Origin of the sequence: Streptomyces sp. NPDC000410 (assembly GCF_040300305.1) — a bacterium.
Taxonomy (GTDB): Bacteria; Actinomycetota; Actinomycetes; order Streptomycetales; family Streptomycetaceae; genus Streptomyces.
Genome location: NZ_JBEPDM010000006.1, coordinates 221685 through 273725, shown reverse-complemented (window position 1 = coordinate 273725; position 52041 = coordinate 221685). Strand labels below are relative to the sequence as shown.

At 72.1% G+C, this 52041-nt stretch carries 36 protein-coding genes (1 of these 36 cut by a window edge); 29 read left to right on the top strand and 7 right to left on the bottom strand.

The window, feature by feature from the left end; genetic code table 11:
- Nucleotides 1-273: 273 nt before the first annotated feature.
- The 3 genes from ABT342_RS11075 to ABT342_RS11065 are packed head-to-tail and all read right to left on the bottom strand — an operon-like array spanning nt 274 to nt 3857.
- Entirely contained in the window at nt 274-2589 is a 2316-nt protein-coding gene (locus ABT342_RS11075; protein WP_351570328.1) for an FtsX-like permease family protein, read from the bottom strand.
- Between the two features lie 3 nt (nt 2590-2592).
- Nucleotides 2593-3345 (bottom strand): ABC transporter ATP-binding protein, encoded by a 753-nt coding sequence (locus tag ABT342_RS11070; RefSeq protein WP_351570325.1) that lies wholly within the window; start codon nt 3343-3345, stop codon nt 2593-2595.
- Nucleotides 3342-3857, bottom strand: a complete 516-nt coding sequence (locus ABT342_RS11065; protein ID WP_351570322.1) for a PadR family transcriptional regulator — start codon at nt 3855-3857, stop codon at nt 3342-3344. The genes ABT342_RS11070 and ABT342_RS11065 overlap by 4 nt, the downstream gene beginning before the upstream one ends.
- A gap of 146 nt (nt 3858-4003) precedes the next feature.
- Here ABT342_RS11065 and ABT342_RS11060 point away from each other — a divergent pair, with 146 nt between their 5' ends.
- From ABT342_RS11060 to ABT342_RS11025, 8 genes are all read left to right on the top strand, one after another.
- Nucleotides 4004-5275 (top strand): ABC transporter substrate-binding protein, encoded by a 1272-nt coding sequence (locus ABT342_RS11060; RefSeq protein ID WP_351570319.1) that lies wholly within the window; start codon nt 4004-4006, stop codon nt 5273-5275.
- Nucleotides 5276-5417: 142 nt separating this feature from the next.
- Nucleotides 5418-7142, top strand: coding sequence for a glycoside hydrolase family 13 protein (locus tag ABT342_RS11055; protein WP_351570316.1), 1725 nt, complete (start codon nt 5418-5420; stop codon nt 7140-7142).
- Between the two features lie 68 nt (nt 7143-7210).
- The gene (locus tag ABT342_RS11050; protein ID WP_351570313.1) at nt 7211-8536 is read left to right on the top strand and encodes an ABC transporter substrate-binding protein; all 1326 of its coding nucleotides are present in this window, start codon (nt 7211-7213) and stop codon (nt 8534-8536) included.
- Nucleotides 8537-8542: 6 nt separating this feature from the next.
- Nucleotides 8543-9901 (top strand): ABC transporter permease subunit, encoded by a 1359-nt coding sequence (locus tag ABT342_RS11045; protein ID WP_351570311.1) that lies wholly within the window; start codon nt 8543-8545, stop codon nt 9899-9901.
- Nucleotides 9898-10737 carry a carbohydrate ABC transporter permease gene (locus tag ABT342_RS11040; protein ID WP_351570308.1) on the top strand — a complete coding sequence of 280 codons (840 nt, stop codon included), beginning with the start codon at nt 9898-9900 and terminating at the stop codon, nt 10735-10737. The genes ABT342_RS11045 and ABT342_RS11040 overlap by 4 nt, the downstream gene beginning before the upstream one ends.
- A gap of 328 nt (nt 10738-11065) precedes the next feature.
- The gene (locus ABT342_RS11035) at nt 11066-13537 is read left to right on the top strand and encodes a SpoIIE family protein phosphatase (RefSeq protein ID WP_351570305.1); all 2472 of its coding nucleotides are present in this window, start codon (nt 11066-11068) and stop codon (nt 13535-13537) included.
- A gap of 168 nt (nt 13538-13705) precedes the next feature.
- Complete coding sequence (locus ABT342_RS11030) at nt 13706-15802, top strand: SpoIIE family protein phosphatase (RefSeq protein WP_351570302.1); 2097 nt, start codon at nt 13706-13708, stop codon at nt 15800-15802.
- A 165-nt stretch (nt 15803-15967) separates the two neighbouring features.
- Nucleotides 15968-16336: a hypothetical protein gene (locus ABT342_RS11025; RefSeq protein ID WP_351570299.1), complete on the top strand. Its 369-nt coding sequence runs from the start codon at nt 15968-15970 to the stop codon at nt 16334-16336.
- Between the two features lie 100 nt (nt 16337-16436).
- Here the strand turns inward: ABT342_RS11025 and ABT342_RS11020 are convergent, their stop codons facing one another.
- Nucleotides 16437-17567, bottom strand: a complete 1131-nt coding sequence (locus tag ABT342_RS11020; protein ID WP_351570296.1) for a TetR family transcriptional regulator — start codon at nt 17565-17567, stop codon at nt 16437-16439.
- A 99-nt stretch (nt 17568-17666) separates the two neighbouring features.
- Between ABT342_RS11020 and clpX the strand changes: the two genes are divergently transcribed.
- Entirely contained in the window at nt 17667-18932 is a 1266-nt protein-coding gene (clpX, locus tag ABT342_RS11015) for an ATP-dependent Clp protease ATP-binding subunit ClpX (RefSeq protein ID WP_351570293.1), read from the top strand.
- A gap of 20 nt (nt 18933-18952) precedes the next feature.
- On the opposite strand, the gene ABT342_RS11010 is transcribed toward clpX, so the two are convergent.
- Nucleotides 18953-19807, bottom strand: a complete 855-nt coding sequence (locus ABT342_RS11010; RefSeq protein WP_502965505.1) for an SAM-dependent methyltransferase — start codon at nt 19805-19807, stop codon at nt 18953-18955.
- Between the two features lie 514 nt (nt 19808-20321).
- Between ABT342_RS11010 and ABT342_RS11005 the strand changes: the two genes are divergently transcribed.
- The 20 genes from ABT342_RS11005 (at nt 20322) to ABT342_RS10910 (ending at nt 49976) form a co-directional block, all read left to right on the top strand.
- A complete protein-coding gene (locus tag ABT342_RS11005) occupies nt 20322-22172 on the top strand; it encodes a phage tail sheath C-terminal domain-containing protein (protein ID WP_351570287.1) in 1851 nt (616 codons plus the stop codon).
- Between the two features lie 36 nt (nt 22173-22208).
- Nucleotides 22209-22733: a phage tail protein gene (locus ABT342_RS11000; protein ID WP_351570284.1), complete on the top strand. Its 525-nt coding sequence runs from the start codon at nt 22209-22211 to the stop codon at nt 22731-22733.
- 291 nt (nt 22734-23024) lie between these two features.
- A complete protein-coding gene (locus ABT342_RS10995; RefSeq protein WP_351570281.1) occupies nt 23025-23771 on the top strand; it encodes a T4 family baseplate hub assembly chaperone in 747 nt (248 codons plus the stop codon).
- A complete protein-coding gene (locus tag ABT342_RS10990) occupies nt 23764-24495 on the top strand; it encodes a hypothetical protein (RefSeq protein ID WP_351570278.1) in 732 nt (243 codons plus the stop codon). Before ABT342_RS10995 ends, ABT342_RS10990 begins: the two co-directional genes overlap by 8 nt.
- A 12-nt stretch (nt 24496-24507) precedes the next feature.
- Complete coding sequence (locus ABT342_RS10985) at nt 24508-25326, top strand: Pvc16 family protein (protein WP_351570275.1); 819 nt, start codon at nt 24508-24510, stop codon at nt 25324-25326.
- A 33-nt stretch (nt 25327-25359) separates the two neighbouring features.
- Nucleotides 25360-27486 (top strand): ATP-binding protein, encoded by a 2127-nt coding sequence (locus tag ABT342_RS10980; RefSeq protein WP_351570356.1) that lies wholly within the window; start codon nt 25360-25362, stop codon nt 27484-27486.
- Nucleotides 27477-27785, top strand: a complete 309-nt coding sequence (locus ABT342_RS10975) for a hypothetical protein (RefSeq protein WP_351570272.1) — start codon at nt 27477-27479, stop codon at nt 27783-27785. Before ABT342_RS10980 ends, ABT342_RS10975 begins: the two co-directional genes overlap by 10 nt.
- Complete coding sequence (locus ABT342_RS10970; RefSeq protein ID WP_351570269.1) at nt 27782-34057, top strand: eCIS core domain-containing protein; 6276 nt, start codon at nt 27782-27784, stop codon at nt 34055-34057. Before ABT342_RS10975 ends, ABT342_RS10970 begins: the two co-directional genes overlap by 4 nt.
- 24 nt (nt 34058-34081) lie before the next feature.
- Entirely contained in the window at nt 34082-34849 is a 768-nt protein-coding gene (locus tag ABT342_RS10965; protein ID WP_351570266.1) for a HEAT repeat domain-containing protein, read from the top strand.
- Between the two features lie 9 nt (nt 34850-34858).
- Entirely contained in the window at nt 34859-35527 is a 669-nt protein-coding gene (locus ABT342_RS10960; protein WP_351570263.1) for a hypothetical protein, read from the top strand.
- A gap of 5 nt (nt 35528-35532) precedes the next feature.
- A complete protein-coding gene (locus ABT342_RS10955; RefSeq protein ID WP_351570260.1) occupies nt 35533-35886 on the top strand; it encodes a LysM peptidoglycan-binding domain-containing protein in 354 nt (117 codons plus the stop codon).
- Nucleotides 35879-37018, top strand: coding sequence for a hypothetical protein (locus ABT342_RS10950; protein ID WP_351570257.1), 1140 nt, complete (start codon nt 35879-35881; stop codon nt 37016-37018). Before ABT342_RS10955 ends, ABT342_RS10950 begins: the two co-directional genes overlap by 8 nt.
- 24 nt (nt 37019-37042) lie before the next feature.
- Nucleotides 37043-37567 carry a phage baseplate assembly protein V gene (locus ABT342_RS10945; RefSeq protein ID WP_351570254.1) on the top strand — a complete coding sequence of 175 codons (525 nt, stop codon included), beginning with the start codon at nt 37043-37045 and terminating at the stop codon, nt 37565-37567.
- Nucleotides 37568-37583: 16 nt separating this feature from the next.
- Entirely contained in the window at nt 37584-37922 is a 339-nt protein-coding gene (locus ABT342_RS10940) for a hypothetical protein (protein WP_351570251.1), read from the top strand.
- A complete protein-coding gene (locus tag ABT342_RS10935; RefSeq protein WP_351570248.1) occupies nt 37919-38287 on the top strand; it encodes a GPW/gp25 family protein in 369 nt (122 codons plus the stop codon). Before ABT342_RS10940 ends, ABT342_RS10935 begins: the two co-directional genes overlap by 4 nt.
- Nucleotides 38284-41532, top strand: coding sequence for a putative baseplate assembly protein (locus tag ABT342_RS10930; protein WP_351570246.1), 3249 nt, complete (start codon nt 38284-38286; stop codon nt 41530-41532). Before ABT342_RS10935 ends, ABT342_RS10930 begins: the two co-directional genes overlap by 4 nt.
- On the top strand, nt 41529-45278 hold the full coding sequence (locus tag ABT342_RS10925; RefSeq protein ID WP_351570244.1) for a putative baseplate assembly protein: 3750 nt from the start codon (nt 41529-41531) through the stop codon (nt 45276-45278). The genes ABT342_RS10930 and ABT342_RS10925 overlap by 4 nt, the downstream gene beginning before the upstream one ends.
- Before the next feature lie 5 nt (nt 45279-45283).
- Complete coding sequence (locus tag ABT342_RS10920; RefSeq protein WP_351570353.1) at nt 45284-47443, top strand: hypothetical protein; 2160 nt, start codon at nt 45284-45286, stop codon at nt 47441-47443.
- 72 nt (nt 47444-47515) lie between these two features.
- Nucleotides 47516-49063 (top strand): DUF6519 domain-containing protein, encoded by a 1548-nt coding sequence (locus ABT342_RS10915; RefSeq protein ID WP_351570242.1) that lies wholly within the window; start codon nt 47516-47518, stop codon nt 49061-49063.
- 31 nt (nt 49064-49094) lie between these two features.
- On the top strand, nt 49095-49976 hold the full coding sequence (locus ABT342_RS10910; RefSeq protein WP_351570240.1) for a peptidoglycan-binding protein: 882 nt from the start codon (nt 49095-49097) through the stop codon (nt 49974-49976).
- A 96-nt stretch (nt 49977-50072) separates the two neighbouring features.
- Here the strand turns inward: ABT342_RS10910 and ABT342_RS10905 are convergent, their stop codons facing one another.
- Both ABT342_RS10905 and ABT342_RS10900 read right to left on the bottom strand, forming a co-directional pair.
- The gene (locus ABT342_RS10905) at nt 50073-51722 is read right to left on the bottom strand and encodes an AMP-binding protein (protein WP_351570237.1); all 1650 of its coding nucleotides are present in this window, start codon (nt 51720-51722) and stop codon (nt 50073-50075) included.
- Nucleotides 51719-52041, bottom strand: partial view of a class I SAM-dependent methyltransferase gene (locus ABT342_RS10900; RefSeq protein ID WP_351570235.1) — the end only. 478 nt of this gene lie beyond the right edge of the window; 323 of the gene's 801 nt are visible here — the last part of the coding sequence; the start codon falls outside the window, past its right edge — the gene reads right to left on this strand; its stop codon occupies nt 51719-51721. Before ABT342_RS10900 ends, ABT342_RS10905 begins: the two co-directional genes overlap by 4 nt.

Here is a 52041-nt window from a genome sequence, read left to right as displayed (position 1 = left end):
CGGCGGGCTTCTTTCCCCTACCCGCCCCTTCCCGAATCGGGGGCTCCGCCCCCGAACCCCCGCTCCTCAAACGCCGGAGGGGCTGGAAAATCCAGCCCCTCCGGCGTTTGAGGACACGGCCGGAGGCCGTACGGGGTCTGGGGGCTTGCCCCCCCCCACGCGGCGGAGCCGCAAATCGATACTGCGGGATGGGGGTACCTCCCAGGCGAAGCTCTGGGGGAGGGCGGGTAGCGGAAAAGGCCCCGCGCAGCGGCCCCGCCCCCACCCGCTCACTCAGGCCGTCGCCGTGTCCGCCAGGCGGTGGCGGGACGCCCTCGTCGCGGGGAGGACCGCGAGGGACACCGCGCCCAGGACCGCCGCCGCCGCGAGGAGCACGAGGTGGGGCGGGGACGGCGCCGCCGCGATGCCCGCGCCGATGCCGCTGGAGCGGCCCTCCGCGTCGATGAGCCAGGAACCGAGCGGCACCCCCAGCGCCGCCCCCGCCACTGCCGCCGTCAGCGCCGTGCAGCCGACGGCCGTCACCGTGATCCCGGTGATCTGGCGCGGCGACAGCCCGATCGCCTTCAGCGCGAGCAGGTCCCGCTCGCTCTCCCGCACCGTCGCGCCGATCGCCGTCGACAGCTCGGTGAGGCCGATCAGGGCGAGGACGGCGATCAGTCCGACCACGACTCCGCGCAGCGGGGAGAGCCCGTCGGCAGGGCCGGTCACCTCATGGATGTCCAGCCGGCCGCGCGAGGCGTCCGTGAGGGCGGCGCGGACCTCGCTCGGGTCCGCGTCCGGGGTGAGCCGGAGCTGGTAGAGGCTCGGGCGCAGCGCGGGGTCGTTCTCGTACAGGGTGTCGAGGGACGTGGAGATCGTCCGGCCGCCGTTCTCGGGCTCGATGCTGCGGCCGACGATGTGGAGGATCTGCGGGTGTCCGCCGACCGTCATCCGTACCCAGTCGCCGACGCGTACGTCCAGCAGGTCGAGCAGCCCCTGTCCGGCCACCGCCTCGTCGGGTCCGCGCGCCGCGCGCCCCTCGGCCACCGAGAACGGGTACGGCTGCGCGCGGGTGCCGAGTCCGCGCAGTGCGATCGTCCCGGTCTGGCCGGACACGAGGGCCGCCACCTCCACACCGGGATGGGCGGCGACGACGCGGGGATCGCGTTCGAGCAGGGCGCGCGCCTCCCGGTCGCCGAGGGTCTCGTCCGCCCGCGCCGTGAGGGCGGCGGCGAGCCCGAGCCGCTCGGGCTCGGTGTCGAAGCGGCCGATGGTGGTCCACGCGCTGAGGGCCACCGTGATCAGCAGCAGGGGCAGGGCGAGCCGTACGACCGTGGCCGGGGTCTGCGGGCCGCGTGCGAACGCCCGGTGCCAGCCGAGGACCAGGGCCGGCGGCAGCCCGAGGCCGAGGGCCCGGCGGGCCGGGGCGGACAGCCTGCCGCCCCCTGCCGCCGCCGCGGCGGGGAGCACGGGCACCGGGGGCACCCGCCCGGCCCGCCAGGCGGCGAGGCAGGTGGTGGCGCCGATGAACAGCACCGCGGCGACCGGCACCGCGAGCAGCGCTGCGGTGTACCCGGGCAGTCCCTGCCACACGGCCACCGCCTCCCCCAGCCGTCCGGGCAGGCGGCTGCCCAGGGTCTCGGTGAGCACCGTGGCGACGGCGGCCCCGGAGGCCGCGAAGGCCAGGTGCTGGACGAGGAAGACCCGTACCACCTGGCCGGGGGTGAAGCCGATGGCCTTGAGCACCGATATGTCGCGCAGATGGCCCCGGACCCGGGTGCTGATCGCGCCGTGCACCGCCAGCGCGGCGGCGATCAGCGCACCGAGGCCGAAGAGTCCCAGCACCTGGCCGAGGAGCCTGGTGTCCCCCTGCGCCTCGGCGCGCGCCTGCTGCCAGTTCGTCACGTCCGTGACGGCCCCGGCACCGAGCCGGGTGACGGCGCGCTGGACGGCGTAGTCGGTGTCCTCGGGTTCGGCGAGGCGCAGGCCGGTGACCTGCCCGGTCACCTGCCCGTTCGGCTGTCCTGACGAAGCACCGGCGCCCTGCAGGGCCGACGGCAGCGCCCAGACCGTCCCAGGGCGTTCGCCGGGGCGGTAGCGGGGCTCGGCGCTGTCCGCGACGCCGAGGACGGTGAGTCCGCGCCCGCTTCCGGGCAGGGTGAGGGTGTCCCCGGGGCCGGCCACCAGTGCGCGGGCGAGGCTGCTCTCCAGGACGACTCCGTCCGGGGTGCCCGCGTCGAGCCACCGGCCCGAGGTGAGCAGCGGGCGGCCGGTCACCGGCGGCCGTTCGCCGGCGCCCCGCAGGCCGACGGTGGCGCGTGCGCCGCGCGTTTCCACGGTGGTGGTGACCGTGCGGTAGGGCCCCGACACGGAGGTGACGCCGTCCAGTTCGGCGAGGGCGGCCGCGTCGGCCGACGGGCCGGTGTGGATCCACACGTGCGCCCCGTTGGACTGGGCGAAGACGCGCTGCCAGGGGTTGGTGGCGTACCCGAAGAGGGCGGCGGCGAGCAGCAGTGCGGCGACGATGCCGGCGGTGGCGGAGACGATGAACAGCGCCTCGCCCCGGTGGGTGCGCAGATCGGCGTGCGCCCAGCGCAGCGTGGCCCGCACGGGTCAGTCCTTCAGCTCGAGGACGCCGGACAGTCCGGTACCGCGGGCCGGGGTGCCGCCGAGGGCGGCGTCGTCGGCTATGCGGCCGTCGAAGAAGCTGATGACGCGGTCGGCGGCGCTGGCGAGGCGCGCGTCGTGGGTGACGAGGAGGATGCTCTGCCCGCGCTGGTGGAAGCGGGACAGCAGCCGCATCACCTCTCGGGTGCCCTTGCTGTCCAGGCTGCCGGACGGCTCGTCGGCGAGCAGCAGCCGGGGCTGGTTGACGAGCGCCCGTGCGAGGGCGACGCGCTGCTGCTCTCCGCCGGACAGTTCGCCGGGCATGCTGCGTGCCTTGCCGTCCAGGCCCAGTTCGGCGAGCAGCTTCTCGCGTTCGGCACGGGCCTGCCTGGGGCCCGTCCCGGCGAGCAGTGCGGGCAGTTCGACGTTGTCGGCGACGTTGAGGTTGGAGACGAGGTTGAAGAACTGGAAGACGATGCCGATCCGGCGCCGCCGCTCCATGGCCCAGCGCGCCTCGCTGTAGGAGTCGGTGCGTTCGCCGTCGAGCCAGATGCTGCCGCTGTCGGGCCGCTGCAGTCCGCCGAGAAGGTGCAGCAGGGTCGACTTCCCGGCGCCGGAGGGGCCGGTGACGGCGACGAACTCGCCGTGCCGTACGGACAGATCGACTCCGCGCACGGCGTGGGCGGGGGCGCCCTCGCCCCGGTGGGTCTTCACGAGGCCCTCGGCGCGGAGCAGGTCGGGCGCGTCGTCGCGGCTCATTCCAGCCCCTCCAGCTCCTCCTGGCAGCGCTCCAGCCAGTCGAGGTCGGCCTGCAGATGCAGCATCGCTCCCTCGATCAGCAGGTGGGCGATGCGGTTGTCCCGGTTCTCGGTCGCGGACAGCTTCGACAGATTGCGCATGGTGTTGAGGTACTCGCGCCGCTGCTTGTTGATGAGGGCGATCTGGTCGGCGAGGCCGGTGCGCGGGGCGAGGGCGAGCTTCATGAAGAAGTCGTCCCGTACCCGCGGCTCGTCCGCCGTCTCCTCGAACCAGGCGCGCAGCGCCTCCGTGCCGGCGTCGGTGAGACGGTAGATCTTCTTGTTGGGGCGGCTCGACTGGGCGACTTCCTCGCCCTCGATCAGCCCGGACTTCTCCAGCCGGCCGAGCGTCACGTAGATCTGGCCGACGTTCGGCTGAGGGTACGCGGCACCCAGCAGTTGCTCAAGGTCCTGCTTGAGTTCGTAGCCGTGGGCCGGACCCCGGGAGAGGAGTGCCAGGAGCGGCAGGCGCATCCGCGCTCTCCTCCCGTCCTGTGCCTGCGTGATCTTCCGCGATCTTCCGCGATCTTTCGAGGGCTCTAGTATCGCCCATGCCTAACGGGTATACATGCCCTGACGCAGGTCGAAGATGCCCGGCGCCGATGTTCAGGGAGGAACCTATGCGGTGGATGCGTGCCGCCGGTAGGGGGCTCCTGGTCGCGGCGATCGTCCTCGCCGGATACGTGTCGTCCGCCGCGCCGCCGGAAGCGGCCCGGGGCGGCGGGCGCGGCCCGATGACCCTGGCCACGGCCGGCGATCTGACCGGCTATCTCGGCGCCGTGCTCGACGGGTGGAACCGGGCCCGTCCCGGGGAGAGGGTCACCCTGGTCGAGCTGCCGGACTCGGCCGACGAGACGCATGCCCAGATGCTCACCGATCTGCGGTCGGGCGAGGGGCGCTTCGACATCCTCAACATCGACGTCGCCTGGACCTCGGAGTTCGCCGCCGCGGGCTGGATATCGCCGCTGGAGTCCGAGCGCTTCGCGCTGGACAGCTTCCTGCCGCCGGTGGCCGGGACGGCGACGTACGACGGAAGGCTCTACGCGGTCCCGTACGTCACGAATGCCGGGATGCTCTATTACCGCAAGGACATCCTCGACCGGGAGGGCGAGCGGCCGCCGCGGACCTGGGCCGAGCTGGAGCGGCAGGCGAGGACGATCGCTCCCCGCTACGGGCTGGGGGGTTACGCCGGCCAGTTCCTGCCCTACGAGGGGCTCACCGTCAACGCCGCGGAGGCGGTCTATTCGGCCGGCGGCACGATCCTCGGCGACGAGGGCGAGCGGGTCACCGTGGACTCGGCGGCGGCCCGCACCGGCATCGGGTTCCTCGCCCGCGGGGTGCGTGACGGCTGGATCCCGAAGGAAGCGCTCACGTACAAGGAGGAGGAGTCCCGGCAGGCCTTCCAGGAGGGCAGGCTGCTCTTCCTGCGGAACTGGCCGTACGCCTACGCGGGCGCGTCCGGCGCGGACTCCGAGGTCGCGGGGAAGTTCGGCACCGTGCCTCTGCCGGGCCGGGACGGGGCGGGGACGAGCGTGCTGGGCGGGTCCAATCTCGCGGTCAGCGCGAAGGCGCGGCATCCGGAGTCGGCCCATGACCTGCTCGCGTATCTGACGAGCGACCGGATCCAGCGCAGGGTACTCACCGAGGGCGCGCTGCCGCCGGTGAACGCCGCGGTGTACCAGGACCCCGGGCTGGTGCGGGAGTTCCCCTATCTGCCGGCCCTGCGGGCGAGCGTGCTCGCGGCCGCGCCGCGCCCCAAGAGCCCGCGGTACGAGCAGGTGAGCCTGGTGGTGCAGGCGGTCGTGCATGACGCGATGGCGCAGCACCAGCGGCCGGAGGCGGCCGTACGGCGCCTCGCCGCGGAGCTGGCGGCCATCGCGCGCCGGGGCTGACTCCCCCATTACTTAACAGTTAGCTAACCCCGCCGCATCCTCCACGTCTCATATCCACGGGACATATCGGGGCATTCCCCCTCAACTACCCCCTGTTTCCGCATGACTGTTGACACTCCCTCGGCACGCCTACCTAACATGCATGCATAACGGCTGGCTTCTTACGAGCCTTGAAGAAACAGGTCAACGGGTGACGCTCACAGCCCCGGCCGGCGACGGCCTCTCGCAGCGCGGCACGGACCGCGCCCCGCGCCACTGGTGGCGCGACGCGGTGATCTATCAGGTGTACGTCCGCAGCTTCCTGGACAGCACCGGCGACGGGATCGGCGATCTGGCCGGGGTCCGCGCCGGGCTGCCGTATCTGAAGAAGCTCGGCGTCGACGGGATCTGGCTGAGCCCCTTCTACCCCTCGCCGCAGCACGACCACGGCTACGACGTCGCCGACTACTGCGACGTCGACCCGGTCTTCGGCGACCTCGACGAGTTCGGCCTGCTGGTCGCCGACGCCCACCGGCTCGGCGTCAAGGTGCTCCTCGACGTCGTCCCCAACCACTGCTCCAGCGAGCACGACTGGTTCCGTGAGGCGCTCGCCTCGGAGCCCGGCAGCGAGGCGCGCGCCCGCTTCCACTTCGCCGAGGGCCGGGGTCCCGGCGGCGACGTACCGCCCAACAACTGGCACGCCATGTTCGGCGGCCCCGCGTGGACCCGGGTCACCGAGCCGGACGGCACGCCCGGCCAGTGGTACCTGCACATGTTCACACCCGAACAGCCCGACCTGAACTGGCGCAATCCCGAGACCGCGGCCCACTTCGACCACGTCCTGCGGTTCTGGCTGGACCGCGGCGTCGACGGCTTCCGCATCGACGTGGCCGCCGGGCTGTTCAAGCACCCCGAGCTGCCCGACTCACCGGACCCCGAGGCCGACGCGCGCACCCGCGACTCGGTCAACCCCCTCGCCTGGAACCAGCCCGAGGTGCACGACGTGTGGCGGCACTGGCGGTCGGTCTGCGAGGAGTACACGGCCCGCGACGGCCGCGAGCGGCTGCTGGTCGGCGAGGTCTCCGTACCGACCGCGCGTGAACACGCCCGGTACGTACGCCCGGACGAGCTGCACCAGGCGTTCTTCTTCGACCTGCTCGGGGCCCCGTGGGACGCCGACGCCTTCCGCAAGGTCGTCTCGACCGCGATGCAGGACATCGCCGGCACCGGATCCACCGTGACGTGGGTCCTCAACAACCACGACCAGGTCCGCAGCGTCACCCGCTACGGCGAGTCCGGCACGGAGGGCAGCGGCCTCGGTGCCGCCCGCGCCCGGGCGGCCGCGCTGCTGATGCTGGCGCTGCCCGGCGCCGCGTACATCTACCAGGGCGAGGAACTCGGCCTTCCGGAGGTCGTCGACCTGCCCGACGAGGTGCTCACCGACCCGATCTTCCGGCGCACCGGCAGCCGGGCGCGCATCCGCGACGGCTGCCGGGTGCCGCTGCCCTGGTCGGGGCACGCGTCGCCGTTCGGCTTCACCTCCGGGGCCGAGGGGGCCAAGCCGTGGCTGCCGCAGCCCGGCTGGTTCGCCCAGCACGCCACCGACCGGGCGCTGGCCGACACCCGCTCGTTCTGGCACCTCTACCGCGACGGGCTCCAGCTCCGCCGGGGACTGCCGCAGCTGGGCGAAGGCACCCTGCGCTGGCTGGACTCCCCGCCCGGCGTGCTCGCCTTCGCCCGGGGCGACGGGTTCGTCTGCGCCGTCAACTTCGGCACCGCTCCGGTGCCCGCTCCGGTGTCCGGCGCCCCACTGCTGTCCAGCGGCCCGTGCCCGCCGGGGGCGCTGCCCGGGTCGACGGCGGCCTGGTGGATCGGCGACGCCGCCTGATCGTGACCGACCCCGCCCGGCATCCCCGGGACATCGTCCATTCCACTTCTCCAGAAGGAAGAACAACGATGAAGACACGACGCGTCATACTCGCGAGCTGCACGGCCCTGGCCCTCGCCCTCGGCGCGAGCGCCTGCGGCGGCGGCCCCGTCACCCCCGCCGGCGGCGGTGACAAGACGCTCGACGGCCAGACCCTCACCGTCGCGGGTGTCTGGTCCGGCACCGAACAGAAGAACTTCCAGAAGGTGCTGGACGCCTTCACCGCCAAGACCGGCGCCAAGACCCAGTTCGTCTCGACCGGCGACAACGTCTCCACGGTCGTCGGCAGCAAGATCGAGGGCGGCAACGCCCCCGACGTGGTGATGGTGCCCCAGGTCGGCGTGCTCCAGCAGTTCGCGAAGGAGGACTGGCTGAAGCCCCTCTCCAGGACCACCGAGAAGGCGGCCGACACCAACTACGCCAGTGTGTGGAAGTCGTACGGCACCGTGGACAGCACCTTCTACGGGCTGTACTTCAAGGCCGCCCACAAGTCGACGGTCTGGTACAGCCCCGCCGCCCTCGACCAGGCGGGGGTCAAGCCGCCGAAGACGTACGCGGACATGCTCAAGGCCGGACAGGCCGTCGCGGACTCGGGACTGCCCGCCTTCGCCGTCGCCGGCGAGGACGGCTGGACCCTCACCGACTGGTTCGAGAACATCTACCTCTCCCAGGCCGGGCCCGAGAAGTACGACCTGCTCGCCACCCACACCATCCCGTGGACCGACCCCAGCGTGGAGAAGGCACTCACCACGCTCGGCACGCTCTTCGCCGACAAGGAACTCGTCGCGGGCGGCCAGAAGGGCGCGCTCGGCACCGACTTCCCCGGCTCGGTCGAGAAGGTCTTCGGCCCCGACCCCGAGGCCGGCATGGTGTACGAGGGCGACTTCGTCGCCGGCGTCGCCAAGGACGAGTTCGGCAAGAAGATCGGCGAGGACGCCGCGTTCTTCCCCTTCCCCGCGGTCGACGGCGGCAAGGCGCCCGTCGTCAGCGGCGGTGACGCGGCCGTGGTCCTGAAGGCCGGCAAGAACCAGAAGGCCGCCATGGCGTTCCTGGAGTACCTGGCGACGCCCGAGGCGGCGGCCGTGTGGGCCGGGGCCGGCGGGTTCCTCTCCCCCAACAAGAAGCTCGACCTCGCGTCGTACGGCGACGACACCACCCGCGAGACCGCCAAGTCGCTGATCGACGCCGGTGATTCGGTGCGGTTCGACATGTCGGACCAGGCCCCCGCCGCCTTCGGCGGCACCAAGGGCGCCGGCGAGTGGAAGCTGCTCCAGGACTTCCTGCGCGACCCGTCGGACCCGAAGGCCACCGCGGCGAAGCTGGAAGCCGCGGCGGCCAAGGCGTACAAGGGCTGATCGTCCATGACCTCCGTCATCGGATCCGCCCGGGATTCCTCCCCGCGATCCGCGAATCCCCGGCGCCGTGCCCAGCGGCGCCGGCGGATCATCGCCCTGGTCTTCGTCCTGCCCGCGCTGCTGCTCCTCGGCGCTCTCGTGGTCTACCCCGTGCTGTTCTCGGTCGGCCGCAGCTTCTTCGACGCCGGGGGCGCCCGGTTCGTCGGCGGCGGGAACTACGCCGAGATGTTCCGCGACCCGGCGACGCTCAAGGCCATCCGCAACAGCGCCATCTGGGTGGTCATCGCCCCGACCCTGCTCACGGGGCTCGGGCTGATCCTCGCCGTGCTGGTGGAGAAGGTCCGCTGGGCCACCGCGTTCAAGCTGCTGCTGTTCATGCCGATGGCCGTCTCGTTCCTCGCGGCGGGCATCATCTTCCGCCTCGCGTACGAGGAGGACCCCGACAAGGGGGTGCTGAACGCCGCCGTCGTCGGGGTGCACGACGCCTTCGACGACGCCTCCTCGTACCCGACCGCGCGGGCCCGGGACGGACAGGGCCTGACCAAGGGCCCGGACGGTTCGTACGCGACGGACGGGACGGCGTCCCCGGGCGGCGCGGCGGTGAGCCTCGGGCTCGTCGGCGTGGCGCCCAAGGAGCTGCCCGCCGAGGCGAAGCCCGCGTACGGGGCCGCGTCCCGCACGGCATCCGGGCGCGAGCTGATCGGCGTCGTCTACCTCGACTTCACCCCCGGCGGCGGGGGTGAACAGGGCCGGGTGGACACGGCCGAGCGCGGACTGCCGGGGATGACGGTCGAGGCGGTACGGGACGGCCGTACGATCGCCACCATCGACACGGCGGCCGACGGCTCGTTCCGCTTCGGGGACCTGGATCCCGGCGCGTACACCGTACGGCTGCCCGCGCGGAACTTCGCCCCGCCCTACGAAGGCGTCTCCTGGCTGGGGCCCGCGCTGGTCACCCCGGCCATCATCGGCGCGTACCTGTGGATCTGGACCGGCTTCGCCATGGTGCTGATCGGCGCCGGGCTCTCCTCGCTGCCGCGTGACGCGCTGGAGGCGGCCCGGATGGACGGCGCCGGCGAGTGGCAGGTCTTCCGCATGATCACCGTGCCGCTGCTCGCTCCGATCCTGACCGTGGTCTTCGTGACCCTGGTGATCAATGTGATGAAGGTCTTCGACCTCGTCTACATCATCGCCCCGGGACCCGTGCAGGAGGACGCCACCGTGCTGGCCACCCAGATGTGGCTGGTCTCCTTCGGCGGCGGCAACAACCAGGGGCTCGGCAGCGCGCTCGGCGTACTGCTTCTGCTGCTGGTGATCCCCGCCATGGTCTTCAACGTCCGTCGTTTCCGCAGGAGTCAGTCATGAACCGGATGAGCAAGTGGCTCGGGAACGGGCTGGTCCAGGCGTTCCTGGTGGTGATCGGCCTGGTCTGGGTCACCCCGCTCGCCGGACTCCTGCTCTCCTCGCTGCGCTCCGCCCAGGACAACGCGGGCAGCGGCTGGTGGACCACGCTGACCGCCCCCGGGCAGCTGTCCTTCGACAACTACTCGGCGCTGCTCGGCAACGCCGGGATCACCCGGGCGTTCTGGAACACCGTCCTCATCTCGGTGCCCACCACCGCGCTGGTCATCGTCGTCGCGGCGCTGGCCGGGTACGCCTTCGCCTGGCTGGACTTCCCCGGCCGCGACTGGCTCTTCCTGCTGGTGGTGGCGCTGCTCGTGGTGCCGGTCCAGGTCGGCCTGCTGCCGGTCGCCAAGCTCTTCGGCCAGCTCGGGCTGTTCGGCACGATCCCGGGCGTCGTGCTCTTCCACGTCGCGTACGGGCTGCCGTTCGCGATCTTCCTGCTGCGCAACTACTTCGCCGACATCCCACGCGAGATGCTGGAGGCGGCGAGGATGGACGGCGGCGGTGAGTGGCGGATCTTCACCCGGCTGGTCATTCCGGTGGGACGCCCGGCCATCGCCAGTCTGGCGATCTTCCAGTTCCTGTGGGTGTGGAACGACATGCTCGTGGCGCTGCTCTTCGCGGACAGCTCCGCGCAGCCGCTCACCGTGGAGCTCCAGTCCCAGGTCCGCCAGTTCGGCAGCAACATCGACGTGCTGGCGCCCGGCGCGTTCCTGTCACTGATCGTGCCGGTCGTGGTCTTCTTCGCCTTCCAGCGGCACTTCGTTCAGGGGGTGATGGCGGGCTCGGTCAAATGACGGCGGCGCCGGAGCCTGTCTTGTGGATCACGCCGGCGCGGCAAGATCCGGAAGACAGGCCCCAGGGGGTGTCTTGTGGATCAGGCCGGATCAGGGAGCGGGGTCCGGTGCATGGGGTCTCCCCAGGCCCGCAGGGCCTGGGGGACGGATCGCAAGGCGGAGGAGGGAGTCTGGGGGTACCCCCGTGCCCGAAGGGCTACGGGGGAGGAGCCATGCCGACCGACGACAACGCGGCGAGGCGCGGTGCCAGGGCACGCGAGCCCGGCAAGATCCACAAGACACCCCCCAGCGCGTGCGGTTCTGCCGGAGCCGGTTGAGCATGAAAGGGATGACCGGATCCGTGACCCCGATCAGCGAGAGCCCCGAGGACCCGTTCTCGCTGGGTCGCGGCGCCTCCGCCGTGCTCGACCACCGCGGCACGGTGGTCGCCTGGAGCGAGCGCGCCGCCCAGCTGCTGGGATACGCGGCCGATGAGGTCCTCGGCCGGTATGCCGCCGGGTTCCTCGTGGACCCTCGCGACGAGGAGATCGTCCGGGAGGCGACGGCGGCGTGCGTGCGGAAGGGCGGCTGGTTCGGGATCCTGCCCGTGCTGAGCCGTACGGGCGCGCGGCTCCCCCTCGGGGTCCGGGCCCGTCGCGTCATCAGGGCGGACCAGCGGAGCGAATGGTTCCTGATCGGCGCGCCGGCCGAGGAGGTCACCCAGTGGGAGATCGACCGGTCGGTCCTGGAGGGCCTGTTCCTGCGCTCGCCCATCGGTCTCGCCATCCACGACCCGGACCTGATGATCCTGCGGATCAACCGGGCCATCGCGAGCGTCGGCGGTGTCGAGAGCGAGGACGCCCGCGGGCGCCGTATCGGCGACTTCCTGGTCGAGTCGGACGCGCGGACGATCGAGGAGCGGCTGGATCAGGTGCTCGCCACCGGAGAGCCGATGATCTTCACGGAGCAGCCGTGCCGGATGCAGCGCGATCCCGGCAGGGAACGGCTCGTGGCCGTGTCCGCGTTCCGCATGGAGGACGCCGCCGGCCGGACCCTGGGGGTGACCCAGCTGGTCGAGGACGTCACCGACCGGCACCGGGCCCGGCGGCGGCTGGCGATGCTCAACGAGGCGAGCACCCGGATCGGCACCACGCTCGATGTACGCACCACCGCGTCGGAACTGGTCGACGTCGCCGTGCCCGGCCTCGCCGACTGCGTCACCGTCGACCTCCTGGAATCCGTACGCCTCGGCGAGGAGCCCCCTCCGGACGGATCGGGGCCGTTGCGCAGGACCGCGCTGAAGACCGCCGGGCCCAAGGCGCACGACTTGCTCTACCCGGTGGGCACCCTCCGGTCGTTCCCGCCGGACACGCCTCAGGGCCGGTGTCTCGCCGAGCGGCGCCCCGTGCTGGAGGCCCGGTTCGATCCGATGGGCCCCTGCTCGGGTCTGGACGCGCGGCGGGCGGAGAACGCGCGCGAGCGCGGTGTCCACTCGCTGATGGTGGTGCCGCTGACCGCCCGTGGGCTGGCCCTGGGCCTGCTCAGCCTGTGGCGGTACCGCGCGCCCGAACAGTTCGAGGAGGACGATCTCACCCTCGCCGGTGAGTTCGCCGCCCGTGCCTCGCTCTCCATCGACAACGCCCGCCAGTACACCCAGCAGCACCTCGCCGCGCTGGCGCTGCAGCGCCGACTGCTGCCGCGCGACTTTCCCGCCCGCCCCGCGGTCGACGTCGCCCACCGCTATCTCCCGGCCGGCGGCGCGGCGGGGGTCGGCGGTGACTGGTTCGACGTCATCCCGCTCTCCGGGGCCCGGGTGGCCCTGGTCGTGGGCGACGTGGTGGGCCACGGCCTCAACGCCGCGGCCACGATGGGACGGCTGCGTACGGCCGTGCACACGCTGGCCGATCTCGATCTCGAACCCGACGAGGTCCTCTCCCACCTCGACGACCTCGTGAACCGGCTCGCCGACGAGCAGGAGCCGGGCGACGAGGAGTCCCCCGGCGAACAGATCGTCGGCGCCACGTGCCTGTACGCGGTGTACGACCCCGTCTCACGGCGTTGCACGGTGGCCCGCGCGGGCCATCCGCCCCCGGTGGTGGTGACACCGGACGGCACCGCGAGCCTGGCGGACCTCCCGGCCGGGCCGCCGCTGGGACTGGGCGGGCTGCCGTTCGAATCCGCTGAGCTGGAGCTCGCGGAAGGCAGCATGATGGCGCTCTACACCAACGGCCTCATCGAGGGCCAGGAGCACGATGTCGACGCCGGACTCTCCCGTCTGTGCGACACGCTCGCGGGCCCCGCCCGCCCCTTGGAGGAGACCTGCGGGGCCGCGGTCGACGCGTTGCTGCCCGCCCGGCCCACCGACGACGTCGCCCTGCTGCTGGCCAGGACCCGGACGCTGACACCGGCGCAGGTCGCCACCTGGGAGCTGCCCGCGGAGCCCACGGCCCCCGCACGGGCCCGGGGGCTGACCGCCCGGCAGCTGACCGCGTGGGGACTGGAAGACATGATCTTCACCACCGAGCTGATCGTCAGCGAGCTGGTCACCAACGCCTACCGCTACGCCGGCGGGCCCGTCACCCTGCGCCTCATCCACCTGGGGCGGCTCATCTGCGAGGTCTCCGACCCCAGCAGCACCTCCCCGCACCTGCGCCGGGCCCGCAGCACCGACGAGGGCGGCCGGGGCCTGCTCCTCGTCGCCCAGCTGACGGCGCGCTGGGGCACCCGGCACGCGCACGAGGGCAAGACCGTCTGGACGGAGCAGGAGCTGCCCCCGTCGACCGGCGGCCGGGACGACGGAACGCCGCCACCGCCCGGATGAGCCGGGACGTCCGAGGGGATGGACACGCCGGCTCGGCAGGGTGTACGCCAGTGGCCGGAGCTGCGCGGAACCAGGTGCGGAGGCACGATGGAGAACGTTCCGGATTCCGGTGGGGTCGGCGCTGCCCGCACGAGTGCGCCATGACGGCGGCGGGAGGAGCGGCTGCGCATGGGTGAGACCGAAGGGTTCTCCACCGACGGGGCCGGGACCGGTGCGGCCGAACTCGGAGAGGCCGAGTTCAAGGCCACCGCGCCCGGCGGGCTGCTGGACGTGCTGGGTATGGCGGCCGTGGCGCTCGACTCCGACGGCCGGATCGCGCTGTGGAGCCGACAGGCCGAGGAGCTGCTGGGCTACACCGCGGACGAGGCCCTCGGCGAGTACGCGGCCCGGCTGCTCGTGGCCGACGAGCACATCGGTTTCGTCCTCGAACTGTTCAGCCGGGTGATGGACAGTGGCGAGGCCTGGGCCGGCGTCTTCCCCATCCGGCACAAGGACGGCAGCCTGCGGCTGCTCGAGATGCGCAACATGCGCCTGCAGTCCCGGCAGGGTGGCTATTACGCGCTCGGTCTGGCCGCGGACCAGGAGACCCTGCGCCGGGTCGAGCGCGACCTGGCGCTGTCCGTGCGCCTCGTGGACCAGTCTCCGATCGGCCTGGCGGTCCTGGACACCGATCTGCGCTTCATCGGGGTCAATCCCGCCCTGGAGCACGTGGACAAGATCCCGGCCGAGCAGCACATCGGCCGGCTCGTGGGCGAGACCCTGCCGTTCCTGGACAGCGACGACATCGAGGCCGCGATGAAGACCGTGCTGGAGACCGGCACGCCGCTGGTGGACCGGCAGGTGACCGGCCACGTCCCGGCCGACCCGGAGGACGAGCGCGCCTGGTCGCTGTCGCTGTACCGGCTCGAGGACCCCGGCGGCCGGGTGCTGGGCGTGGCCGCCTCGGTCATCGACGTCACGGACCGGCACCGGGCCGCCCAGGAGGCCGAGCGCGCCCGGCACCGGCTGAGCCTGGTCGCCGACGCGTCGGTGCGTATCGGTACGACCCTGGACCTGCGGGAGACGGCGCGGGAGCTGGCCGAGGTCACCGTGCCCGAGCTGGCGGACATCGCCGCCGTGGACGTCCTGGACTCCGCCGTCGAAGGCCGGCGCGAGCCGGTGCCGGCCGGCGGCTCGGCGGTCTTCCGGGCCCTCGCCGTGGAAACGGCCGAGCCGACCGCCGCCGTCCGGGCGGCCGACCCGCCCGGGGAACTCGCCCGCTACGACGCCGACCGGCTGGTCACCCAGTGCGTGCGGACCGGCGAACCGGTCGTGGTGCCGCGGGTGACCGAAGCGGACCTGGCGGACATCGCGCGGGACGCCAAGGCCGCCGTCCTGCTGGCCGAGGCCGGGGTCCATTCGTACCTGGCCGTGCCGCTGATCGCCCGGGGCGAGGTGCTCGGGGCGCTGGACCTCAAACGCTTCCGCAACCCGCTGCCCTTCGACGCCGACGACATCCTGCTCGCCGGGGAACTGGCCGGCCGGGCGGCGGTGTGCATCGACAACGCCCGCTGGTACCAGCAGCAGCGCAACACCGCCCTGACGCTGCAGCGCAGCCTCCTGCCGCAGGAGCCCCCGCCCGTGGTCGGCCTGGACGTCGCCACCCGCTACCAGCCGGCCGGGGCGGTGAGCGAGGTCGGCGGTGACTGGTTCGACATCCTCCCGCTGAACGGGGACAGGACCGCGCTGGTGGTCGGCGATGTCATGGGGAGCGGGATCAACGCCGCCACCACCATGGGACGGCTGCGCACCGCCTCCCAGACGCTGGCCGCGCTGGGCCTCGATCCGGGGCAGGTGCTGCGCCAGCTCGACGGCATCACCGTCGGCCTCGATCCCTACATCGCCACCTGCCTCTTCGCGCTCTACGACCCCCGCCGGGGGCACTGCCGCCTCGCCAGCGCCGGCCACATGCCCCCGGTGCTCCTGCGGCCGGGGCGCGCCCCGCGCCTGCTCGACCTGCCCACCGGCGCTCCGCTCGGTGTGGGCGGTGTCCCCTTCCGCGCCGTCACCGTGGACCTGATTCCGGGCGATCGGCTCGTGCTCTACACCGACGGCCTGGTCGAGACCCGTGACGAGGACATCGACACCCGGCTGCACCTGCTGCTCACGCTGCTCGCGGGCCCGGACACCGGCCTGGAGGAGACCTGCGACCGTCTCCTGGCGGCCCTGCGGCACGGTGCCGGACAGGACGACGTCGCGCTGCTCATCGCGCGTGTCCGTGACTGACGCCTGCTCAACTCCCCGCGAATCCGTGCCCATTTCCACGTTCCGGGACGGCCGTTGTCCACTTTGAGACGGCCGTTGTCCACGTTGACATCGAACGCACGGGAGAGGAGGGTGGAAATGTCCAAAATAGTTAAATATTAGAAGAATGCTTGGAGGTGCATGACGATGCGCCGCAGGATCGTTGCCGCAGCCGCCGCGGGAGCCGCGGGACTCGCACTCGGCCTGATGCCTGTCAGTCAGGCGCTCGCGGGGGACTACTCGAAGGGCGACTACTCCTGCTCCGGCTGGGGCTGGGGCTCCGGGTGGGGGTACCACGACGACTGCGATGACGGCTACGGCTACGGCCACGACAACGGCTACGACAACGGCTACGACAACGGCCACGACGGCGACAACGGCCACGACAACGGCGGCCGTGACGGCGGTGGCGGTCACGACGGCGGTGGCGGCGGCCACGACGGCGGCGGGGGCGGCGGCCACGGTGACGGCGGTGGCGGTGGCGGTGACGGCGGTGGCGGTGGCGGCGGCCACTGAGCGCTGAGCACCGAGTGACAAGCCGGCCAGGCCGATCGACCGGCCAGCGGGCCCGGATCCTTTCCGGGTCCGTTTCTCGTGGGAGCGGTGGAGCTATGGGCTACGGGCGACGGCGCGGCGACCGCTGCGGTGAACGCGCGGGGACCACGCTGTCCGACGCCATCGCATGGCAGGACCCGGAGCCGTCGGCCCGGGCGACGATCCGCCCGCCCGTGACGCGCACGGCGGTCTCGGTGGCGTCGCTCACCGCCAGGACCCCGGCGGCCGCGGCGACGGCCCCCGACTCGTCGCACACCACCTGCAGTCGGGGCCAGGCCGAGCGCGGGAACGCCTCCCGCAGACAGCCGCACAGCTCGGCGAGAACGAGCCGCGCCAAGGGGCCGAGCTCCCCGGGCTCCCCCGTGACCAGGACCGCCGTGACCGCGTCCCCCGGCGCGGCTGCCCGCACCAGCTGTTCGGCCGCGGCGAGCCGGTGCAGCCCCAGGAACGCGACCACGCCGTCGCCGTCCAGCCGCGCGGCCTCGCCGCGCACCACGTCGACCGCGGCGGGCGGGGCCCAGCGTTCGTCGGCGGGCTGCGCCGGCGCGACGATGTCCGGCGGGCACCACCAGTCGTCGATACGCAGCCCTGCCAGCTGTTCGGCCGCGCTGACGATGTCGAACGGCGCGACGAACCCGGGCGCGACGGCCGCCATCCGGCTCGCGCCGTGCAGTGTGGTGAGCACGGTCTCGGCCAGCCGCACCCGGCGGCGGGGCGGCGCCCCGGGCAGCACCTCGGGCGGCCGCAGCTGCTCCAGGGCGAGCGCGGCCAGGAGGGCGTCCAGGCGCATCAGTTGCAGATACGGCAGCCGCACCCGCGGGTCGGCGAGAACCTCCGGCATCAGGTCCGCGCCGAGCCTCGCCTCGCCGTCGTGGCCGGCGTCGGCGGGCGGGAGCCGGGCGACCCACGCACGGGCGAGCGCGCCGAGCGCCTCGCGGTCGGTGCGGCCCGGCCGTGGCGGCGCCGCCTCCCACGAAGGAGGACGTGCGGCGAGATCGGCCAGGACCGCGAAGTAGAGAGCCCGCTTGCCCGGGAAGTTGGAGTACACGGCGCCCCGGGTGAGTTCGGCACGCTGCGCGATGGCGTCGATCTTCGCGGCACGGAAGCCTCGTTCGGCGAACTCGTGCCGGGCGGCGGCCAGGACCTTGCCCCTGGTCCGCTGTTGCGTCTCCGCCCTGCTGAGCCGAGCCATCGTTCTCCTCGTCCAGGCACTGCCGTCGCCCCGGCCAAAGTACCGTAGCATCCAGATGATGAGATCATCTGTCACAATCACCCGAAAGGCTCAGGGGTCATGGCACGCATCGGTGACGGCGACTTCTTACTGACGTGCTCTTTCTGCGGAAAGAGCCAGAAGCAGGTGAGAAGGCTCATCGCCGGTCCCGCCGGCGTATACATCTGCGACGAATGCGTCGGGCTCTGCAATGAATTGATCGACGAGGAGCTGGGCGCGACCGCCGAGGACCCGCTCGACGAGCTGCCGGCGCCGGCGGAGATCCACCGGTTCCTCGATCAGTACGTGATCGGCCAGGACGCGGCCAAGCGGTCCCTCGCGGTCGCCGTCTACAACCACTACAAGCGCGTACGGGCCGCGGACGACGAGGACGTGCCCGTCGAGGTCGCCAAGTCCAACGTCCTGCTGCTGGGGCCCACCGGCTGCGGCAAGACGTATCTGGCCCAGACGCTCGCCAAGCTGCTGAACGTGCCGTTCGCCATCGCCGACGCCACCGCGCTCACCGAGGCCGGTTACGTCGGCGAGGACGTCGAGAACATCCTGCTGGGGCTCCTCCAGGCCGCCGACTACGACGTGCGGCGCGCCGAGACCGGCATCGTCTACATAGACGAGATCGACAAGATCGCCCGCAGGAGCGAGGGCCCTTCGAGGCAGCGCGACGTGTCCGGTGAGGGCGTACAGCAGGCCCTGTTGAAGATCCTGGAGGGATCGGTCGCCTCGGTGCCGCCGCACGGCGGCCGCAAGCACCCGAACCAGGAGTTCGTCCAGCTCGACACGACGAACGTGCTGTTCATCGTGGCCGGCGCGTTCGCCGGGCTGGAGCACATCATCAACGACCGCGTGGGCGGCCGGGGAATGGGCTTCGGTCCCGCGCTCCCCCCGCAGGCCGCGGCCGCCGAGGGCGACGTGTTCGCCGGCGTCATGCCCGCGGACCTGATCAGGTTCGGCCTGATCCCCGAGTTCATCGGCCGGCTGCCGGTCATCACCCGGGTGTCGAGCCTCGACGAGGCCGCCCTGCTGAGGACGCTGACCGAGCCGCGCAACGCCCTGGTCAAGCAGTACCAGAAGCTGTTCCGGATGGACGATGTCGAACTCGAGTTCAGCCAGTCGGCACTTGAGGCCATCGTCGCCCGGACCGTCCTGCGCGGCACGGGGGCGCGTGGGCTGCGGGCCATCCTGGAACACGTCCTGCGGCCCGTCATGTACGACATCCCCAGCCGCGCCGACGTGGCCAAGGTCGTCATCAACGAGCGTACGGTCACGGACGACGTCGACCCCATGGTCGTCATCCGGCGGCCCGCGCCGCCGGCCCCGCACGACAGCTGATCGTGCGGGGCCGGACCCCGCTACGGCTTGCGGGCGACCGCGCAGTAGGCGTCGACCGCCGTCGTGGTGTCCAGGGACGTGCCGGGCTCCGGGCGCCACCGCGTGACCTGGACGACCCCGGGGTCGACCAGCGTCAGACCGGAGAAGAAACCGCCGATCTCCTCGACGCTGCGCACGTAGTACGGCACCGCTCCGCTGGAGTTGTACGCCTCCGAGGCCGCGATCATGCCCGGACTGGTGGCCGTGCTGTCGCTGATCACCAGGTGACTGCCGGACGGCAGACCGGCCATGAGCCGCGACACCAGCTCGCGGGCCCGGTCGTAATCGGCCACGTGGCCGAGGGTGTTGAGGATCATCAGGGCGATCGGCCGGGAGAAGTCCAGCGTGCTCGCCGCGGACTTCAGGATGGCCTCGGGCTCGTACAGGTCGGCGTCGATGTACGAGGTCTCCCCTTCGGGGGTGCTGGTGAGCAGCGCCCGTGCGTGGGCGAGCACCAGGGGGTCGTTGTCGACGTACACGATCCGCGCGTCCGGTGCCACGCGCTGCGCGACCTCGTGGGTGTTGTCGGCGGTCGGCAGCCCGGTGCCGATGTCCAGGAACTGGCGGATGCCCTGCTCGCCGGCCAGGTGGCGGACCGCGCGTCCGAGGAAGTGGCGGCTGGTGCGGGCCACGTCGACCAGGCCCGGGAAGATCTCCTTGATGTGGTCACCGATCTCGCGGTCGACCTCGTAGTTGTCCTTGCCGCCCACGAAGTAGTTCCAGAAGCGGGCGGAGTGCGGCTTGCTGGTGTCGATCCGCGCGCGTATGTCCGCGGCTTCGTGGGTGGCGTCACGGTCGGACACGGGGCTCCTCCTGGGCTGAGCGGTGCAGGTCATGGGTCACGGCAACGTCGCGTGCCGAGCCGGGCGTTGGAAGTATCGCAACGCGAGGTGACGGAGTGCACGCGGGGGGTGCTCGAACGGTTCGGCCGCCTCCTCGGCGGGATCCGCGGGGGCAAGGCGGCGCGCCGAGGAGATTGCCGTTCGGCTTGTTCGGCACGCAGGGGACGATTTTTCTGTGAAGCGCTCGTGAATTGGTCTTCATATTCCGGCTACGGAAACTCACTGACCATGCCGAATGATGTCCATGGAACCCCCTGGACAATCACGGACGGTTGACCGAAAGCGCGCCTTGACCATTCGTCAGGAGACACACGAGACTCCCCCTGAGGCACTCATTCATCAGGCGCCACAAGCAGACGCGCATACTGCCGGCCCTGCGAGACCGATATCGCACGGGGTGTGTGACGGGGGAAACGCCGAAGAGCGTACGGGTGTGTTTTCGACGCCTGCGCGCATTCTCTTCACGTCCCCTCCTCATCTCTTGGTGCGCGAAGGGAATGGAGGGGGAATGCCGACGCATATGGGCTATCCCGGCGTATATATCGAGGAACTTCCCAGCAGCGTCCGTACCATCGCCGCGGTCACCACCTCGGTGACCGCGTTCGTGGGACACACGCGCCGGGGTCCGCTCAACCAGCCGGTGCGGATCACCAGCTTCGCGGACTTCGAGCGCCGCTTCGGCGGGCTCACCTCCCGCAGCGCCGTCAGCTACGCGGTGCACCAGTTCTTCGGCAACGGCGGCACGGTCGCGGTGATCGTCCGCGTGGCCAAGGCCGGCACCGGCGAGGAAGCGTGCGTCACGCTGGAGTCCACCGAGGGGCACAGCGAGTGCCCGGTGCTCGAGGTGCACGCCAAGGAGCCCGGTGTCTGGGGCTCGGGGCTGCGGGTGGCCGTCGACCACGACACACCGACGCCGGACAGTACGTTCAACCTCCACGTCCTCGACGCGCGCGGCGGGGCCCGTGAGTCCTTCACCGGTCTGTCGATGAACGCCGGTCACGGCCGCTTCGTGGAGACCGTCGTGAACGCGGGCTCCTCCCTGATCCGGGTCAAGGCCCTGGACGAGGACCGGCCCGACCCGTCCGGCACGGTCTCCAAGCCCTTCGCGGCCGAGCTGCCCGATCTGACCGTCGAGCTGAAGGTGAAGATCGGCGATGTGGAGCGGGAGTTCACGCTCTACGAACCCGACCACGACGGCGAGCCGCCGTGCGATGTCACCGAGCTCGCCCTGCTGCTGGAGCGCAAGCTGCGCGCACTGCCCGACGCCCCGGGCAAGCACGCCTTCGCGGGCGCCGAGGTGACGGCCTTCGGCAGGCGGCTCCAGGTCGTCGCGGGGTCCACCGACCCCGACGACGTGGTGCGCTTCGTCGGCGAGTGCGCCAACGACCTGGGTCTTGAGGCCTCGGTCAACCCGCCGGTCTTCCCGCTCAAGGGCGGCAAGGACGGCGACCCGCCGGGACCGCGCGACCTCATCGGCAGCGAGGCCCGCAAGACGGGCGTACAGGCGCTGCGCGACGTCGACGACGTCAACCTGCTGACACTGCCGGAACTTTCGGCCTACGAGTCGGCCGACGACATGGTCACCGTGCTGTCCGCGGCCGAGCAGCTGTGCCGGGAGCGGCGGATCTTCCTGCTCGCCGACGCACCGTCGACGTGGGGCAGCGTGGACGCCGCCCGGGCGGGGATCGGCGCGTTCGACCCCGTACGCAGCGATCACGCGGCACTGTACTTCCCGCAGGTGCAGCTCACCGACCCGCTCACGGGCCGGCTCCGCGCCTTCCCGCCCTCGGGCGCGATCGCGGGCGTCATCGCCCGTACGGACGGTGAGCGCGGGGTGTGGAAGGCCCCGGCCGGGACCGAGGCGCGGCTGGCCGGTGTGCGCTCGCTGACGGTCAGGCTCACCGACCGGGAGAACGGACTGCTGAACCCGCTGGGCCTGAACTGCCTGCGCACCTTCCCGGTGGTCGGCCCGCTGGTGTGGGGCGCCCGCACGCTCGCCGGCGCGGACGCGCTGGACAGCGAGTGGAAGTACCTGCCGGTGCGCCGGCTCGCCCTCCATGTGGAGGAGAGCCTCTACCGCGGGCTGCAGTGGGTGGTCTTCGAGCCCAACGACGAGCAGCTCTGGCAGCAGATCCGGCTGAAGGCGTCGGCGTATCTCAACGATCTTTTCCGGCAGGGGGCGTTCAAGGGCGGCACGCCGCGCGAGGCGTACTTCGTCAAATGCGACAAGGACACCACCACCGACGCCGACATCGAGCGCGGTGTGGTCAATGTCGTGATCGGAATCGCGCCGGTCAGGCCCGCGGAGTTCGTGATCGTCAAGATTCAGCAGGTCGCCGGACAGTTCGACCTCTCGTAACCAAGGACCGAAGAAGAAGGAACACGAAGGAATCCGATGGCTGAGTTCCGGATCAATGCCCATCGCTTCGACCCCTACAAGAACTTCAAGTTCCTGGTCCTGTGGGACGGTCGAACGGTCGCGGGCATCAGCAAGATCAGTCCGCTCAAGCGCACGACCGAGGTGGTCAAGCACCGCCACGGCGGCGACCCGAGTTCGCCGCGCAAATCGCCCGGCCGCTCGGAATTCGAAGGTGTCACGCTCGAACGCGGCGTCACCCACGACCCGGAGTTCGACCGCTGGGCCAACAAGGTCTGGCAGGTGGGCGCCGGGCTCGGCTCGGAGGTCTCGCTGCGGGACTTCCGCAAGGACATCATCATCCAGGTCCTCAACGAGGCCGGGCAGGTGGCCGTCTCGCACAAGCTGTACCGGGCCTGGGTCAGCGAGTACCAGGTGCTCGGCGAGCTGGACGCCAACGCGAACGCCGTCGCCATCCAGAGCGTCAAGCTCGAATGCGAGGGCTGGGAACGGGACTACGAGGTGGAGGAACCGGTCGAGCCCTCGTTCACCCACCCGGCTTAGGGCCTGTCCGGCGGATCAGCCTGGATCAGCGAGCTGGGGGCACCTCCCGGGCCCCCAGGGCCCAGGGGGAGTCATGCGGCTTCGGATCCAAGGCGGAGGAAGGAGTCATGGCGGTGGGGGTACCTCCCGTGCCCGAAGGGCTACGAAGGACATGCCGACTGACGACAACGCTGGGGGTACCTCCCAGGCCGACAGGCCTAGGGGGAGAGACGGAGTCGCAGGGCGTCGCGAGCCCAGCATGATCCGCCGGACAGGCCCTAGAGGGCTGTCCGCGTACCGGAAGGCTGACGGATGACGCCGACGGGGCCCGCCGAGCTGCTGGCCACCTGGGAGGCCGGGCTCTCCCAGCACGACGCGGGACGGTCACTGCTGCTGCACCGGGTGGCCCGCCCGGGGGCCGGCACCGACGAGTTGCTCGCGGTGCCGGTCGGGGAGCGGGAGACGGACCTGTTCGCGCTGCGCCGGGCGCTGTTCGGCGAGCGCATGCAGGTGCGTGTCGACTGCGGGTCCTGCGGCGAGGCGATGGAGTTCGACCTCGACGCGAAGCTGCTCGGTGAGCGGCGCGGCGGTACGCGTGGGCCGCTGCGCGTGGAGGAGGGCGAGTGGGTGGTCGAGTTCCGGCTGCCCACGGTCGCCGACCTCGCGGCGGCCGGCGCGGCCGCCGACCCGGACGAGGCGCGCCGTCTGCTGCTGGCGCGCTGCGCGGTGTCGGCGGTACGGGGCGGGGTGGCGGTCGCGTCGGAACGGCTGCCCGCCCTCCTGCCCGAGCCGGTCCAGCGGCGGCTCGCCGAAGCGGCCGAGGAGGCCGACCCGGCGGCCGATGTGACGCTCGACGTGGCGTGCCCCGAGTGCGGTGAGGCCACCCCGGCCGAGCTGGACATCACCTCCTACCTGTGGACCGAACTGGACAACTGGGCGCGGGACTTGATGCTCGACGTCCATCTGCTCGCCACCGCCTACGGGTGGAGCGAGCCGGAGATCCTGGCGCTCAGCCCGCTGCGGCGTCGTTACTACCTGGAGCTGTGCGCGGATGCCTGACCACTTCGACCGGCTGCTCGCCCGATACGCCGCACCGGCGGACGCGGCCCCTGCCCCGACCGTACGGCGGGTGCGGCCGCGGCTGCCCGGTCCGTTCGAGCGGATCGAGGCGCTGCGGACCGCCGCGCCCGAACCCGACGAGCCCGCAGCCCTGGTTCCGACCGCGACGCGGGGGCCTGCCTCGGGCCCCGCGGAGCTGGTGCGCCATGAACGGGAGGTGCGGACGGACCGGCACACCGTCGTGAGGACCGACGCGGCGGCGCGGCCGGGCGAGCCCGAGCGGCCCGCCCCGCCGGCGGTCGCGGCCCCGCTGCTCAGGCCCGCCGCACACGCGGCTGCGCGGCCGCCCCACCCGGTGGCGGCCTTCGACAGCCCTCGTACGGCCGCCGGTCCGGCTTCGCCGGCGGTCGGTGACGTACCCCGGCAAGGGCCCGGGGACGCCCCGCCGCGCGCCACCGGCCAGGCGTCCCCCGGCCAGGCGGCCGGGCCGGTTCGGCCGCGCGGCGCCGACACCACGCCAGCGCGTGGCGCGGCGCGCGGCGGGCTCGGCCGGCGTGCGCCCCGGCCCGCCGAGCGCGTCGTGCACGTACAGATCGGCCGGCTCGAAGTGAGCGCGGCTCCACCGCCGGGCGCGGGGCGCACCGACCGGCCCGACCGGACGGTGCGGCGCGCACCCGCGCTGACCCTGGACGACTACCTGGCGCGCGGCGAGAAGAGGGACTGAGGTATCGAGGTCATGAGCAACGCACTTGCCGTCGCGACGGTCACCCAGGCTCTGGCCCTGCTCATCGAGAGCAACCTGGGACCGGAGACGGACATCGCGGTGAAGGTGGAGACCCGCAGACCGCCGGCCGAGCCACCGTCCGAACCGACCATCTACGTCTTCCTCTACCAGATCACCCCGAACGCCTCGATGCGCTCCACCGACCTGCCCACCCGTGCCTCGGACGGCACGCTGGTCAAGCGTCCGGCGGCGCCGCTGGATCTGCACTATCTGATCAGCGCGTACGGGGAGGAGTCGGAGCTGGTCGGCCAGCGGCTGATCGGGTGCGTGGTGCGTACGCTGCACGAGATCCCCGTGCTGCCGAAGGAGTTGATCGAGCTCGCGGCGGAGCGGCCGTATCTCGCGGGCAGCGACCTGGCCGAGTCGGCGCAGAAGGTGCGGTTCACACCGACGGTGATGGACATCGACGAGACGTCCAAGCTGTGGGGGATGCTGCACCAGACGCCGTACGCCCTCTCGGTGGCGTACCAGGCCTCGCTGGTCCTGATCGAGGGCCGCGAACGGCCGGTCCCGGCGGAACCGGTGCGGACGCGGACGGTGCGGGTGCTGCCGTTCGGGGCACCGGGCGCGCCGGTGCCGCCGGGCGGGCGGGCTCCGGCGAGCGCGCAGGAGGAGCCTGCGACTCCCCCCGACCCGGCTCCGGCTCCAGCTCCAGCTCCAGCTCCAGCTCCAGCTCCAGCTCCGGCGAGGAAGCGTGCCGCTGCCAAGCGCTCCACGCCCGCCCGTGCCCGCAAGGCCACGGAACAGGGCCCGGACGGCGAGGAGCGCTGAGACACGGTGCGCGACACGGGGGCGGATGACGGCATGGGGCCGAACGCGGCGACGGACGGCCGGATCACGGGCGCGCGTCCCGGCGCGGACGGCCGGGCGCTGACCGAGGCGATCCGGTCGGTCCTCGCGCGCATCGACGCACACGCGGCACGGGCCTCCCGGCCGGGAGCGGCGGCGCGCGCGGACGCTTCCCGGCCGGACGCCGGACACGGAACCGGCGGCGCGCCCGACGGCGAACGGGAGCATCCCACCGCCGACGCGCCCGCGGAAGGCGGCCACGCTTCGGAGACGGCCTCGCCCGCCGGTGGGCAAAAACAGCTCACCGCGAGCACGGCGGCCGCCGACGTGGTCCCGGGCGCCGGGCCGGCGGCGCTCGACGCGCTCGTCGCGTGCTTCGGGCTCACTCCCTTCGAGCGGGACGTCGTGCTGCTCACCGCCGCCGCGGAAATGGATCCCAGCACCGGCAGCCGGTGCGCCGCGGCGAGCGGGGACGGGCAGCGGGACCATCCCAGCTTCTCCCTCGCACTCGCCGCACTGACGGAACCGCACTGGAGCGCGCTGACGCCCGTCGCCCCGCTGCGCCGCTGGCGGCTGGTCGAACTCGACGACGAGACCCGGCTGACCACGTCACGGGTGCGGCTCGACGAGCGGATCCTGCATTTCCTCGCCGGCTCGCCGTATCTGGACGCCCGGCTGCACGGGCTGCTGCGGCGTACGGAGGTGCCGGAGTCCCTGCCGCCCTCGTACGACCTGGCCGCGAGCCAAGTCGCGGCGGGCTGGGCGGGCGCCGGGCGGCACGCGCCGCTCCGGGTCGAGCTGGTCGGCGGGGATCAGCGCTCCCGCGCCGACATCGCCGCGGCGGCCGCGGCCCGTTCCGGCCTCGGGCTGTACGCGATGGCCGCCGACGACATCCCCACCGACCCCGCCGAGCGCGACCGCCTCGCCCGGCTCTGGCAGCGCGAGGCGATCCTGCTCCCCGCGGCGCTGCTGGTGGAGGTCGGGGACCTGGAGCGCGACCAGGCCGCCGCCGCGGACGCGTTCGTCGAGAGCGCCGCCGTACCCCTCGTCGTATCCTCCCCCGACCCACGGCAGACCGCGCGGTCGCGCGGCGAGCGGGTCACCGTCCCGGCCCTCGACACCGAGGAGCAACTGGGCCTGTGGGCCGCCGCGTTCGAGGACGTACCGGAGGTGTCCGACGAGGACCTCCGTGACCTGGTCTCCCAGTTCTCGCTGCCGCCTCATCTGATCCGCTCGGCGGGCGCGACCGTCGTACGGGACCTGCCGGGCGAGGACGGTCCGGACGCCACCGGACTCGCCTGGAGGGCCGGGCTCGCCGAGGCCCGCATGGGGATGGACGAGCTGGGCCGGCGGATCGAGCCGCAGGCGTCGTGGGACGATCTGGTGCTGGCGGACCGACAGTTGAAGATCCTGCGTGAGATCGTCGCGCATGTACGGCAGCGTCCGACCGTCTACCAGGAGTGGGGCTTCGCGGCGACGCTGCGCCGCGGCCTCGGCGTCACCGCCCTGTTCGCGGGCGGCTCCGGCACCGGCAAGACGCTCGCCGCCGAGGTGATGGCGCGGGAGCTGGGGCTGGACCTGTTCGTCATCGATCTGTCGCAGGTGGTCAGCAAGTACATCGGCGAGACCGAGAAGAACCTGCGCAAGGTGTTCGACGCCGCCGAACGCGGCGGCGCGCTGCTGCTGTTCGACGAGGCCGACGCGCTCTTCGGCAAGCGCAGCGAGGTCAAGGACAGCCATGACCGTTACGCGAACCTCGAGGTCAGCTATCTGCTGATGCGGATGGAGGCGTACCGGGGTCTCGCGATCCTGACCACCAACATGAAGCAGGCCCTGGACACCGCGTTCATGCGCCGGATCCGCTTCGTCGTCGACTTCCCCTTCCCCGGCGAGAGCGAGCGCGCCGAGATCTGGCGGCGCGTGCTCCCCGCGCGGGCGCCGATGAAGGGCATCGATCCGGAGCTGCTGGCGCGGCTGACGGTGGCGGGCGGCTCGATCCGCAACATCGCGCTGTCGGGCGCCTTCCTCGCGGCGGAGGAGGGCGACCGCCTCCAGATGCGGCACATGCTGGAGGCGGCCCGTACCGAATACCTCAAGCTGGACCGCTCCTTGACACCGTCGGAGGTCCACGGATGGGTCTGAACGATCTGCACGAGACGCCCTCCACGGATACGGAGAGTGCCGTACGCGTCGACATCGGCGAGCTGGTGCTCGACGGTTTCGAACGCCTCGACCCGGACCGGGTGTCGGCCGCATTCCAGGCCGAGCTGGCCCGGCTCGTACGCGAGCGGGGCGTACCCCTGGCCGCCGACGGCGGCCGGGCCCTGGACGCGCTGTCGGGGCTGCCACCGCTGCCCGCGACGACCTCGCCGGGGCGGCTCGGCGAGGCGCTGGCGCGCGCGGTGCACGCGGGACTCTCGGGGCGGGGTGAGGTGCGATGAGTACGCCGTCCCCCGCGCGGGACTCCCGGTCGGCACAGGCCGCCGAGCGGCGCCGCAAGCGCAAGGAGCGGGCCGCGTCCCGTACTCCGGAGCCCAAGAACATCGTCAGCGGCGCCGGTCAGCCACTGGATCTGAGCGTACGGCGTGAGCTGGAGGAACAGCTCGGGCACGACCTCGGCCGGGTACGGCTGCACACCGACCGGGACGCGGACGCGCTCACCGAGATGCTGGGCGCGGACGCGGTCGCGGTCGGCCAGGACATCTTCTTCCGCGAGGGCGCGTACCGGCCGGGCACGACGGACGGCCAACGGCTGCTCGCGCACGAGCTGTTGCACACGGTCCAGAACCCGGACGGTCTGGGCGCGCTGCGCGCGGGCCGCGATCTGGGCGCGGTGAGCCTGCCGCAGCAGGCGGTGGAGCTCGAGGCGGAGTCGGCGGCGCAGGATCTCGTACGGAAGGGAGAGGCCGCTACCGACATCGAGCCCGGCCGGGCGACGCCCGGGTGGCTGCGGTACGCGACCGTGGACGCCGACCGCAGGCGCCTGGAGGAGATGGACCCGGCAACCCTGCTCGACCGGCTGGCGAACGGCGTGCTGCGCTCCCTGCGCGGCGACCCGCAGGACCGCTCCAAGCGCGTACGCACACAACTGGCCCGATTTTCCGAGGAGATGCAGGACGCTGTCCTGGATCGGCTCGAACTCCGGCTGCTCAGCTCGGAGCACGAGCGTCTGATCGAGCTGGTCGAGGAGACCGAGGAATCCGGGCTCCACGGTCAGGACACGTTGGCGGCTCCGGAGGCGCTCCCCGACGTCATCGAACTGCTCGAAACGGAACGCGATCGGGATCGGGATCGGGCGGACGGCTCCGAGGACCGCGAGCGCGAGGAGAAGCCGCCCCGGGACGAGTCCCAGGAAGGTGAACAGGCTCCTGCTCCGGAGTCCGGCGGCGGTGGGGCCCCGGCCCCCGCCCCGACGTCCCCCCGGCCCCGGCAGGAGCCGAGGACCGGCACGGCGACGGCCTCCGGGAGCGGTGCCGCATCCCGGAACGGGCAGGAGAAGGGCAGCAGTGAGCCGGCCGGCGGGAAGGAGTCCAAGGAGACGAAGGAGTCCAAGGAGGCTCCGGCAGCGGTCGAGGCGGAGCCACCCCCGGTCACCGGACAGCAGCCGCCCAAGGCGGACAAGCGTGAGAACGGTGACAGGAAGAGCGCCGGGGTCGAGCCCGGGGCGCTGCTGAAGACCGCCGACCAGGGCGCCAGGAGCACTCTGGACGGCAAGCGCCTTCAGGACGAGGAGGCCGCGGACGAGGCCCCGTTCAGCCTGGAGACGAGCGTGGAGGGCGAGCTCGGTGCTCTTCGCGAGGAGGAGACCGAGCCCGAGGACAGCGCCTGGGACGTCGAGCTGGCGCCGGAGGACTTCGTACCCGCGTCGGACCCGGACGTCTCCGGCGTACCGACCGCGGAGCGGATCACTCCGGGGTCGAGTGCGCCTCAGCAGGCGCCGTCCTTCCCCCAGCCTCCGCCCACCAAGGCCGAGAAGGTCCAGGCCCAGCGTGAGGAGGAGGACGCGGAGGAAAGGTCCGGCACGGACGGCGAGGAGTTCGCGTCATCCGCGGCCTCCGCCGACGGTGCGACGGACACGGCCGGCGCCCCTCCCCGGGCGGCGGACCGGGGGGCGAAGCTGCTGCGGGAAACGAAGCCGCTCGACCAGGAGGCCGGTCCGGATCCCGATGCGCGTCGCTCCGGGACGCCGGAGGCCACCGTCCTCGCCGAGAGCGGGCCGAAGCCGGAGGCAGGCGCGGAGGACAAGCAGGCCGAGCCGGAGCGGGCCCAGGAACCTCCGGAAGCGGCCCCCGAGCCCGTCGCCGAGCGGCAGCAGACGGACCGGGCCGCGGCGGCCGGCGGGAGTTCGCCGGCGTCCGGTCCGCCCGCCGCGCAGGCCGCGCCGGCCGCTGCCCCCTCGACCACGGGTGACACCGGTGCGGCCGGACGTGAAGGGACCCCGGCTCCGGACAGCCGAGCACCCGGTACGGCGGGAGGCAACGAGCCTCCCGCCACGGGCGGTTCACCGGACTCCGCTCCGGCCCCGGACCGAACCCCGGCGCAGGACCAGGCCCCGGCCCCGGCCCCGGCCCCGTCTCCGGCGCAGGACCAGGCGCCGTCCCCTGACCCGGCCCCGGCCAGGGCCGCCGCACCCCGCCGCTCCCGTTCGTCCGGCCCCGCGCCCCGTACCAAGGGCGGCGGTGGAGGTACCCGTCACGCCTCGGGCGGCGGGGGCGGAGGTGGCGGCGCACGCGCCGCGGCGCCGTCGAAGGCCACGTCGGCACCCGGCGCGCCGGACCTGTCGCAGGCGTCGCCGGAGGCCGGGCTGGGTACGGCCGCAACGCTGAAGCCGCACCGGGCCCTTGAGGCACTGGGCGGGGTGAACGGCGCGGTCGACCGGAGCGTGGGCCAGGAACACCAGGCGCTGCGGAGCGCGCCGCCCACCATGGAACGGCCGGCGGGTGCACCGCAGACCCTGCACGGCGCGCCGACGACGTCCGCCCCGGGCGAGTACTCCGGTGATCCGGCCGCCGAGGTCGACTCTCCGGAGCAGGAAGAGGCGAAGGTCGGCGGTGACAAGACCCCGGAGGGCGAGATTCCGGGGATGGACATCGAGGAGCCGAGCACGCTCGAAGGGCTGCTGGCGGGTGGTGCCCAGCTCATCGTGAAGGGGATCAACGCCGTTGGGAGCTTCCTCGGTGCCGACGAGGACGTCATCGACTCCCAGGCCGTGGTCCGGTGGATTCTCGACCTGCCGACCGAGGACGAGATGCTCGCCAAGGCCTCCGTGGGCATGGCGCCGGGCGTGGGCATGGAGGGCGAGACCGGCGGGCGGGCCGACGAGCAGGGCACGGAGGTCGACAACAAGGGCCGGCAGCTGCACGCGCAGGGGCAGGCGGACGCCGGGCGCCCCCTGGGTGAGGACCAGGTCTACCCCGATGTGCCGCAGGAGACCCTCACGTCGAAGGTACCGGGCGCACAGGGACAGGGCGGCGACACCGGGGGCCCTGCCGCTGCCGCAGGGCGGATACCCCCGGAGGCCGTGTCCGAGGTGGCCGAGCACGAGCGCGGCCCCCAGCTGAAGGCCGCGTACAGCGACGGCCAGAAGACCATGGCCACCAAGCGGCAGGTCAAGGACCGGGACACCCAGGCGTCGCGGCAGCGGCACAAGGAGCAGGTCCGGACCGAGATCGACGCCAACACCAGGACGCAGGCCACGGAGCGCCAGAAGACGAAGACCGAGGTGGCCCGGCAGCGCCAGGAGTGGCGGACCGAGCAGGACACGGAGCTGAACGGCCTCGGCACCAAGAAGTCCGACAAGATCCTGAAGCTCCGTCAGGAGGTGGCGGACAAGGAGAAGGTGACCGACGAGCAGGTCGAGACGCGCCGGAAGAGCGACGAGGAGGGCATCCAGACAAAGTCCAGGACCGCGGAGCAGAACGCTCAGACAGAACAGAACACGGCCAAGAACAACTCCGGAAGCTGGCTCTCCAACGCGTTCGACTGGATCCGCGACAAGCTCATCGAGCTCAAGAACAAGATCATCGGATTCTTCCGGATGGCCCGACAGGCCGTCGTACAGCTGATCACCGACTTCAAGGGCACGGTGCTCGGCCTGATCAACAAGGCGCGCGAGTTCATCGTCGAGAAGTTCAAGCAGTTCACCGAGGCCCTGATCCAGCTGGCCAAGGACCTGCTCAACGAGATCCTGAAGATCGCGACCCGCATCCGCAACCTCATCATCCGTATCCGCGACGCGGCGATCGCCCTGGTCAACCGGATCGCGGCCGAGCTCAAGCGGATGATCACCGATCTGCTCAACAGGATCGCCAAGATCCTCAGCGACATCCTCAACGTCCTCAGGGAGGCCCTGCGCCTGGCGGTCCAGGCCGTGATGAGCGCCGTCAAGGCCATCATGGACTTCGCCCTGGGGCTGCTCAACGCGCTGGGCGAGTGGGCGATGATCGCGGCCGACATCATCATGGACCCCGGCGCCTGGCTCAGCGGCGCCAAGGCCTCGGCGGAGGACGGCGCCAAGAACCATCTGTTCCGCGAGGTCACCTCGGCGGTCAAGAACTGGTTCAACGAGAAGATCCAGGAGGTCCTCGGCCTCCCCAAGCAGATCTTCGACGCCCTGCTGAACGGAGGGGTCAGCAAGGAGCAGATGGCGAAGGAGGCGTGGGACGCGGCGCTTCCCCAACTCCCGATCATCATCGGCGAGGTCGTGGTCACGAAGATCATCGCCAAGCTGATCCCGGGCGCGGGATGGGTCATGGCCGTCATCGACGCGCTGAAGTCCGCGTGGGGCGCGCTGAGCGAGATCCTCAAGGCCTTCGGCGCGTTCATGGACTACCTGAAGGCCGTCAAGGGCGGCAACGCCGGCGTGCTCTTCGCCAAGGCTGTGGCGTCCGGGGTGGTGGCGCTGCTGGAGCTGGCGTACGAGGCGCTGCTCAGCGGCGTCGGCAAGTACGTGAAGAAGGTCGGCGACCGGCTGCGCGGGGTGGCGGCGAACCTCAAGAAGCCCGGCACCAAGGACCCCGACAAGCCGGGCACCCCGAACACCCCGAACGCGCCCGGCGCCCCCAAGGACCCGACGCGGCCGAACCCCCCGGACAAGCCGCAGGCCACGGACCCCAAGAACCGGCCGGACAAGAAGAAGGAGGCCGACCAGGCCCGGGACAGGACGAAGCAGGCCAACGACGAACTCAAGAACCCGAAGCGCCCGAAGCGCCCGCCCCGCCCCCCGCGCCCGACGAGGCCCGCCCGCCCCGCCCCCCGGCGCGACACCCCGGCCCCCCGCCCGGACACCCGCAGGCCGGACGACCGCCGCACCAACGACCAGGACGGGGCCCGCCCGCGCCGCGAGACGGAGGGCACGAAGCCGACCCCGCGCCGGCGCGATCCCTCCCCGGAACGCCGGGCGGACACCCGCGCGAAGCACACGGTGAAGACGGCCCAGGACCGCAACCGCCGCGCCCGGCGCGACCTGGACCGCAACAACGACCGCGACAACAGGCGGCGTCGGGACCTGGACAACAACGACCGCAGGATGCGGGACGCGTACCGGCGCAGGCGGGATCTGCTGCGGGAGCAGGAGAGGAAGCGGCAGGAGCAGAAGCGCCGGCGGCGCGACGATCGGCGCAGAAAGGAGAACTCCGAGGCATCGAAGCTGGACCGGCTCCGCAGGATCGTCGCGAGGCTGCGCCGTACCTTGTTCCCTCTGCTGAAGCGGGGAATCCGTGGCCCTGTCTATCACGGACTCCTGCGGACTCTGCGGGCCTGGCACCGGCTCACGGCGCTCTCGACATCGGGAACTTCCGATCCTCGCATCATCGCCACGCTGAACCCGTCCCAGACGGTCGCTCCGTTCGAATGGGATGAGGACGAGGAGGGCTACACCGTTGCCACCTTCGAGGCGTTCGACACGGAGAACCGGTTCCCGTCCCGCAACCAGAAGAAGGACAAGCGGCCGGAGAAGGACGACCCAAATGTGGCAGAGTTCAGACGGCTCGTCATCAAGGAGCTTGACGGACTCGCCGAGGATGCCGAGCTGTCGGAGGTCAAGCAACTCTGCGCCAGACTCGCACGCAGGAATCCGCGTCTGGGAATAAATGACAAGCACTTCAACTGGCTGGATGAGTCCCCGGATTCATCGAGTCTTCTGCTGAACCACCCCGGTGCGGCCATGCCGGCGGTTGGCAGGTTCCAGCGGCAGAACTATTACGCGCCCACAGGAGAGCGGAACGAGCAACTCGTCATCGCCGACCTGAACGGCAATGAGTACGTCCGGGACAAGCTGGGCAACAAGGTCCCCCGGAAGGTCACCCGGAACATGTCGGCAGACGACCTCAAGACCTGGAACCGGCAGGGCATAAACCCGCGAGACCCGGACGGTAACGTTGCCGTATGGCTGCACGTAGCCGGCGCGACTGATTCACCGTTCATATCGACCACAAAGGTGCAGAGCGGAGACATCACCAACCCCGACGGTGATCTATTCGGCGAGGGAGATGGATTCGCTTACCACGGCACGATCACCATCGACCTTTCCTACGTGTCACCGAGCAACATCTACGACCTGACTCGGGCTGGAGGACAGAATGAATGGAACCTCGGTGCCCCGAACTCGCGTATCAGACAACAGGCGCTCCGCGATGTCGTGAGGACACAGGAAGTCCTCATCAAGGGAGCAGTCCCCAAGGCTGCCATCAAACTCCTCAAGTCCCATCGATAGAATCCGATGCCACCGGGAAGACATGTGCCGAAGTTCAACAGCTACCACTGGAAGACAACCCGTCTGACCGACAGGGAACTGGAGGCCGCCAGGGAAGAGCTGATGGATCCGTCGAGCGCCGCGAAGCGGTTGGAGGCGTTCCTCGTCCTCCTGCGCAGCGAACAGAGCGCGGCCATCGGAATAGCGCTGGATCACTATCATTACGCGACGTCGCGGAGTCGGCACGGGCAGGCGCAGCCGTACACAACGCATCGTGGCGAGGTCGTGGAACGCGCCCGCGATCTGCTGAGGCACCCCCCAGGGCCACATGACGAAATCCACGGAGATTTCCCGGGAGCGGAGCACGCGAGCGCTCTCATCGTCCTGGCCAATGAGGCCGGAGATCAGGATGCGGGCCTCGTCGCCAACGCCCTGGACAGCGCATCGGACTTCGATACCGAATCAGCAGCCCTGCAAGCCGCCGGTCGCATCTTCCGTTGGTCGGATTCCCCCTCTGCCGATTTGATCGACCGCATTGCCCGGATGGTTCGCGACGAGGATCGCGACCTCGACGAACGGCTGGAGGCGCTGGAGGCGCTGGCACGGGGAAAGGACCCGCGCCTGCTGTACGAAATCGCCGAAATCACTGCGTCGGACGATGTCGCACTACAGGTGACAGCCACTCATGCACTGGCCTTTCACGACATGACGACGTACCGGTCTCTTGTCGAGGAGCGGCTGGCTTCCTGGCCGGAGGACGCTCCGTATCCGGCAACAGAAGTTCGGGAGTTGCTGCAGGACGATGGATCTTAGGAAGGCTTCATGACCCGCTACGCCGACATACCCAAACCCATCCGCTCCGGCATCGTCGTCGTCGACCCCGACCGCGGCACCCCCCAGCGCATCATCGTCCTCCAGTTCAACCCGGACACCCTGGAACGCTCCCTCGCGCCCCAGGCCGCCGGAGGGTCCGGTGATGCCGGTGGGGGCGGGTCCGGGAGCGGGGACAGGAACGAGGCGCTCAGGCTCAAGGGGCCCGCGCAGGAGACGTGGAAGTTCACCGCCGAGATCGACGCGACCGATCAGTTCGAGGTGGCCGCGCCCGACGGGATCCATCCGCAGCTCGCCACGCTGGAGATGCTGGTGCATCCGACGACCGCGCAGCTGCGTGAGGCCTCCCGGCGCACCAAGCAGGGCACGATCGAGATCACCCCGATCGAGGTGCCGCTGACGCTGTTCACCTGGGGGAGCAAGCGCGTCATGCCCGTACGGCTCACGGAGCTGTCCATCAACGAGTCGGCGTTCGACGTCCATCTGAATCCGATCAGGGCGAGCCTCGGCATCGGCATGAAGGTGCTCAGCGTCAGTGACCTGCCGGCCGGGCACCGGGGGGCCGATCTCTATCTCGCGCATCTGGCACAGAAGGAGCGGCTGGCCGCCGCCGCGCTGGGCGGGCGGCCGGGCGCACTGGGACTGGGACGGGGGCTCTGAGGAAAGTGATCGAACCGTACGAGAGCGCACTGGACGCGATCCCCGGATCGCACCCGTATCCGCGGACCAGCCGGTACCACGACGCCGAGATCGGGGTGCACACCCAGGCCGACGGGACCGAGGTGCGGTACACCAAACGGCGGTTACTTCCGCCGCTGCCGGGCGACGACGACACCGCACCGCACACCGTCAACAGCGGCGAACGACCCGACCACCTCGGGCAGCGCTATTTCGGTGACCCCGGCCAGTGGTGGCAGATCGCGGACGCCAACGCCGTACTCGACCCCGCGGAGCTGACGGCCGAGCCGGGGCGGGAGATCCGGATACCGCTGCCGGGCGGCGGTGGCCTCCATGGCTGATGAGCCCATCGGGGCGGGGCCCGTCCATCTCACGCTGCGCATGGGACCGCACCTCACCCGGACCGTGCCGGCCGAGGTGACCGAAGCGCTGCTGTCCGCCCAGATCACGAGCACCGCCGGGGAGCGCAGCGGCTTCCAGCTCGCCTTCGATCTGACCAAGAAGGGGCTGATCGGCAAGCGGCTGCTGCCGGAAGGGTTCTTCGACCCGAAGACCCGGGTGATCGTCACGATCTCCGTCAAGGGGACGACGACGGTGCTCCTGGACGGGCTGATCGTCCGCCAGGAGGTGGGGGCCAGCAATCAGCCCGGACAGTCCACGCTCACCGTCACCGGCGAGGACCTGACTCTCCTGATGGATCTGGAGGAGCGGACCGACCGCTATCCCAACCTCGCGCCCTCCCAGCGGGTCGAGCGGATCCTCGCCCGGTACAGGAGCTACGGGATCGACGCCCACATCATCCGCGAGCAGATACAGCAGCCGCCCCGCGAGCAGCTGCGGGTCGAATACCAGACCGGCACCGATCTGCACTACCTCAACGAGCTCGCGCGGGCGAACGGATACACCTTCTACCTGGAGCCGGGGCCGGCGCCCGAGCGTTCCGTCGCCTACTGGGGTCCCGAGCAGCGGCTCGGGCAGCGCCAGCACGCGCTCAACGTGAACATGGACAGCAACACCACCGTCGACCAGCTCACGTTCGCCTACGACGGTACGGCCCGGGAAGAACCGCAGGCCCGTGTGCAGGATCCGCGCACCCGTGACGTACTGCTGCTGGCGCAGCCGGACATCAGCCCGCTGCGGCCCCCGCTCGGCAAGCTGGCGACGCCCGCGCTCAAGCGCAGGACGCTGGCCGGTACGGCGAAGAAGGAGCTCGGGCAGGCCGAGGCTGAGGCCCTCGCCAGGGCGGCGACCTCCGCCGACGCGATCTCCGGGTCGGGGTCGCTGGACGTCGTCCGGCATGGATACGTGCTGCGGCCGAGGGAGTTGGTGGGGGTCCGCGGCTCCGGTGTCACGTACGACGGCGACTACTACGTCAAGTCCGTCACGCACAACCTCCGGCCCGGTTCGTACCAGCAGAACTTCACGCTCTCCCGCGAGGGCCTGGTCGCCCGCAGCGGGACCGTCCGCCCGTAAGAGACCAGACCAGGAGAACTTCGTATGGCGGCACCGAACAACCGCTTCCTCGGCAAGTTCCGGGGCCGGGTGGTCGACAACAAGGACCCGCTCCGGCTCGGCCGGATCACCGCCGAGGTACCGGACGTGCTGGGTCACGAGGCATCCACCTGGGCGCTGCCGTGCCTGCCCTTCACCGGGCGGCAGGCGGGGCAGTACGTCGTCCCGGAGATCGGGGCCGGTGTGTGGGTGGAGTTCGAGCAGGGGGACCCCAGCTTCCCGATCTGGACGGGGAGTTGGTACGGACACGCCTCCGAGCTGCCGCCCCATGCGAGCGCCGAGCTGCCCGCCTCGCAGCCCGTCGTCATCCAGACGCCCGGCAGGCACAAGCTGGTGATGTCCGACGTTCCGGGTGGCACGGGAATCCTGCTGGAGGCCCCGGGCGGCGCGTACATCCAGATCGACGAGAAGGGCGTGACCGTCGGCAACGGCAAAGGCGCGTCGATCGTGCTGATCGGCGACGCGGTCAACATCAACGAGGGCCGGCTGATCGTGCCCAAGAAGCGCTAGCGAAACGGGGAGTTACGTGTTGTCCGGAAATCTCGTGAACGGCGGTATGTCGATCAGCTGCCCGCACGGCGGCCGCGCCGTGCCCGCCTCCGCCCCGTCGTCCGGGGTCCGGATCGACGGCCACCCGGTGCCCACCGCCGCCGATGTCTTCACCGTCAGCGGCTGCCGGCACACGGTCGACGGCGTGCCGCATCCCTGCACCACGGTGCGCTGGACACCCGACCGCGACAGCGTGCTGGTCGACGGCTCGCCGGTGCTGCTCGACAGTACGTCGGCGCTCTGCTTCAGCGCCGCGCTCGTCCCGCAGGGGCCGCCGGTCCTGGCGACGGCCGCGAGGGGGGTCGCGTCACGATGAGGAGCGACATCGCCTTTCCGTTCCGGACCGACCGCCGCGGGCGCACCGCGCACGCCGCGTACGACGAGCATGTCCGTGACCTGATCGAGCAGTTGCTGTTCACCAGCCCCGGCGAGCGCGTGATGCGCCCCGACTTCGGCTGCGGCCTGCTGGATCTGGTCTTCACGCCCAACAGCCCGGAGCTGGCGTCCGCGCTGGAGCTGTCGGTGCAGGCCTCGCTGCAGCGCTGGCTCGGCGAGCTGATCGAGGTGGAGGACCTGGACGTGGTGAGCGAGGAGAACGTCGTCCGGGTGTACCTGCGCTACGCGGTGCGCTCCACCGGGAGCCGGCGCGACGAGGTCTTCGAGGGGAGCGGGCCGGCATGAGCGGCGCAGGCATCACACACGACAGGCGTACGCGGGTACGCGCCGCGCGGCTCGGCGGCGTGGACGCCGTCGAGGTCGCCGACGACGGGCTCACGCTCACGGTCACGTTCCTCGGCAAGGCGCCCGAGGGGCTCTGCCCGCAGAACATACGCATCGACGGGGGCCGCCGGATCACCGGTATCGAGGCCGTCGAGGTGTCCGTCGAACGCGAGGAGGACCCGGAGCTCGACGACCGGCTGTACGTCACGCTCGACCGCACCGGGGACACCTCGGCGTACCGGCTCTCCGTCGTCGACACCGACCCGTACGGCCGCCCGGGGACGGAACCCTTCCCCGGGTTCGACCAGCGCTACTTCACGGCCGGGTTCGCGTTCCGGCCGCACTGCCCCACTCCCTTCGACTGCAAGGAGAGCTGTGGGGACGGCTGTGAGGGCGGCTGCGGGAACGAGGGGCCCGGCGCGGGGTCCGGGGGGTCCCTCCTGGAGAAGCACAGCGCTCCCGCGCCCGTCATCGACTACACGGCGCGCGACTTCGACACGATCCGCACCCTGATCCTGGACCGGCTGGCGCTGACCGCCCCGGACTGGGCCGAGCGCAACCCGGCCGACCTCGGCACCACACTGGTCGAGCTCCTCGCCCACACCGCCGACCGGATCAGCTACCAGCAGGACGCCGTCGCCACGGAGGCCTACCTCGACACGGCACGCCGTCGCGTGTCCGTACGGCGTCACGTCCGGCTCATCGACTATCCGATGCACGACGGCGTCAACGCCCGCGCGTTCGTCGCCGTGGAGACCGGGCGCGAGCTGACGCTCCTGCCCGGTACGTTCCGCTTCGCCGCCGTGGACGTCCGTACCCTGGGTCCGCGTGACCGGCCGGACATCGGTGCCGTCATCGACGACCGGGACCTGGCCGTGCTGGACGAGCGCGGCTCGGTGGAGGTGTTCGAGCCGGTCGTGGCCGATGAGCCGCTGGTGCTGCGGCCCGCGCACAACACCGTCCGGTTCTGGACCTGGGGCGGCGAGGTGTGCGCACTGCCCAAGGGGGCCACCGCCGCGACGCTGCGGGACGCGTGGACGGACGAGGCGTGCTCGGTCCGGGCGCTGGACTTCTCGCCGGGTGATCTGCTGCTGATCGAGGAGGTGAAGGGGGCCCGGTCCGGGACGCCGGGCGACGCCGATCCGACGCACCGGCAGGCCGTACGCCTCACCTCCGTCACCCCGGTCGTGGACCGGCTGGCCGGCCGTCCGGTGCTGGAGGTCACCTGGGCGCAGGAGGACGCGCTCGCCTTCCCCGTCCGCCTCAGCACCCGCGGCGGCCCGCGGTGCGAGCCCGTCGAGGACGTGAGCGTGGCGCACGGCAACGTCGTCCTCGTCGACCACGGCCGGTCGCTGACCTTCGGCGGCGCGACGCCCGAGACGGTGACCGTGCCGCCCGCGCCGGCCGTCCTCGGGTCCTGCGATGCGTCCGGATTCGGCTGCTGGGACTCCCGCGAGGGCAATGCCACCGCCGACCTCGTGGGCGCCCGTCTCGACCAGACCCGCTGCGGCCGGTTACTGACGCCGGCGCAGATACGGGAGCTGTTCACCGTCGTCGGCGAGGACGCCACCGCGCGCGCCGGTCTCGGGCTGGAACTGGCGGGCCGGCGGCGCGAGAAGGTCGTCCCCGGCACCGCGTACGCCCAGGCGGCGGCGCTGGAGACGCTGCTGGCGCAGGTCGTCTACCCGGGGATCGCCCCGCGCTTCCGGCCCGTGCTGCACCGCTCCCCCGTCGTCCAGTCCGTGCCGTTCCCCGAGCCGCGCCATGTCTCGGCCGGGCAGGCCGGGCGGCTGGCGGTGATTCCGGGCCGGGTCAGAGGGCGTCTGGTGGAACTGTGGCGCAGTGCCCGCGACGGCGACGGGCTCGGGGAGCCGGAGATCGCCGAGCTGGCCGTGCTGTTCGGGCTGCGGGTGCTGGAACGTCTCGAGCTGCGCCGGCACCCGGTGCGTGCCCTGCGCGAACTGCTGCACCGCGGTGAGCGGCTGCTGGCGGCGAAGCTGCGCCGGCTCGACGTGCTGACCGCGCGGGCGCGTGCGGGCGCCGTGCTCGACGGGGCCATCGCCTGGGAGATCGCGCACAGTTGGGGGACCGTGTACGCGGCCGGGCTGCACCCCGGCGAGCCGGTGCTGCGGGGTCCCGCGGCCGCCGTCGTACAGGATCCACGGGCCGCGCTGCCCGCGGTCACGCTCCTCGACCCGGATGGCGGCGACGACGCGCTGTGGACGCCGAAGCGGGATCTGCTGGACAGCGCCCCCCGCGCACGCCACTTCGTGGGCGAGCTGGAGGACGACGGGCGGATCGCGCTGCGCTTCGGAGACGGGCGGCACGGCGCGAGGCCGCGGCCCGGGGCCCGGCTGGAGCTGCGCTACCGGCTCGGCGGCGGTACGGCGGGCAACGTCGGCGCGGAGGCCATCAACCATCTGGTGCTCCTGCGCGACCCCGACGCGTCCGATGACGGCCGGGGCGTGCCGGTGGCCGGCGTCCGCAATCCGCTGCCCGCCGTCGGCGGCACCCAGCCCGAACCGCTGGAGCAGGTACGGCAGTTGGCGCCGCTCGATCTGAGGCGCTCGCGGCTGCGGGCCGTCACCGCCGAGGACTACGCGGCGCTGGCGGCGCGGCTCCCCGGCGTGCAGCGGGCGGCGGCGGAGATCCGCTGGACCGGCAGTGTGCAGGAGGCCCATGTCGCCGTCGACGCGCTGGGGACCGGTGATCCTTCTCCCGAGCTGCTCGATTCGGTGGCGTACGCCCTGGAGGGCTATCGCCGCATCGGCCACGATCTCGTGGTCGGTCCGGCCCGCCACGTACCGCTGGACATCGCTCTCGTCGTGTGTGCGGCGCCCGGCCACCAGCACGGGCAGATCCTCGCCGAGCTGTACCGGGTCCTCGGCAGCGGCCGGCTGCCCGGTGGGGGGCTCGGGTTCTTCCACGCCGACGCGCTGACGTTCGGCGAGCCGGTGCGGCTGAGCCGGCTGGTGGCCGTGGCGGCGGCGGTGCGCGGCGTCGAGAGCGTACGAGTGGCCCGGCTGGCCCGGCTGTTCCACGGCAGCCCCGGCAACGGCACGGACGACACGAACGGCACGGATGACACGGCCCTGGAGGCAGGTGTGCTGCGGCTCGGTCCGCTGGAGATCGCGCGTTGCGACAACGACCCCGACCGGCCCGAGCTGGGCCGGCTCACGATCGAGCTCGGCGGAGGCGTCCGATGAGCGGTAACCACGACTGCGGTTGCGGCTGCGGCGGGCACGACGAGCGCCACGCCCCCGCGCCGCTGTACAACCCGCCGGGGCGCCCGGCCCTGGACTACCGGGTCGGTGAGTACGGCTCGTTCCTGGCCGCCATGCTCGACCGGCTCGCGTCGCCCGCCTATCCGGCGCTGCGCGGGCTGACCGTGCGCACGCCCGACGACCCGGCGATCGGGCTGCTGGACGCCTGGGCGGTCGTCGGCGACCTGCTGACGTTCCACTCCGAGCGGATCGCGGACGAAGGGTATCTGCGGACCGCCGACGAGCACCGTTCGCTGGCACTGCTGGGGCGGCTGGTCGGGCACCGGCCGCGCCCCGGCATCGCGGCCGACACCCATCTCGCGTACACCCTGGACCGCGATCCACGGGCCGAGGACGCGACGGTGCTGATCCCGCGCGGCGCGCGCAGCAACAGCGTGCCCGCGTCCGCCGACGAGCAGTCGCAGACCTTCGAGACCAGCGAGGACCTGACGGCCCGCTGGGCCTGGAACCAGTTGGCCGTACGCAGGCGCAGGCCCGGACTGCTGACCGCCGACGACCTGAGCCGGCGTTCGGAGATCCACGTGTGCGGGACCGGCACGTCCCTCCAGGCCGGGGACAAGCTGCTGTTCGTCTTCGGCGGCGCGCAGGACGCGGTCGGGCAGCGGCTGATGCTGCCCGTGGCGCGCGTGCGGATCGACCGGGACGACGAGGTGACGGCGATCGGGCTGCCGCGGTCCGCGCCGCGGTCGCTGAGCGAGCTGATCGCCGAGCTGCGCCGGTGGATCACCGAGGACGCTCCGGAGGTGGAGGACGGCGACCCCACCCCGGACAACCCGAATCCGCGTCCCATCAGCAAGATCATCGAGACGTTCGACGTCCAGGTGCTGGCGCCGCTGCGCGCCGATCTTGACGGGATCACGAGCCCCGCGCGGTTCGCCCTGCGGCTCGCGGACCCGCACGAGCGGCTCGCCGAGGCCCAGGCGATCGCCGCCCCCTACGAGGAGGTGGCCGCCTGGTTCGAGCGGTTGGAGGCGGTGGTCGGCGAACTGCGGGAGCGGGCCGTGGATCTGGAGCCCTCCCGGCCGGTGTCCTCCGCGGCCGGCGAGGGGGACTCGGCGGCGCTGCGCGCCCTCGCGGCCGTACTGCCCGCGCTGCGCACCCGCGTCGTGAAGCCTCCGTCGGGTGCCCTCGCCCACGACGCGCGGCGCCTCCTCTCCCCCGGCGCCGACCTCGGCGCCCAGCTGCTGTCCGCGCTCGATCCCCGGGTCGCGGACGGGATGTACGCGGCGTGGCGCGATGCCGCCCCCGCCGTGCCCGCGCAGCTGCGCGAGCTCCAGGCGCTGCGGGTGACGGCCGCGCCGTTCGGGGCGACGGCTCCGCTCAGGCCGGTGCAGGACGACCGCGGACGGGTGATCCGGCAGACGGACTGGCCGCTCGGCGGCTCGGCCCTGACCACGATGCGGGTCGTGTACGACACGGCGGGCCGGGTGCCGGTGCGGGCGGAGTTCCAGCACACCGAGACGGGGTCCTCGGTGCAGCGGTCGGAGAACCTGCCCGCCGAGAAGACCTTCGAACTCGGCCCCGGCCGGGTGGAGCTCCAGACCCGGGTGGCCCAGGACCACGACCTGAGCTGGCTGGCGAGGCGTCCCGCCGACTCCCAGGAGCCGGGCATCACCGCCCGGTTCCTGTCCGGGCTGCCCGAGCGGACCGTGTTCGTGTCCCGGCCCGGTGACGACGGTCGGATCCATGTCGTCGTGCACAACGGCGAACCGCTCACCTGGCTGCTGGCCCCCGGCGAGCAGGACCAGAAGCGGCACGGCGAACTCGAAGTGACCGTGCGCTACGCGCCCGCCGGCGAACCGCCGAGTGTCACCGTCGGGATCGCGTCCGTGCCGGAGCAGGCCGATCGCCATGTCCTGTCGCTCGACTCCGTGCACGACGGGATCGCGGTCGGCAGCTGGGTCGCGATCGAACGCCCCCGCAAGGGCGCCGAGGGTGGCGTCCCCGGCGACGGGAAGCTCGCGTTCGTGACCACCCGGGTGACCGCCGTACGCACCGCCGCGTACACCGACTTCGGCATCACCGGCCGCGGCACCCAGCTGCTCCTCGCCGACGCGTGGCTCGACGAGCACGACGTGCTGCTCTCCACGATCCGGGACACCACCGTGCACGCGGGCGGTGAGGCGCTGCGACTGGCCGACGAGCCGCTCGGCGAGGACGTGCACGGCAACGAGATCGAACTGGCCGAGCTGTACGACGGGCTGCGGCCGGGACGCCATCTGATCGTCTCGGGCGAGCGCACCGACATCCCGGGCGCGGCGGGGGTGCGCGGCACCGAGCTGGCCGTGATCGCGGCGGTGGAGCAGACGTACGACCCGCTGCTGCCCGGCGACCACGTCCATACGAAGCTGACGCTCACCGCGGACCTGGCCTTCCGCTACCGCCGCGACACCGTACGCGTCCAGGGCAATGTGGTCCCGGCGACGCACGGCGAGAGCCGCGACGAGCCGATCGGCAGCGGCGACTCGGGCCGCACCCACCAGACGTTCACGCTCTGGCAGTCGCCGCTGACGTGGCTGCCCGCGGACAATCCGCTGGGGGCGACGCCCACGCTGGAGGTGCGCGTCGACGGGCTGCTGTGGCACGAGGTGGACAGCCTCGCCGGGCGCGGACCGCGCGAGCGCGTGTACGTGTCGGGGACGGACGGGAGCGGGCGTACGACCGTGACGTTCGGCGACGGGGTGCACGGCGCCCGGCTGCCGACCGGGCACGAGAACGTACGGGCCCGGTACCGCTTCGGCACCGGGCGGGCCGCCAATGTCGCGGCGGACCGCGTCACCCAGGCGGTCACCCGGCCGCTGGGCGTCACCGCCGTCACCAACCCGCAGCCCGCCACGGGCGGCGCGGACGCGGACGGCCCGGGGCTGACCCGGCGCACGATCCCGCTCGCGGTCTCCGCGCTCGACCGGCTGGTGTCGGTCAGGGACTACGAGGACTTCGCCCGCTCCCGGGCGGGCATCGGCCGGGCGGCGGCGCGCGAGATCTTCGACGGACGGCGGCGGGTGCTGCACGTGACGGTCGCCGGCGTCGACGACATCGCCATCGGCGACGGCTCCGAGGTGCTGCGCGCGCTGCGCTCCTCGCTCGCCCGGTACGGTGACGCGCGGCTGCCGGTGCGGGTGGACGTGCGCGAGCTGGTGCTGCTGCTTCTGGCGGCGCGGGTGAAGGTGGCCCGCGACCATACGTGGCGGGTCGTCGAGCCACGGCTGCGGCAGGCGCTGCTGCGTGAATTCGGCAGCGGACAACGGGAGTTGGGCACGCCCGCCCGGTTGTCGGACGTGCTGGCGGCGGCCCACGCGGTGCCGGGCGTGGACTACGTGGACGTGGACGTGTTCACCGGGGTGCCCGCGTCCGTCACCACCGACGAGCTGATCGGCCTTGCCGGATCGCTCGACGAGCCGCGTACGGCCGTCCCGGCGCGGCTCGCGGAGTACGACGAGACCGTGCACCGGGTCACCGCCGAGGAGGGCGAGACGCTCACCGGGATCGCCGCCCGGTACGGCGTCGCACTCGCCGAACTGCTGCGGCTGAACCCCGACATCACCGATACCCGGCGGCTGGAGAAGGGCCGGGCGGTGTGCGTCTTCCGGGGCATCCGGCCCGCCCAGCTGGCCCTGCTGTCCCCGCATGTGGCGGACACGCTGATTCTGACGGAGGTCACGTCATGAGCCCCATGAACAGGGAGCCGGACGGGCTCGCCGAGCTGCTCCCGCAGTGGCACCGGCTGCGGGACGCCGAGGGCGGCGAGCCTCTGCGCGCGCTGCTCGCGGTGATCGCCGAGCAGGTCGACCGGGTGCGGGACGGGGTCGAGCAGAGCTACGAGGACTGGTTCGTGGAGACCGCGGCACCGTGGGTGCTGCCGTATCTCGGCGATCTGGTCGGCTACACCCCGCTGCCCGGCTACGAACGCGTACGGACGCAGGGTCTCGGGGACAGCGACGGCGACGACGCGCGCAGCCGGCTCGCCGAGGCCCTCGCGCCGCGCCGGGATGTCGCCGCCACCGTCGCCAACCGGCGGCGCAAGGGCACGTTGGCGCTGCTGGAGGAGCTGTCCGGGTCGGTGGCCGCCTGGCCGGCGCGGGCCGTGGAGTTCTCACGGCTCGTCGCCGGGAACCAGCCGGTGAAGCTGTACGGATCGGGCACCGCCGCCGTGAACGCGCGGCGTCTCGCGCGCGGCCGCCTCGTCGACGTGCGCGAAGGCACGGCGCTGGACCTCGCGGGCGGCCCGTTCGGCGCGGTCGCCCAGTCGGTGAACGTGCGGCGGGCCGGCTCGGCCCGTACGCCGGGGGGCTACTCCCCCGCCGGTGTCGGGCTGTTCGTCTGGCGGCTGAAGCCGTACCACGTGACCCGCGCGCCCGCGTACTGCATCGACCGGGCCCGGAGCCTCTACACCTTCTCCATCCTCGGCAACGACAGCCCGCTGGTGACCAAACCGGTCCCCGAGCCGTCGGCCACGCACATCGCGACGATCGACAACGTCCCCGCGTACATCCGCCGCCGTCAGCTCGCCGACCGGCTCGCGGACTACTACGGGCCCGGCAAGTCCTTCACGATCTGGCGTGACGGGCAGGACGAGCCGGTGCCGCTGTCGGACCTCGTGGTCGCGGATCTGACGGACTGGCGCTACCGGCCGAAGCGCGGGCAGGTCGCCGTCGATCCGGCGCTCGGCCGGATCGCCTTCGGGTCGCGCTCCGCACCGCGGCAGGGCGTGTGGGTGACGTACCACTACGCGTTCTCGGACGACATGGGCGGCGGCGAGTACCCGCGCGAGCGCGATACGCCGCCGGCCGCGAAGGTCTACCGGGTCGGCCCCGGCCAGACCTACCAGCGGATCATGGACGCGTACGGGGACTGGCGGGGCGACCGGCGGGCGGGGTACTGCGGCCCCGACGGCATCATCGAGATCACGCACAGCGGCGCGTACCAGGAGCAGCTGGACTTCGATCTGGATCCCGGCGACCGGCTGGAGTTGCGGGCCGCCGAGGGGACGCGGCCGGTGATCCGGCTGCTCGACTGGTACAGCAACCGGCCCGACGCGCTCAACATCCGCGCACAGGAGGAGTGCGCGGGTGATCCCCCGCGGATCGTGCTCGACGGGCTGCTCATCACCGGGCGCGGTCTGAACGTCACCGGGCCCGTGGGCGCGGTCGTGCTGCGGCACTGCACGCTGGTCCCGGGATGGTCGCTGGAGCCGGAGTGCGACCCGCACTCCCCCGAGGAGCCGAGCCTGGTCCTCGACCGGACCACGGCGTGCGTCGCGATCGAGCGCAGCGTCCTCGGCACGATCGAGGTGATCGGCGACGAGGTCGGCCACGACCCGCTGGAGATCCACATCCGCGACAGCATCCTGGACGCGACCGGCCACGACCGGTCGGCGCTGTCCGCCCCGGACTGCCGCCACGCGCACGCCGTCCTGCACGCGCACCGCACGACCGTCATCGGCGAGGTGCACACGCACGCGGTGCGGATCGCCGAGAACAGCGTCTTCACGGGGCGGCTGCACGTGGCCCGGCGGGGCATCGGCTGTGTGCGGTTCTCGTACGCGCCCCCGGGCTCGCGCACCCCGCGCCGGTACCGCTGCCAACCGGATCCGGCGGGCAGTGAGAACGCGCAGCTGGTGCGCCCGCTGTTCACGAGCGAGCGGTACGGGACGCCCGGGTACGGGCAACTGGCCCACGCCTGCGCCGAGGAGATCCGGCGGGGCGCGGAGGACGCCTCCGAGATGGGCGCCTTCCACGATCTGTACCAGCCGCAGCGCATGGACAGCCTGCGGGCCCGGCTCGCCGAGTACACCCCGGCCGGCACGGACGCCGGGATCATCCCCGTGACCTGATCCCCGTCACCCGATCCCGGTGTCCGACACGACTTCACCGACTTGCCCGACCTTCGAGGGGGACCCCTTACCATGCACGCAGACATCTCCCGCATCACCTTCCGGCCGGAGCGGCACTACGCGGCGGTGATCGCACAGCAGGGCCGCGTCCAGCTCGACGCGGACGCCAACGAGCAGGCGGCGATCCAGCTGGCGCGGGCCCGTACGATCGCCGCGGATCTGATCGGGCGGCACGGCGGCCCGGCCGGCGCGACCGGGTTCGCGGTGGGCTTCGACGGCCGCGGCCAGGACCTCGACGATCTGACGATCGGCGGGGGCCGCTACTACGTGGACGGCATCCTGCTGGACGCGACGCGTCCGCACCCGGGCACGCCGGTGAGCGAGGACGGGCCCGAGGACGCCAAGGACGCCCCGGCTCCCGCGGACCACTGGACGTACTGGGACCAGCCCGACGGGTACCGGGACCCGGAGCGGCCGGGCGACCGGCTGCCCGCCGAACGCCCGTACCTGGCCTATCTGAAGGTATGGGAACGCTCGGTCGGCGCGGCCGAGGACCCCTTCCTGCGGGAGGTGGCGCTGGGGTCCGCGATGCCCGACACGGCGGCCCGGCTGAAGACCGTCTGGCAGGTGCTGCCGCTGCCGGGCGCCGAACTGGACCTGGAGGACGGGGCCGACCGGGACAAGGAAAAGATCCACGCGGCGTTCGCCGAGTGGGCGGCGGAGCAGGCCCCGACCGCGCGGATGGCGGCACGCAGCGAGCGCCCGGAGCGCGCGGACGAGGACCCGTGCCTGGTCAGGCCGGACGCCCGCTACCGGGGCCCGGAGAACCAGCTGTACCGCGTGGAGATCCATGACGGCGGCACGGCCGAGGAAGCGACGTTCAAGTGGTCACGGGAGAACGGCTCGGTCACGTTCGCCGTCGACGGGCTCGACGGGACGTGGGTGGAGCTGGCGTCTCTGGGCAGCGACGACAAGCTCGATCTGAACGTCGGTGACTGGGTCGAGCTCACCGACACGGCCGGTGCCAGCCGCGGTGAGCCGCTGCCGCTGCTGCGCGTGGAGGAGCTCGATCTGCCGGGGCGGCGGGTGCGGCTGTCCGCCGAGCCGGACCCGTCGGTGGGCCGGCGGCCGGAGCTGCACCCGTTCCTGCGGCGCTGGGACCACCGTGGCGGTACCCGGCGCGCCGGCGGTGCCAAGGGCGCGGCGAAGCTGCGGGGTGGTGCGCTGCGGATCGAGGAGGGCGGCTGGCTGCCGCTGGAGGACGGCGTTCTCGTCCACTTCGAGCCCGGCCGGACGTACCGTTCGGGCGACTACTGGATCGTCGCGGCGCGTACGGCGACGGGCGACGTCGAGTGGCCGACGGACGCGGCCCGCCGTCCGCTGCTGCGCGCCCCGCACGGCATCGAGGTCCATTACGCCCCGCTGGCCTGGGTGTTCGGCGAGGGATCGATCTCCGATCTGCGCCTGTCCTTCGGTCCGCTGGCGAGTCCCGTGCCCGCCGCGAGCGAGGAGGATCTGGCGGCGGAGGCCGCGGCCGAGGCGGAGGCCCTGGCCGCCGAGCGGGCGGCGGCCACCGGTTCACCCGGCGGTCAGGGCGACCAGGGACAGCCCGAGAACTGACGACGCACCAGCTGTAGGAAGGAACCACACGATGGCGACACCTCTGTCCGCCTCCGCGCTGCTCAAAGCCCTTCGTGACGAAGGTCTGCACGTCGTCGAGCACCGGAGCTGGCGTACGCACAACCGCAATCACAAGGGCCCCTGGGGCCCGGTGCACGGGGTGATGATCCATCACACCGTGAGCTCCGGCACCCAGCACTCCGTGGAACTCTGCTACAACGGCCACGCCAATCTGCCGGGTCCGCTGTGCCACGGCGTGATCGCCAAGGACGGCTCGGTCCATCTGGTCGGCAACGGACGGACCAACCACGCGGGTCTCGGCGACGACGACGTACTGCGCGCGGTGATCAACGAGACCGCGCTGCCCGCCGACAACGAGGCCAACACCGACGGCAATCGCTACTTCTACGGCTTCGAGTGCGTCAACCTCGGCAACGGCAGCGACCCGTGGCCTGCGGCCCAGCTGGAGGCGATCGAGAAGGCGTCGGCCGCGCTGTGCCGGGCGCACGGCTGGACGTACCGCTCGGTGATCGGGCACAAGGAGTGGCAGCCGGGCAAGCCCGACCCCCGCGGGTTCACGATGGACTCGATGCGGGCCCGGATCAGACAGCGCCTCGGCGGCAGGCCGGACGGCCCGGCCAAGCCGCCCGTACCGCCGAAGCCGTCGTACGAGCCGTTTCCCGGCGCCGCGTTCTTCGCGGCGGGCAGGAACAGCCCGGTCATCACGGCGATGGGCAAGCGGCTGGTGGCGGAGGGATGCGGGCGGTACACGGTCGGCCCCGGCCCGGCCTGGGGCGAGGCCGACCGCAAGTCGTACGCCGCCTGGCAGCGCAAACTCGGCTACTCGGGGAGCGACGCCGACGGCATCCCGGGCAGGACGAGCTGGGACAAGCTGAAGGTCCCGAACGTCTGACCCGCCGGGGTACGGCACCAGCGGCCGGGCCGCCCTCCCCCGCGGGAGGGCGGCCCGGCCGGGACTTCGACGACACGGCCTAGGGTCGGTCCCGCGTCACGGCGAAAGCCGCGTCACGGCGAGAGCGGCCCGCCGGGCTTCGAACCGCTGCCGCAGCTGCGCCCTGCGGAGCTTGCCGATGCCGGTCTTGGGGACGTCCTCCTTGGCGACCGGTACGACGTGGGTGATCTCCACCCCGATTCGGTCGGCCACCTGCCGGCGGATCACGCGCTCCATGGTGGACGGATCCCCCGCGGAGCGCGGATGGAAGAAGACCGCGATCTCCTCGGTCACCCCGTCTCCTGCCGTCACCAGCCCGGCCACGGTGTAGGACGGTTCGACGAAGTCGACCTCCTCCACCGCCGCTTCGATCTCATGGCCGTGGTGGGTCGCTCCGTCGAGCTGGATGACGTCGTCGGCCCGGCCGGTGACGGTGAGGATTCCGTCCCGGATGTAGGCGAGATCGCCGGTTCTGAACCAGCCGTCGGCGGTGAACGACCGCCGGTTCTGCTCGTCGTTGCGGTAGTACCCGGACGTCAGCGTCGCACCGGTGACCTGCAAGTGGGCGGTGACACCTGCCGGGACGACCCGGTCGTGCTCGTCGACGACCCGGACCGAGGTCCCGGGCTGGGGCCGGCCCACCGGGACGTAGCGCTCGTCGCCCGCGCCGATCGCCGAGAACTCGCAGTCGGCGACCCCGGCGGAGGTCTCGGACATCCCCCAGCCCGGGTACATCGCGTCCTGCGGAAGTCCGAAGGGCGCGAGCAGCTCCAGGAAGTGGCGGACCGCGCCGCTGCGGACGGCTTCGCCGCCGTTCATGATGTAGCGCAGGCAGCTGAGGTCCCAGGACTGTTCCTCCAGCCGCCGGGCCTGGTCGTTGACGAGGCCGAAGGCGAAGTTGGGCGCCCATGTGGTGTCCGCGCGGTGCCGGTCCACCGCGGCGAGCCAGCGCAGCGGGTCTTCGAGAACCCACTCGATCCGGGCGTGGACCTGGTGGCAGCCGAGGTACACGTCGCGTGCGTGGAACATGACCAGACCACCCACGTGGTCCAGGGGCATCCAGTTGAAACTACGGGTGTCCTTGCCCAGCCGGTTGACCTGGGCCGTGGCCGCGCTGCGGCTGAGCACGTTGCGATGGCTGAGCACCACGGCCTTGGGCACGCCCGTGCTGCCCGAGGTGAGCAGCAGCACGGCGGGATCGTCGGGGCGCGACCGGTGCCATGCGTGGTCCGGCGCGTGGCGGAGCAGCTGTCCCGTATCGCCCAGCCATGCCTCGCCCCACCGCGCCGAGGCGCTGACCGCCGGGGCGATCTCCTGCCCGGCGCCGGTGATCACTCGGGGTCGGCCGTATCCGTTCCAGACGCGTTCCAGCAGGTCAGGAGCGGCGCCGGCGCTGACGGGCAGGGGGACGAAGCCGCCGAGGACGCAGGCCCAGAACGTGGCCAGCAGCTCCGGGTCGTCCGCCACCTGGATGACGACCGTCTCGCCGGGGAGCGCGCCCGAGGCGCGGATGCCGACGAGGATGCGCGCGGCGTCGTCCAGGAGCCGCGGGTAGGTGCGTGTGTCCTCGGTGCCGTCCGCCCGGAGGAACCGGACACCTTCGCGGTGTCCGTCCCTGGCCGCGCGTACGAGCGTCTCGCCGAGGTTCGCCGCGTTCGACCGCGGTGCCGGGCCGCCGTCGAGGAACGAGATCGCGGTGTCCGTCATGCCGTGCCCGCCTCCTTCGCCGCCGCGGTGGCCGTTTCCGTCGTCGCGGTCGCCTCTGTCGCTGTCGCTGTCGCCACGAACACCAGCGGGCCGCGCCCGTGCCCGGGGGCGGCTTCCTTGTGGAAGCCGCCGTACTCGGCGGTGATGGTCAGGCCCGCTTCGGCGAGGAGCTCGCGCACCTCCGGCCCGGTGAGGACCGCCTGGTCGAAGAAGTTGTCGTACATGGCCACATGGCCGTCGGCCTCACGCACGAGGAGGGTCTCCTCGTTGCGCCAGTTCGCCGTGTGCGGATGGATCGACTGGCGGGCGAGCCGGGTGA

Coding starts and splice junctions, on each gene's coding strand:
- ABT342_RS10910 (WP_351570240.1), top strand. CDS start 49,095: ATGGCGACACCTCTGTCCGCCTCCGCGCTGCTCAAAGCCCTTCGTGAC.
- ABT342_RS11000 (WP_351570284.1), top strand. CDS start 22,209: ATGGCTGAGTTCCGGATCAATGCCCATCGCTTCGACCCCTACAAGAAC.
- ABT342_RS10990 (WP_351570278.1), top strand. CDS start 23,764: ATGCCTGACCACTTCGACCGGCTGCTCGCCCGATACGCCGCACCGGCG.
- ABT342_RS11050 (WP_351570313.1), top strand. CDS start 7,211: ATGAAGACACGACGCGTCATACTCGCGAGCTGCACGGCCCTGGCCCTC.
- ABT342_RS10925 (WP_351570244.1), top strand. CDS start 41,529: ATGAGCGGTAACCACGACTGCGGTTGCGGCTGCGGCGGGCACGACGAG.
- ABT342_RS10920 (WP_351570353.1), top strand. CDS start 45,284: ATGAACAGGGAGCCGGACGGGCTCGCCGAGCTGCTCCCGCAGTGGCAC.
- ABT342_RS11030 (WP_351570302.1), top strand. CDS start 13,706: ATGGGTGAGACCGAAGGGTTCTCCACCGACGGGGCCGGGACCGGTGCG.
- ABT342_RS11065 (WP_351570322.1), bottom strand. CDS start 3,857: ATGCGCCTGCCGCTCCTGGCACTCCTCTCCCGGGGTCCGGCCCACGGC.
- ABT342_RS11020 (WP_351570296.1), bottom strand. CDS start 17,567: ATGGCTCGGCTCAGCAGGGCGGAGACGCAACAGCGGACCAGGGGCAAG.
- ABT342_RS10985 (WP_351570275.1), top strand. CDS start 24,508: ATGAGCAACGCACTTGCCGTCGCGACGGTCACCCAGGCTCTGGCCCTG.
- ABT342_RS10915 (WP_351570242.1), top strand. CDS start 47,516: ATGCACGCAGACATCTCCCGCATCACCTTCCGGCCGGAGCGGCACTAC.
- ABT342_RS11045 (WP_351570311.1), top strand. CDS start 8,543: ATGACCTCCGTCATCGGATCCGCCCGGGATTCCTCCCCGCGATCCGCG.
- ABT342_RS11035 (WP_351570305.1), top strand. CDS start 11,066: ATGACCGGATCCGTGACCCCGATCAGCGAGAGCCCCGAGGACCCGTTC.
- ABT342_RS11070 (WP_351570325.1), bottom strand. CDS start 3,345: ATGAGCCGCGACGACGCGCCCGACCTGCTCCGCGCCGAGGGCCTCGTG.
- ABT342_RS10950 (WP_351570257.1), top strand. CDS start 35,879: ATGGCTGATGAGCCCATCGGGGCGGGGCCCGTCCATCTCACGCTGCGC.
- ABT342_RS11040 (WP_351570308.1), top strand. CDS start 9,898: ATGAACCGGATGAGCAAGTGGCTCGGGAACGGGCTGGTCCAGGCGTTC.
- ABT342_RS10935 (WP_351570248.1), top strand. CDS start 37,919: ATGAGGAGCGACATCGCCTTTCCGTTCCGGACCGACCGCCGCGGGCGC.
- clpX (WP_351570293.1), top strand. CDS start 17,667: ATGGCACGCATCGGTGACGGCGACTTCTTACTGACGTGCTCTTTCTGC.
- ABT342_RS10995 (WP_351570281.1), top strand. CDS start 23,025: ATGACGCCGACGGGGCCCGCCGAGCTGCTGGCCACCTGGGAGGCCGGG.
- ABT342_RS11010 (WP_502965505.1), bottom strand. CDS start 19,807: ATGACCTGCACCGCTCAGCCCAGGAGGAGCCCCGTGTCCGACCGTGAC.
- ABT342_RS11060 (WP_351570319.1), top strand. CDS start 4,004: ATGCGGTGGATGCGTGCCGCCGGTAGGGGGCTCCTGGTCGCGGCGATC.
- ABT342_RS10960 (WP_351570263.1), top strand. CDS start 34,859: ATGACCCGCTACGCCGACATACCCAAACCCATCCGCTCCGGCATCGTC.
- ABT342_RS10975 (WP_351570272.1), top strand. CDS start 27,477: ATGGGTCTGAACGATCTGCACGAGACGCCCTCCACGGATACGGAGAGT.
- ABT342_RS10945 (WP_351570254.1), top strand. CDS start 37,043: ATGGCGGCACCGAACAACCGCTTCCTCGGCAAGTTCCGGGGCCGGGTG.
- ABT342_RS11025 (WP_351570299.1), top strand. CDS start 15,968: ATGCGCCGCAGGATCGTTGCCGCAGCCGCCGCGGGAGCCGCGGGACTC.
- ABT342_RS10980 (WP_351570356.1), top strand. CDS start 25,360: ATGGGGCCGAACGCGGCGACGGACGGCCGGATCACGGGCGCGCGTCCC.
- ABT342_RS10930 (WP_351570246.1), top strand. CDS start 38,284: ATGAGCGGCGCAGGCATCACACACGACAGGCGTACGCGGGTACGCGCC.
- ABT342_RS11005 (WP_351570287.1), top strand. CDS start 20,322: ATGCCGACGCATATGGGCTATCCCGGCGTATATATCGAGGAACTTCCC.
- ABT342_RS10970 (WP_351570269.1), top strand. CDS start 27,782: ATGAGTACGCCGTCCCCCGCGCGGGACTCCCGGTCGGCACAGGCCGCC.
- ABT342_RS10905 (WP_351570237.1), bottom strand. CDS start 51,722: ATGACGGACACCGCGATCTCGTTCCTCGACGGCGGCCCGGCACCGCGG.
- ABT342_RS11055 (WP_351570316.1), top strand. CDS start 5,418: ATGCATAACGGCTGGCTTCTTACGAGCCTTGAAGAAACAGGTCAACGG.